The 55,503-nt window shown below is 38.7% G+C and carries 67 protein-coding genes and 3 tRNA genes (2 of these 70 only partly in view); 50 read left to right on the plus strand and 20 right to left on the minus strand.

The window, feature by feature from the left end; translation table 11 throughout:
- The 13 genes from TES1_RS03750 to TES1_RS10955 form a co-directional block, all read left to right on the plus strand.
- Nucleotides 1–191, plus strand: partial view of a hypothetical protein gene (locus TES1_RS03750; protein WP_042680352.1) — the 3' end only. It extends 277 nt beyond the left edge of the window; 191 of the gene's 468 nt are visible here — the last part of the coding sequence; its start codon lies beyond the left edge, outside the window; it ends in the stop codon at nt 189–191.
- Nucleotides 192–223: 32 nt separating this feature from the next.
- Entirely contained in the window at nt 224–346 is a 123-nt protein-coding gene (locus TES1_RS11165) for a hypothetical protein (RefSeq protein WP_265100806.1), read from the plus strand.
- The gene (locus TES1_RS03755; RefSeq protein WP_227738508.1) at nt 346–999 is read left to right on the plus strand and encodes a DUF4405 domain-containing protein; all 654 of its coding nucleotides are present in this window, start codon (nt 346–348) and stop codon (nt 997–999) included. Before TES1_RS11165 ends, TES1_RS03755 begins: the two co-directional genes overlap by 1 nt.
- Nucleotides 1,000–1,230: a hypothetical protein gene (locus TES1_RS03760; protein WP_042680357.1), complete on the plus strand. Its 231-nt coding sequence runs from the start codon at nt 1,000–1,002 to the stop codon at nt 1,228–1,230.
- A gap of 247 nt (nt 1,231–1,477) precedes the next feature.
- Nucleotides 1,478–2,650 (plus strand): cell wall-binding repeat-containing protein, encoded by a 1,173-nt coding sequence (locus TES1_RS03765; RefSeq protein ID WP_042680358.1) that lies wholly within the window; start codon nt 1,478–1,480, stop codon nt 2,648–2,650.
- Nucleotides 2,651–2,868: 218 nt separating this feature from the next.
- Nucleotides 2,869–3,642 carry a DUF2202 domain-containing protein gene (locus TES1_RS03770; RefSeq protein WP_394296078.1) on the plus strand — a complete coding sequence of 258 codons (774 nt, stop codon included), beginning with the start codon at nt 2,869–2,871 and terminating at the stop codon, nt 3,640–3,642.
- A 318-nt stretch (nt 3,643–3,960) separates the two neighbouring features.
- A complete protein-coding gene (locus TES1_RS03775) occupies nt 3,961–4,716 on the plus strand; it encodes a DUF2202 domain-containing protein (protein WP_227738509.1) in 756 nt (251 codons plus the stop codon).
- A gap of 56 nt (nt 4,717–4,772) precedes the next feature.
- Nucleotides 4,773–5,078, plus strand: coding sequence for a hypothetical protein (locus tag TES1_RS03780; RefSeq protein WP_042682693.1), 306 nt, complete (start codon nt 4,773–4,775; stop codon nt 5,076–5,078).
- Between the two features lie 4 nt (nt 5,079–5,082).
- Nucleotides 5,083–5,271: a hypothetical protein gene (locus TES1_RS03785; protein WP_227738510.1), complete on the plus strand. Its 189-nt coding sequence runs from the start codon at nt 5,083–5,085 to the stop codon at nt 5,269–5,271.
- 83 nt (nt 5,272–5,354) lie between these two features.
- Complete coding sequence (locus TES1_RS03790) at nt 5,355–5,651, plus strand: ArsR/SmtB family transcription factor (protein WP_042680364.1); 297 nt, start codon at nt 5,355–5,357, stop codon at nt 5,649–5,651.
- 3 nt (nt 5,652–5,654) lie between these two features.
- Nucleotides 5,655–5,855 carry a hypothetical protein gene (locus tag TES1_RS03795; protein WP_042680366.1) on the plus strand — a complete coding sequence of 67 codons (201 nt, stop codon included), beginning with the start codon at nt 5,655–5,657 and terminating at the stop codon, nt 5,853–5,855.
- 34 nt (nt 5,856–5,889) lie between these two features.
- Entirely contained in the window at nt 5,890–6,942 is a 1,053-nt protein-coding gene (locus TES1_RS03800) for a radical SAM protein (RefSeq protein WP_173391289.1), read from the plus strand.
- Nucleotides 6,943–6,961: 19 nt separating this feature from the next.
- Nucleotides 6,962–7,102 carry a hypothetical protein gene (locus tag TES1_RS10955; protein ID WP_158505951.1) on the plus strand — a complete coding sequence of 47 codons (141 nt, stop codon included), beginning with the start codon at nt 6,962–6,964 and terminating at the stop codon, nt 7,100–7,102.
- Here the strand turns inward: TES1_RS10955 and TES1_RS03805 are convergent.
- The 6 genes from TES1_RS03805 to TES1_RS03830 all read right to left on the minus strand — a co-directional run bounded on the left by TES1_RS03805 (nt 7,099) and on the right by TES1_RS03830 (nt 11,250).
- Complete coding sequence (locus tag TES1_RS03805) at nt 7,099–7,293, minus strand: TIGR04140 family protein (RefSeq protein WP_042680369.1); 195 nt, start codon at nt 7,291–7,293, stop codon at nt 7,099–7,101. The genes TES1_RS10955 and TES1_RS03805 overlap by 4 nt on opposite strands.
- A complete protein-coding gene (locus TES1_RS03810) occupies nt 7,290–7,733 on the minus strand; it encodes a peroxiredoxin (RefSeq protein WP_042680371.1) in 444 nt (147 codons plus the stop codon). The genes TES1_RS03805 and TES1_RS03810 overlap by 4 nt, the downstream gene beginning before the upstream one ends.
- A gap of 111 nt (nt 7,734–7,844) precedes the next feature.
- Entirely contained in the window at nt 7,845–8,561 is a 717-nt protein-coding gene (locus TES1_RS03815; protein WP_042680373.1) for a polysaccharide deacetylase family protein, read from the minus strand.
- Entirely contained in the window at nt 8,539–9,765 is a 1,227-nt protein-coding gene (locus TES1_RS03820; protein ID WP_042680375.1) for a glycosyltransferase family 4 protein, read from the minus strand. The genes TES1_RS03815 and TES1_RS03820 overlap by 23 nt, the downstream gene beginning before the upstream one ends.
- Nucleotides 9,741–10,619: a lysylphosphatidylglycerol synthase transmembrane domain-containing protein gene (locus tag TES1_RS03825; protein WP_227738511.1), complete on the minus strand. Its 879-nt coding sequence runs from the start codon at nt 10,617–10,619 to the stop codon at nt 9,741–9,743. Before TES1_RS03825 ends, TES1_RS03820 begins: the two co-directional genes overlap by 25 nt.
- Nucleotides 10,620–10,725: 106 nt before the next feature.
- Nucleotides 10,726–11,250, minus strand: a complete 525-nt coding sequence (locus tag TES1_RS03830; RefSeq protein WP_042680379.1) for a PepSY domain-containing protein — start codon at nt 11,248–11,250, stop codon at nt 10,726–10,728.
- 99 nt (nt 11,251–11,349) lie between these two features.
- On the opposite strand from TES1_RS03830, the gene TES1_RS03835 reads away from it, so the two are divergent.
- The 7 genes from TES1_RS03835 (at nt 11,350) to pyk (ending at nt 16,381) form a co-directional block, all read left to right on the plus strand.
- Entirely contained in the window at nt 11,350–11,985 is a 636-nt protein-coding gene (locus TES1_RS03835) for a winged helix-turn-helix transcriptional regulator (RefSeq protein WP_084340013.1), read from the plus strand.
- Nucleotides 11,986–11,990: 5 nt separating this feature from the next.
- Nucleotides 11,991–12,275: a hypothetical protein gene (locus TES1_RS03840; protein WP_042680380.1), complete on the plus strand. Its 285-nt coding sequence runs from the start codon at nt 11,991–11,993 to the stop codon at nt 12,273–12,275.
- Nucleotides 12,268–12,909, plus strand: coding sequence for a phosphatase PAP2 family protein (locus TES1_RS03845; RefSeq protein WP_042680382.1), 642 nt, complete (start codon nt 12,268–12,270; stop codon nt 12,907–12,909). The genes TES1_RS03840 and TES1_RS03845 overlap by 8 nt, the downstream gene beginning before the upstream one ends.
- On the plus strand, nt 12,902–13,369 hold the full coding sequence (locus TES1_RS03850; RefSeq protein ID WP_042680384.1) for a COG2426 family protein: 468 nt from the start codon (nt 12,902–12,904) through the stop codon (nt 13,367–13,369). The genes TES1_RS03845 and TES1_RS03850 overlap by 8 nt, the downstream gene beginning before the upstream one ends.
- 28 nt (nt 13,370–13,397) lie before the next feature.
- A complete protein-coding gene (locus tag TES1_RS03855; protein ID WP_227738512.1) occupies nt 13,398–13,997 on the plus strand; it encodes a DUF2250 domain-containing protein in 600 nt (199 codons plus the stop codon).
- Nucleotides 13,998–14,073: 76 nt separating this feature from the next.
- Nucleotides 14,074–14,844 carry a sulfite exporter TauE/SafE family protein gene (locus TES1_RS03860; RefSeq protein ID WP_042680387.1) on the plus strand — a complete coding sequence of 257 codons (771 nt, stop codon included), beginning with the start codon at nt 14,074–14,076 and terminating at the stop codon, nt 14,842–14,844.
- 109 nt (nt 14,845–14,953) lie between these two features.
- Entirely contained in the window at nt 14,954–16,381 is a 1,428-nt protein-coding gene (gene pyk, locus TES1_RS03865; RefSeq protein WP_042680389.1) for a pyruvate kinase, read from the plus strand.
- A 42-nt stretch (nt 16,382–16,423) separates the two neighbouring features.
- Here the strand turns inward: pyk and TES1_RS03870 are convergent, their stop codons facing one another.
- On the minus strand, nt 16,424–17,122 hold the full coding sequence (locus tag TES1_RS03870; RefSeq protein ID WP_042680391.1) for an acetate--CoA ligase family protein: 699 nt from the start codon (nt 17,120–17,122) through the stop codon (nt 16,424–16,426).
- Nucleotides 17,123–17,263: 141 nt separating this feature from the next.
- On the opposite strand from TES1_RS03870, the gene TES1_RS03875 reads away from it, so the two are divergent.
- Complete coding sequence (locus TES1_RS03875; RefSeq protein WP_042680393.1) at nt 17,264–18,571, plus strand: DUF4139 domain-containing protein; 1,308 nt, start codon at nt 17,264–17,266, stop codon at nt 18,569–18,571.
- Here the strand turns inward: TES1_RS03875 and TES1_RS03880 are convergent.
- Nucleotides 18,568–18,801 (minus strand): hypothetical protein, encoded by a 234-nt coding sequence (locus TES1_RS03880; RefSeq protein WP_042680395.1) that lies wholly within the window; start codon nt 18,799–18,801, stop codon nt 18,568–18,570. The two genes, TES1_RS03875 and TES1_RS03880, sit on opposite strands and share 4 nt — an antisense overlap.
- A 106-nt stretch (nt 18,802–18,907) precedes the next feature.
- Between TES1_RS03880 and TES1_RS03885 the strand changes: the two genes are divergently transcribed.
- Nucleotides 18,908–19,462 carry an SWIM zinc finger family protein gene (locus TES1_RS03885; protein WP_042680397.1) on the plus strand — a complete coding sequence of 185 codons (555 nt, stop codon included), beginning with the start codon at nt 18,908–18,910 and terminating at the stop codon, nt 19,460–19,462.
- Here TES1_RS03885 and TES1_RS03890 read toward each other — a convergent pair.
- Nucleotides 19,428–19,814 carry a hypothetical protein gene (locus tag TES1_RS03890; RefSeq protein ID WP_320406867.1) on the minus strand — a complete coding sequence of 129 codons (387 nt, stop codon included), beginning with the start codon at nt 19,812–19,814 and terminating at the stop codon, nt 19,428–19,430. The genes TES1_RS03885 and TES1_RS03890 overlap by 35 nt on opposite strands.
- 65 nt (nt 19,815–19,879) lie before the next feature.
- Here TES1_RS03890 and rgy point away from each other — a divergent pair, with 65 nt between their 5' ends.
- Both rgy and trmBL2 read left to right on the plus strand, forming a co-directional pair.
- A complete protein-coding gene (gene rgy / locus TES1_RS03895; protein WP_042680401.1) occupies nt 19,880–23,530 on the plus strand; it encodes a reverse gyrase in 3,651 nt (1,216 codons plus the stop codon).
- Nucleotides 23,531–23,797: 267 nt separating this feature from the next.
- A complete protein-coding gene (gene trmBL2, locus TES1_RS03900) occupies nt 23,798–24,592 on the plus strand; it encodes an HTH-type transcriptional regulator TrmBL2 (protein WP_042680403.1) in 795 nt (264 codons plus the stop codon).
- A gap of 12 nt (nt 24,593–24,604) precedes the next feature.
- Here the strand turns inward: trmBL2 and TES1_RS03905 are convergent, their stop codons facing one another.
- The 3 genes from TES1_RS03905 to TES1_RS03915 are packed head-to-tail and all read right to left on the minus strand — an operon-like array spanning nt 24,605 to nt 25,864.
- Entirely contained in the window at nt 24,605–24,817 is a 213-nt protein-coding gene (locus TES1_RS03905) for a winged helix-turn-helix domain-containing protein (RefSeq protein WP_042680405.1), read from the minus strand.
- Entirely contained in the window at nt 24,814–25,134 is a 321-nt protein-coding gene (locus tag TES1_RS03910; protein WP_042680407.1) for an Sjogren's syndrome/scleroderma autoantigen 1 family protein, read from the minus strand. The genes TES1_RS03905 and TES1_RS03910 overlap by 4 nt, the downstream gene beginning before the upstream one ends.
- Before the next feature lies 1 nt (nt 25,135).
- Nucleotides 25,136–25,864, minus strand: a complete 729-nt coding sequence (locus tag TES1_RS03915) for an arginase family protein (protein ID WP_042680409.1) — start codon at nt 25,862–25,864, stop codon at nt 25,136–25,138.
- A gap of 186 nt (nt 25,865–26,050) precedes the next feature.
- Here TES1_RS03915 and hxlAB point away from each other — a divergent pair, with 186 nt between their 5' ends.
- From hxlAB to TES1_RS03985, 14 genes are all read left to right on the plus strand, one after another.
- Complete coding sequence (hxlAB, locus tag TES1_RS03920; protein ID WP_042682697.1) at nt 26,051–27,271, plus strand: bifunctional 3-hexulose-6-phosphate synthase/6-phospho-3-hexuloisomerase; 1,221 nt, start codon at nt 26,051–26,053, stop codon at nt 27,269–27,271.
- Nucleotides 27,272–27,279: 8 nt separating this feature from the next.
- Nucleotides 27,280–28,062 (plus strand): hypothetical protein, encoded by a 783-nt coding sequence (locus TES1_RS03925; RefSeq protein ID WP_042680411.1) that lies wholly within the window; start codon nt 27,280–27,282, stop codon nt 28,060–28,062.
- The gene (locus TES1_RS03930) at nt 28,043–28,687 is read left to right on the plus strand and encodes a TIGR02253 family HAD-type hydrolase (protein ID WP_042680413.1); all 645 of its coding nucleotides are present in this window, start codon (nt 28,043–28,045) and stop codon (nt 28,685–28,687) included. The genes TES1_RS03925 and TES1_RS03930 overlap by 20 nt, the downstream gene beginning before the upstream one ends.
- The gene (locus TES1_RS03935; protein ID WP_042680415.1) at nt 28,684–28,863 is read left to right on the plus strand and encodes a hypothetical protein; all 180 of its coding nucleotides are present in this window, start codon (nt 28,684–28,686) and stop codon (nt 28,861–28,863) included. Before TES1_RS03930 ends, TES1_RS03935 begins: the two co-directional genes overlap by 4 nt.
- A gap of 2 nt (nt 28,864–28,865) precedes the next feature.
- Entirely contained in the window at nt 28,866–29,672 is an 807-nt protein-coding gene (locus tag TES1_RS03940) for a DUF4392 domain-containing protein (protein ID WP_042680417.1), read from the plus strand.
- A 21-nt stretch (nt 29,673–29,693) separates the two neighbouring features.
- Complete coding sequence (locus tag TES1_RS03945; protein ID WP_042680419.1) at nt 29,694–30,308, plus strand: HD domain-containing protein; 615 nt, start codon at nt 29,694–29,696, stop codon at nt 30,306–30,308.
- A gap of 139 nt (nt 30,309–30,447) precedes the next feature.
- Complete coding sequence (locus tag TES1_RS03950) at nt 30,448–30,960, plus strand: KH domain-containing protein (RefSeq protein WP_042680421.1); 513 nt, start codon at nt 30,448–30,450, stop codon at nt 30,958–30,960.
- Between the two features lie 26 nt (nt 30,961–30,986).
- Nucleotides 30,987–32,303 (plus strand): aspartate--tRNA(Asn) ligase, encoded by a 1,317-nt coding sequence (gene aspS, locus TES1_RS03955; RefSeq protein WP_042680423.1) that lies wholly within the window; start codon nt 30,987–30,989, stop codon nt 32,301–32,303.
- 61 nt (nt 32,304–32,364) lie between these two features.
- Nucleotides 32,365–34,410: a COG1361 family protein gene (locus tag TES1_RS03960; RefSeq protein ID WP_042680425.1), complete on the plus strand. Its 2,046-nt coding sequence runs from the start codon at nt 32,365–32,367 to the stop codon at nt 34,408–34,410.
- A gap of 53 nt (nt 34,411–34,463) precedes the next feature.
- Nucleotides 34,464–34,820: a peptidyl-tRNA hydrolase Pth2 gene (gene pth2, locus TES1_RS03965; protein ID WP_042680427.1), complete on the plus strand. Its 357-nt coding sequence runs from the start codon at nt 34,464–34,466 to the stop codon at nt 34,818–34,820.
- Between the two features lie 9 nt (nt 34,821–34,829).
- A complete protein-coding gene (gene truD / locus TES1_RS03970; protein ID WP_042680429.1) occupies nt 34,830–36,098 on the plus strand; it encodes a tRNA pseudouridine(13) synthase TruD in 1,269 nt (422 codons plus the stop codon).
- A 10-nt stretch (nt 36,099–36,108) separates the two neighbouring features.
- Nucleotides 36,109–36,810, plus strand: a complete 702-nt coding sequence (locus TES1_RS03975) for a phosphoglycolate phosphatase (protein WP_042680431.1) — start codon at nt 36,109–36,111, stop codon at nt 36,808–36,810.
- Between the two features lie 46 nt (nt 36,811–36,856).
- Nucleotides 36,857–36,934 (plus strand) — tRNA-Ala (locus TES1_RS03980).
- A 9-nt stretch (nt 36,935–36,943) separates the two neighbouring features.
- Nucleotides 36,944–37,021, plus strand: a tRNA-Val gene (locus TES1_RS03985).
- 162 nt (nt 37,022–37,183) lie between these two features.
- Here the strand turns inward: TES1_RS03985 and uppS are convergent.
- Both uppS and TES1_RS03995 read right to left on the minus strand, forming a co-directional pair.
- Complete coding sequence (gene uppS / locus TES1_RS03990) at nt 37,184–37,984, minus strand: polyprenyl diphosphate synthase (RefSeq protein ID WP_042680433.1); 801 nt, start codon at nt 37,982–37,984, stop codon at nt 37,184–37,186.
- A gap of 6 nt (nt 37,985–37,990) precedes the next feature.
- Entirely contained in the window at nt 37,991–38,515 is a 525-nt protein-coding gene (locus TES1_RS03995) for a gamma carbonic anhydrase family protein (RefSeq protein ID WP_042680435.1), read from the minus strand.
- Nucleotides 38,516–38,603: 88 nt separating this feature from the next.
- Between TES1_RS03995 and hjc the strand changes: the two genes are divergently transcribed.
- From hjc to cyaB, 7 genes are all read left to right on the plus strand, one after another.
- Complete coding sequence (gene hjc, locus TES1_RS04000; protein ID WP_042680437.1) at nt 38,604–39,008, plus strand: Holliday junction resolvase Hjc; 405 nt, start codon at nt 38,604–38,606, stop codon at nt 39,006–39,008.
- Complete coding sequence (locus TES1_RS04005) at nt 39,001–40,542, plus strand: CARDB domain-containing protein (protein ID WP_042680439.1); 1,542 nt, start codon at nt 39,001–39,003, stop codon at nt 40,540–40,542. Before hjc ends, TES1_RS04005 begins: the two co-directional genes overlap by 8 nt.
- 66 nt (nt 40,543–40,608) lie before the next feature.
- Nucleotides 40,609–42,036 carry a PEGA domain-containing protein gene (locus TES1_RS04010; RefSeq protein ID WP_042680441.1) on the plus strand — a complete coding sequence of 476 codons (1,428 nt, stop codon included), beginning with the start codon at nt 40,609–40,611 and terminating at the stop codon, nt 42,034–42,036.
- Nucleotides 42,037–42,092: 56 nt separating this feature from the next.
- Nucleotides 42,093–43,130, plus strand: a complete 1,038-nt coding sequence (locus tag TES1_RS04015; protein ID WP_042680443.1) for a lysyl aminopeptidase — start codon at nt 42,093–42,095, stop codon at nt 43,128–43,130.
- Nucleotides 43,131–43,191: 61 nt separating this feature from the next.
- The gene (gene hepT / locus TES1_RS04020; protein ID WP_042680445.1) at nt 43,192–43,611 is read left to right on the plus strand and encodes a type VII toxin-antitoxin system HepT family RNase toxin; all 420 of its coding nucleotides are present in this window, start codon (nt 43,192–43,194) and stop codon (nt 43,609–43,611) included.
- Nucleotides 43,608–44,165: an archaemetzincin family Zn-dependent metalloprotease gene (locus TES1_RS04025; RefSeq protein WP_042680447.1), complete on the plus strand. Its 558-nt coding sequence runs from the start codon at nt 43,608–43,610 to the stop codon at nt 44,163–44,165. The genes hepT and TES1_RS04025 overlap by 4 nt, the downstream gene beginning before the upstream one ends.
- Nucleotides 44,158–44,712 (plus strand): class IV adenylate cyclase, encoded by a 555-nt coding sequence (gene cyaB, locus TES1_RS04030; protein ID WP_042680449.1) that lies wholly within the window; start codon nt 44,158–44,160, stop codon nt 44,710–44,712. Before TES1_RS04025 ends, cyaB begins: the two co-directional genes overlap by 8 nt.
- A 69-nt stretch (nt 44,713–44,781) precedes the next feature.
- Here the strand turns inward: cyaB and TES1_RS04035 are convergent, their stop codons facing one another.
- Together TES1_RS04035 and TES1_RS04040 are read right to left on the minus strand one after the other, a co-directional pair.
- Nucleotides 44,782–45,624, minus strand: coding sequence for an ATP-binding cassette domain-containing protein (locus TES1_RS04035; protein ID WP_042680452.1), 843 nt, complete (start codon nt 45,622–45,624; stop codon nt 44,782–44,784).
- A 1-nt stretch (nt 45,625) separates the two neighbouring features.
- Nucleotides 45,626–47,110 (minus strand): TrkH family potassium uptake protein, encoded by a 1,485-nt coding sequence (locus TES1_RS04040; RefSeq protein WP_042680454.1) that lies wholly within the window; start codon nt 47,108–47,110, stop codon nt 45,626–45,628.
- A gap of 58 nt (nt 47,111–47,168) precedes the next feature.
- On the opposite strand from TES1_RS04040, the gene TES1_RS04045 reads away from it, so the two are divergent.
- Both TES1_RS04045 and map read left to right on the plus strand, forming a co-directional pair.
- Complete coding sequence (locus TES1_RS04045) at nt 47,169–48,452, plus strand: amidohydrolase (protein ID WP_042680456.1); 1,284 nt, start codon at nt 47,169–47,171, stop codon at nt 48,450–48,452.
- Complete coding sequence (gene map / locus TES1_RS04050; RefSeq protein ID WP_042680458.1) at nt 48,449–49,339, plus strand: type II methionyl aminopeptidase; 891 nt, start codon at nt 48,449–48,451, stop codon at nt 49,337–49,339. The genes TES1_RS04045 and map overlap by 4 nt, the downstream gene beginning before the upstream one ends.
- 67 nt (nt 49,340–49,406) lie before the next feature.
- On the opposite strand, the gene TES1_RS04055 is transcribed toward map, so the two are convergent.
- A tRNA-Ser gene (locus TES1_RS04055) sits at nt 49,407–49,493 on the minus strand.
- Between the two features lie 155 nt (nt 49,494–49,648).
- On the opposite strand from TES1_RS04055, the gene TES1_RS04060 reads away from it, so the two are divergent.
- Nucleotides 49,649–50,827: a CBS domain-containing protein gene (locus TES1_RS04060; RefSeq protein WP_042680460.1), complete on the plus strand. Its 1,179-nt coding sequence runs from the start codon at nt 49,649–49,651 to the stop codon at nt 50,825–50,827.
- A gap of 15 nt (nt 50,828–50,842) precedes the next feature.
- On the opposite strand, the gene TES1_RS04065 is transcribed toward TES1_RS04060, so the two are convergent.
- The 3 genes from TES1_RS04065 to TES1_RS04075 form a co-directional block, all read right to left on the minus strand.
- Complete coding sequence (locus TES1_RS04065) at nt 50,843–51,844, minus strand: DUF835 domain-containing protein (RefSeq protein ID WP_144080593.1); 1,002 nt, start codon at nt 51,842–51,844, stop codon at nt 50,843–50,845.
- A gap of 111 nt (nt 51,845–51,955) precedes the next feature.
- Nucleotides 51,956–53,209 carry a bifunctional sugar-1-phosphate nucleotidylyltransferase/acetyltransferase gene (gene glmU, locus TES1_RS04070; RefSeq protein ID WP_042680463.1) on the minus strand — a complete coding sequence of 418 codons (1,254 nt, stop codon included), beginning with the start codon at nt 53,207–53,209 and terminating at the stop codon, nt 51,956–51,958.
- A complete protein-coding gene (locus tag TES1_RS04075) occupies nt 53,206–54,018 on the minus strand; it encodes an undecaprenyl-diphosphate phosphatase (RefSeq protein ID WP_042680466.1) in 813 nt (270 codons plus the stop codon). Before TES1_RS04075 ends, glmU begins: the two co-directional genes overlap by 4 nt.
- Nucleotides 54,019–54,114: 96 nt before the next feature.
- Here TES1_RS04075 and TES1_RS04080 point away from each other — a divergent pair, with 96 nt between their 5' ends.
- Both TES1_RS04080 and TES1_RS04085 read left to right on the plus strand, forming a co-directional pair.
- On the plus strand, nt 54,115–54,936 hold the full coding sequence (locus TES1_RS04080) for an MBL fold metallo-hydrolase (protein ID WP_042680468.1): 822 nt from the start codon (nt 54,115–54,117) through the stop codon (nt 54,934–54,936).
- 46 nt (nt 54,937–54,982) lie between these two features.
- Nucleotides 54,983–55,503: the 5' portion of a DUF512 domain-containing protein gene (locus TES1_RS04085; RefSeq protein ID WP_042682699.1), read on the plus strand. 544 nt of this gene lie beyond the right edge of the window; only the first 521 of its 1,065 coding nucleotides appear in the window; it begins with the start codon at nt 54,983–54,985; the stop codon falls past the right edge of the window.

The raw sequence follows: 55,503 nt of genomic DNA on the forward strand, positions 1-55,503 counted from the left end.
TTGAGAAGTTTGTAACTCCAAGAGGAATCACAGTACAAAGGCTGGTGCTTGATGGAGAATACATCGGAAAGATAGTTGGCGACTACGACCTCAGCTCACTTGAAGTGTACAAAGCATACGAGACCCAGAATGGAATAAAAGTCTTCCTGAGCTATGATGGAAACATTGTAGGATTCTTCCTTATGAAGTGATTCTTTCCTTTTATTTTTTGGAGGTATGGAATATGAAAATGTTAGAAAAAGTTAAAACTTTGCTCTCACTACTGATTTTTGAGAAAAAAGATAGTGTTGTTCCTCTACCTGTAGGAGTTGAAAAAGAGGATTGTTCTAAAAGAGATTGTGGGTGATGAAGATGAAGGCGTCAGCTTGGTTAAGGGGAACAGTTGACTTAGTTTTGACAGTAGTGTTTATACTTGTGGCAATATCTGGAATAGCTCTTTATCAAGCACCACCTGGTAGGGTTGCAGATGCCATTGGCTGGACGTTCTTAGGAGCAACTAAGGATACTTGGGAAACAGTACATACATACTTAGGATTTGTCATGATTGGTTTAGTGGCAATTCACTTAGTAGTTGGGTTTAATAGCATGATTGTCATGCTTAGATCTGCATTTAAGAAAAGTAGAGTAAAAGTAGCTGGAAGCTTAGTACTAATTGGTCTAGTACTCGTTGGTGGATACTTTGCCTTTGCTGCACTAACTGCCGAGGAAGAAACTACATACGAGACTACTTCATCTGAGGGGACATCAGTAACAACAGTTGATAACACAACAATAGAGATAACAGGCTCTATGCTGAAGAGTCTGACGCTGGAACAACTTGCCAAGATGTATGATGTTGATCCTCAAAAACTCGTTGAAATCTTAAAAGCAGACTATAATATTGAGGCACAGCCCACCCAGCTACTTGAGACCATAGAAATTAATAATGAATTGGATAGGGAGCAATTTAAGGAAATTTTGGCTGAAGCTATAGCAAAAGCAAAACAGGAGGGAGGTTAAATGCCCGGTCCCTATTTTTCAAATTTTTATAGCTATGCTGAAGGAATAACTAAAACTGACTACTTTATAATCGGACTTTGGATAGTTCTGCTGGTGATAGTTGCATTTTCAATGTATTCCTTGAAAAAATCCATTAATGAGTTACTTGATGAAGTCAAAGACCTAAATGCAGTAGCACATCAACTGAAGGAACAGAACAAGAGCATTGATAAATTATTAGAGGAGATTTAAATAAGTAAGACTTCCCCAGTAATTTAAGATCAATAAGATCAAAAAGCTGTATCCTGTTATTTCCCAAAATATTTACTTCAAAGTAAGCTTAAACATAAATAAACGTTTACAAACGTTGTTTAACACTTGGGAGTATATTGAGCAATAATTGAGCTTAAAATTAAACAAACGAAAACGATATTTGACGATTTTGTGAAAAAAGCTTAAATATTCCATATTTACTAGAAAATAGTGGAGGTGATTGAGCATGATGTGGAAAAAGGCATTATCAATAATATTTGGTTTAATGATGTTAGCAATCCCAGTAACTCTCAAACCTGTTAGTGCTACAGATACTACAATAGTGATTCTAGTGAGCAACAACGAGGCAGACTGTGCATTAGCAAATTACATTGCAAACTTGACAGTTAACGTGGTAGTCGTTAAGACACCATGGGGAGTTTACGATCCAAATGTAACTGCAGAAATAATCAGCTATGCTCCTGATGAAGTCATTATCATTGGTGGTCCAGTGGCAGTTCCGGAGGAATACGTTGAAGACTTGCAGAACCTGGGCATCACAGTTGAGAGATGGTGGGGAGAAAATAGATATGAAACAGATTTGGCAGTAATTAAGAATGCTACGGTGAAGTTCCAGCTCCAGTTGCAAAACAGAGTTGTCCTTGTAGCAGGTACAGACCTAGCAGGAATTGAAAAAGCATTGCAGCTTGCAATCCAAGAAAGAGCAATGATAATTCTAGTTAACCAGACCACAAACATTACGAGAATAATGGAAAGGTTAAGGCTTAGAACAGGAAACTTCACAGTAGTGGGAACACCCGTTATGAACCAGACAATGCTTAGGATACAGGAGCAGCTTAGAGAGCAACTTAAAGAATGTAACTGTACAAAGGTTCAAGTCAACATGACCGCTGAGAGAGCTCTTGAGGCAATACAAATAGCTGAGGAAAAGATAAACACAGCAAAAGAACTAGCTGAAAACGCAACAAATCCGGCCATTGAGAACATCATTGCAATTGCAGAGAAGCAGCTTGAAGATGCAAAAGATGCATATAATACTGGAAAATACGGCTTGGCTTATGGCCTTGCAATAGCAGCAAAGTCAAAGGCTGAAATGGTCATTAAGCTTGCTGGAGAGGACATTAGGAAGATGATAATGAACAATACAAAGATGAGGCTGGAGAGAGAGCTTGTAAGGGTTGAGGCACAGATTAGGGTCATGGAGAGGTTAGGTGTTAATATAACAGTGGCACTACAGTTAATGGAGCAGATAAGGGCAGCAATAAGAAATGGTGATTATGACACTGCTCAGGAGCTCATGATTAAGTTAAGGGAAGAGATCAGGACATGCTATATAGGTGGTAAAGAAATAATCAAAGAGAAAGCCCGCATGCCTGTCGGAAATAGGGGAAGGCCCTGAACTTTCAATCTTTCCAGTTCTTCTTCTGATTTTATTTTGCTTGAATTTAATTCAACAGTAAATGACAGCACTTGGATAAGTGGCAATAAGACCAGTTGTAGCTTAAATTAGATTTTAATCATATTTTCTAAACATGCAATAAATTTATTTTTGGGTAAAGTTTATTAAGTAGTATTTACAGAGTTAATAACGAATAGAAAACATTTTTCTGACCAGTGATGGAAATGAAAAAAATAGGAATACTGGCGTTGATTGGTTTAATTTTGATAGGATTAGTAGCAGGCTGTGTCAGCAAAACACCCACGCAAACGGTTACTCAAACTCAAACAACTACTTCACCTGCAGCTCAAGGACAACACGGTCCCCCAGAAGGAAAAGGTTCAGATTTTATTAATGTAGGTGGTGAAGGCAATACCTCTATTGATACCCAAGCATTAAAACAGTACATCGACTCAATTCCAGCAGAACCTCTAACAGAAGAAGAAAAACAGGGACTACTTTGGATGAGAGAGGAGGAAAAACTGGCAAGGGATGTTTACTTAACACTCTACGAGAAATGGAAACTTCCAATATTCCAAAACATTGCAAGAAGCGAGCAGACTCACATGGATTCCGTAAAATTACTTCTAGAGAAATACAACCTCCCAGATCCTGTCGCGGATGAAGTTGTCGGAAAGTTTAGCAATCCAGAAATTCAAAAGCTTTACAATGAGCTTGTTGAAAAAGGAAGTAAATCACAGATAGATGCTCTCAAAGTAGGAGCAATGATTGAAGAGCTTGACATTGTTGACTTGCAAAAGTGGATAAGCAAAACGAATAAGCAGGACATAATAACAGTCTATGAAAACCTTATGAAAGGCTCAAGAAATCATTTGAGGGCATTTGTCAGCCAGCTTAAGAATTATGGAGTGACTTACGAACCTCAATACTTAAGCAAAGAGGAATATGAGCAGATAATAAACAGCCCCATGGAAACAGGTCCAAGTGGTTGATGTCTTTTTGTTCCTTATTCTATTCTTTAGGATTAGAATCTCTTTAATACTTTTGCATGTTCTGAACTCTTATAGATATATCTAATCATAAATGCTCATCTTTTTGGAATTCTGTCTGCAATGAATCTATTAGATTCAAAGAAGAATTCTAACAGTCGGAGGCATAGCAATGCTTCAAATTATAGCTGATTGTGTTGAGGAAGACTGCCATTCAACTCCTCATAACTAAACAAGTTTTAGATTGTTCTCACGTTATTCTAACCTCAAGATTCTTTCCCCCAACCGAAAACTTTATAAACTTAGACTACATATGTAATAATGAAGTTACATATGGAGGAGGTTGAGAACATGAGGAAGAAAATATTAAGTTTGGGGTTGTTGGGTTTTATGTTTGGTATTATATTTGGTAGTGTAGCAGCAATGCCATGGTGGGCAGATGCATGGGATAGAGAAAGTAGCATAACATGGGATAGGCCATATGTCGCAATCTATGGAAACGACACACTCACACAGGAAGAGATTGATGGACTGCTCTGGATGAGGGAAGAGGAAAAGCTTGCGAGGGATGTCTACTTAACACTCTATGAAACGTATGGTTTGCAGATATTCCAGAACATAGCAAACAGTGAGCAGATGCATATGGATGCAGTATTAAGCCTACTCAAGAAGTACGGGATTGAGGATCCAGCAGTTGATGAAGTTGGAGTATTCACAACCCCAGAGCTTCAGGCTTTATATGACCAGCTTATAGCAATGGGAAGCCAAAGCGTTGAAGATGGACTCAAAGTTGGGGCACTCATTGAGGAGACAGACATCAAGGATCTGGAGGAGTGGATTGCAAAAACTGACAATGCCGACATAATTCAAGTTTATGAGAGCCTAATAAATGGCTCAGAGAACCACTTGAGAGCTTTCACAAGAACCCTCAGTGTCTATGGAGTTACCTACGAGCCACAAGTCCTTGATGAGGATTACTACAATGAGATAATCTCGAGCCCTATGAACACTGGAATGGGTGGAGTTGGTGGATTCAGAGGTAGAGGTATGGGAGGATTTAGAGGAGGAAGATGGTGAAGTCTTTCTTTTTCCATATTTCCATTTTGTGGCTAAGCACTGTGGAGGATGAAAATATGGAAGCTGTTAAAATGTTTCACCTCGTTGAATATGGGGAATTTCCAATTGAAGAAATTCCCGTTGAAGAAGTTGAGGAAGATGCATTAAATGTCTTGAGAAGTACAAAGGTTGAGAAATTTCAGACATCAAGAGGTGTTATCCAAAAGCTCAGTGATAATTATGGCAATTATGTAGGAAAGATTGTCGGTGATTACTCAATTGAAGAGCTGAGCATTGGAAGCGCTTATCAAACGGCATTTGGAATCAAGGTAACACTTAATTATAACGAAAAGGTTGTTGGTTGGCTGTATTTACCAGAGTGAGGTGATGGGAATGCCTAGAGGATTTGGAGGACCTATGATAAGAGGTCCAATTTTTGGTAGAAGAAGATGGGGTTTTGGCTGGTGGTGGGGCTTTGGAATCTTTGGAATATTCCTTCTGCTATTTAGGTTAGCTTTCCTACTGCTACCATTTATACTAATTGGTGCACTGATCTATCTAATCACCAAGAAATGATTCGAAAACTTTTTATCTTTCCTTTTTGCACATAGTATGTAAGGAAATTTTAGCTTATGCAATAATTTAGATACGTGATGAAAATGGTTAGAAGCATACAAGAGCTGACAGTGATTGCAGAGGCTTTAAGCGTTCCGATAAGAGTTAAGATACTCAAAATGCTCTGTGAAAAGGAGTGGTACGTTTATGAATTAGCAAAGGAGCTCAACATTTCTCGTCAGCTTTTGTATCTCCATTTGAAAAAGCTTGAAAAAGCAAACCTCGTTGAGAGTGAACTCCGTCTTGAGCCTGGCGATCCAAGGGCCAAAAAATACTACAAGGCAAAACCTTTTAGGCTCGTAATCGATAATGACATTATAAAAAATCTGAGGGAGGATTGAAAGATGCCTCCATATGGTGGAACATCAAGTGGATGGATTTCAATAACTTTAGGCCTAATACTTATTGCCATTATCGTTTTTGCCTTTTATCAGATGAACAAAACACTAAACGAGCTCAAACTTGAGCTCAGTAATCTCAGAAATGCCCTAGAAGAAACAAAGAGGTACACTGAAGAAGTTAAGAAGAAGCTTGAAGAGGTTTGAAATAGTTTTAAGTATTTTTGATTATTTTTTAATGATGGTTATGTGGTTCCGCAGGGTTGATATAAGAGAAATTGAAAAAGCAAAGAGAGCAATGCCTCATTATTTTGAAATCCTTTCTGGGAGAGAAAAACCCAATTTTTTCTATGCAAAGCAAGTGAAGGTTAATTTTTCAAAAGATGACCCTCTTGAGGAACTTTGGAAGGCCCATGAAGAAGGTATGGAAAAATTGAAAGAGAACGATTTAAGCAAAAATTTAGAGAAAAGTCTTCTTGATCTGAAAGCTTTGATAGCAGACAGAATAATTGAAAAGTGTGAACTTTGTGAGATTAAATGCCGAGTAAACAGAAAGGAGAGCATTGGCTACTGTCGAGTTAAGGATAGCTTGATTGCAAGTGACTTTCTACACATTGGAGAAGAGCCCGAGCTAGTTCCATCATACACTATATTCTTCTCTGGGTGCAACTTTAGATGTGTGTTTTGTCAAAACTGGGACATAAGTCAGTACAGGGTTGGATTAAGATATTCACCAGAAGAAATGGCGACTAAAATCGCTGTTGCGTATGCTGAGGGTGCCAAAAATGTGAATTTTGTTGGAGGAGAGCCAACACCAAATTTACCTTTCATCCTTGAGACGCTCAGATACGTTAAAGTCCCGATTCCAGTAGTCTGGAATTCTAACATGTACATGAGCGAGATTACAATGAAGCTCCTGGATGGAATAGTTGATGTTTACCTGGCTGATTTTAAGTGGGGCAACAACGAAGATGCCCTTAAGTATTCAAAAGCTCCAAGTTATTGGGAAGTTGTAACAAGAAACTTCCTTCTAGCCAAAGGACACTATAAAGCAGAGTTTTTGATAAGGCATCTGGTAATGCCAAATCATCTGGAATGTTGCACTAAGCCAATTTTGAAGTGGATAGCGGAGAATATTGGAAAAGAAGTTAGAGTAAACGTGATGTTTCAGTACAGACCAGAATACAAAGCGGAGAAATATTCTGAAATTGCTAGAAGTTTAAACTATGATGAAATGAAGAGGGCAGTTGAACTTGTTGCAGAGGTTGGACTGAAGAATGCGATGGTTGGATAAGACAATATGAGGTGATATCGTGTATAATCCCATATCTGTTCCTAGAGGAATTTTCCTTGAAAAAGTTGCTCTCATTCTAGTAGTATTTTTGGTGCTGCTTGTGCTGAAAACTTTGTTAGAAAAATATCTTGAGAAAAGAAGCCTAGAAAAGGAAAGCTAACCACCAGCCCTTGCTAACCTTAGCTTTTCCATGAACTTCTCTATCTCCTTTTTATCTCCCTCAATAATTACCTCGTATCTGGGCATTCCATGGAAAGGTTCAGCTTCTCTAATCTCTAGCCTAACCGAAGCGTTTGACTTCTTTAAGATTATCTCAAGATCTTCTGGTGGAATTGAAGTTATTATCCTCATTTTTCCACCAGTTCCTTAACAACTTCAAGAACCTTAGCAGCGTGCCCCTTGGTTTTAACTCTTCTCTTTTCCCACACAATTTCTCCTTTGGGATTTATTATAAAGGTACTCCTCAATACGCCTTCTCCTCTCATCTTTTTGCCCCAGGCACCCAAAGTCTTTATCAGCTTAGCCTCTGGGTCACTGAGGAGTTTAACCTTGAGATTGTGCTTCTCTTTAAATCTCCGATGGGATTCAATGGAGTCTTTGCTGACTCCAACAACGAGGACTCCAAACTTCTCAAATTCAGGTAAAAGCTCTGTGAACTCCTTAGCCTCTGTGGTACAGCCTGGAGTATTATCCCGTGGATAGATGTAGAGGACAATCCATCTGCCAAGGAAATCCTTTAGCTTTACCTCTTTTCCATCTTCATCCAAAAGGGGAATCTCAAGATACTCCATACAACCACCTGATTAAAATTAGGAAGACCTAACTTTATTAACCTTTTCCATACAGAAAACTCTATTAGATAAGTTCGATTGAGAAAGATAGGCACTATTTTTGTTGCATTTTCATGTTTTCTTGTTATAAACATCTAGGTACTCTCTTATCATCACAAATTTAGCATTTTGATCCTTGTAATAATCAATTAACCTCTCTAAAAGTATTAAAGCATTGTCTCCTGTGTTAAACTTGCAGTCAAATCGTATTTTCTCTTTTTGCATTGGAACGAACTCCCAAGGATGAGCAAAATAAACTCTTGGTTCCCTTAGTCTCGCATGAATAAATTTCTGTACTGGCCAGGGAAGCCTTAATATGGAAGATGTTACCGAGACTGGAATCTCTAAAACACCATCAAGCACTTTAATTCCCCCTTTATACCCCTTGTATCTTGCCCTTGAGGAATCCACTAGTATTCCGTTTTTACTTAAAGCTGAAAAGAGATATCTGGGAAATTGAAGATTTGGGGCCCTAAAAGAGACAACATCTCCGAACTCTCTCAAAATGTCTAGTGACTTTTTAATAATGACCTCCGCCTTGTTTTTCTCAAGTTTATCAAACCGCTCATGATTAAAGCCATGACAGCCGAGTTCATGCCCTTCATCAACAATCCTTTTTGCAAGATTTGGGTATTTCTTTGCCATCTCAGCAGTGAAGAAGAATGTTGCTTTAACATTCTTTTCATTGAGAAGATCAAGAATCTTCGGTAATCCTTCTTCCATGCCTCTGGTAGTGTTTAAGTATGGTGGACAATCTTGCTCGACGTCAAAGGTTAAAGACACCAGCATTCGTTATTCCCCCTTTCAGCACCTGGTGGAGTGTGTATAGAATGAAGGGATCTCTTTCAAATGTTTCTATCGTCTTCTTGTATATCTCGACTATTTCTTTTGCTATCTTTTCCCATGTAAATTCCTCTTTTACAATCTTTCTTGCATTTTTGCCCATCTTTTCAATCAATTCCACGTTATTTAGCAGATATACAATGTTTTCCAGCAACTCTTTGTCGTCTTGGGACATTAATCCAGTGAGGCCATGCTTGACTATCTCGCTTATCCCTCCATGATTATTTGCTATCACAGGAACCCCACAAGAAAGGGCTTCAAGGGCGGCTATTCCAAACGCTTCATAAATCGTTGGGGATAAGTAAATATCGCTTGCCCAGAGGTATTCTCTAACTTTTTCTCTGGGTTGCTTTCCAACCATCAAAACCTTATCCTGAACATGGTATGATTTAATGAGTTCTTCTATTTTCCTTCTCTCTGGACCATCGCCTATTATTACGAATTTTATATTGGTCGTTCTATATTTTTCTGTGAGAGTTCTAGCTAATTTGGGTATTACATCTATTCTTTTTCTCTTTGTGAGTCTTGAAGTGGTTGTTATTACTATTCCATCTAGTCCAATGTTGCTTTTCCATTCTTTTTTATCTTCCACAGGCTTCCAGAAATTCGTATCTATACCATTTGGTACAACATGTATCGGTTTGTTCTTAAGTCTTGCACCAAGGATTTTCTCTAAGTCTTTCTGTACAGCATTGCTCACAGCAATAAAGCCGTTAACCTTCCTCAGAGAAGCTCGTAAAAGGAAGATATAGGTCGGGTTTAAGATAGATTTGCCCAAGAATGAATGGTTTGTTATAATGCTCGGAACACCTCTAATCCCACTGGAAAGATTTGAAACTCCTACGGCTATTGGAGAATAAATGCTGTGTCCGTGAGTGATATCAAAATGCTCCTTTTTGTAAAGCTCGTTCACGCTTTTGAGCAGATTCATTCCAATGCTTATGTGGAAGCTATCAACGGTAATCCTCCCTTTAAACCGGTGGACAGTATATGGGAGGGTTTTATCTGGAAAATCTCCAAATCTTGTTATAACATGAACATCATGCCCCATATCAACAAGATTTAAAGCTAAATCATGGATGTGATACTCTATTCCACCGATACTTGGAAAAAACCAATCCGAAGCTAATGCGATTTTAAGACTCTCCATATTTCGGTACCTCCTAATACTATTAATGTTATAAATCCGACTATTGAACTCAGCACATAAGAAATAAAGCGCTCAATTAGTGTTATTGATACGGCTAGGGTTGAAGGTATTCCAAAGTAGGTAAGTGTCCCTATTAGTCCGCCCTCTACTATACCAATCCCTCCGGGAGTAAATGCCATAAGCCCAAATATAAGATTTGCAAGTGAGACTATTGCTAAAAATCCAATACTTGGATTCCAGCCAAAAGCAAGTGCTATGAGTTTGAGCCTAAGCATATCCAAAAACCAAACCACTGAACTCAATCCAACCACGAGAATATTTAATGAGAATTTCCGTTTTAATGAAATTATATTCATGAGTTCTTCTGTTGTAAGCTCAACTTTAATTATTTTAACTGAAAGCTTTATGAATTCTTCCCAATTGAGCCAAATAAGCACCACAACAAAGATTGCGAGTGAAACAAAATAGATAATATGTCTAGCGAAATACGTTAGTCCCAAAAACAATAGGATTGTTACTGGAAAGGCTTCCATTATCCTTTCATAAAGTATGCTGACAGTCGATAAGCTCAATGGAATCTTATATTTTTTCGATATCCAAGTAACTCTTAGAATTTCTCCACCCCCACGGCTCATTGGAGTAACGTTATTAACAAAAATAGAGGAGAGAATCGCTTTTAAGAGATCAATCAAGGGTACATTTTTTCCCATGCTATCCAGTATAATTTTCCAGCGAAGGGCGTAGATTATAGTACTTAGGTAATATAAAGCCAGAGCAATTGTAATAAGCTCCAAACTGGTTTTATTTAATGATTTGAGGAGATTAGTGTATTCCCCTATAGTTATCATTTTCATCCCTACCGTCTTCTCTTGTACCATACTTAAAAGTTAAGTGGTTCATTTCTCAAAGTGTTATAAAAAGTAAAAATGCAGGTACCAAAAAATGAAAGTTAGAAAGATTTCAACCCTCCTCTTCTTGTTCTAGTTCTTCCTGAATATTGTCTGTATCATTGCTGTCATTTGAAAGCTTGTTTTTATTATTTTCCTCTAACTCTTTATCAGTTTCTTCTTCAATGCCGCTGTCAATATGGAGTATTTTTCCATTTCCTGCGTCGACTTTTACGTCTTTTATAGTACCATCGCCGGTTTTAACCTCAACTGAATAAACTAGATATCCATTTTCATTATCCAGTTCAACTTTGATGACGTTTCCATTGACCTCTGCTAGGGCCGCTTGCTTTGCTTGCTCCGGAGTTATCTTTGCTAAACTTTGAAGCAATTTTGCTTCTTGATCTTCACTGATACCATCTGCAGTTTTGGGAACAGTTATGCTTCCAACATAATTTGGCGAGTGAATGCCAGTTTGTGTTTCATTATCAGCTGTGTTTGATGCTGCTAGTGCAAAGGCTCCAATGCCAAGCCCCACTATTAGCGCTGCCAGCGCTGCTACAATTTTCTTTCCAATATTAAATTTCCAGATCTTCATGTTTTTCACCTCCATCCGGTTCTTCAATTTTGTATTAAACAGAGCCCATATAAAGTTCTTCTGGTTCAATACTGGAATTGTTAGTTCAATTTTCAAAATATGAGCAATTTCATTTTTGGACATAGAAAATACAGTGTAAATAACATTTCTAAAATTGAACCAAAAAAGTATTATCTATCCCAAATCAGTAAAATACCAAGGATAACAATGAGCGGGAAAGAGCTCAATGAGACAACAAAGCGAGTGTTTGAATTCATTAAAGAGAATCCTGGACTGAATTTCAATGAAATATCTCGAAGACTTGGGCTAGCTAAGGGAGACTTACAGTATCACATATACAAGCTTGAAAAGATGGGAGTGGTAAAGTCCAAAAGAAGCGGATTGAAGAGGCATTATTTTCCGGCAGGAATTTTTAGTGAAAAGGAGGAAGATGTTCTCAGTCTTATTTCAAGCGAAAACATGAGGGAAATAATAATGTATTTAATCACTAATCCAGGAATTACTCAAAAAGAACTGTGTGAGAAAATTGGTTTATCTCCTCCGACAATTAACTATTACATGAGCAAACTTGAAAAGTTGGGACTGGTTGAAGGAAGTAGGGAGGGAAAATTTGTAAGATATTACTTTGTGGGAGATAGAGAGTTGTTCATTAAGATGATCAGGAACTATCATCCGAGTTTGCTCGAAAGATGGGCTGATAGGATTGTGGACATATTCCTGGACTTTGGGGGGTGATTGAAATGCTTGATGCTGAACAGATTTTGAGCTTGGGAATAGTTATATTTTCCTTGCTACTTACAGGGGCTTCACTTATTGCATACAAAAAAACTAGGCTGAGAAAGTTTCTGATAGTTTCATTAGCGTTTTCTCTCTATGCGGCAAAGGAATTTGTAGAGCAGATTGACATAGTATTTCCCGAAATAGAGGGAGGGACTTTGGACTTACTCGTGAAGTTCATTGAGTTCATAATAATTGCACTGTTCTTTGTTGCAGTAGCCCTAAAGGAGAGGAGGAGAGTTGAATAGAGGATCATTTAGCGTATTGAGCATTACATTATTAACACTGCTAATATTGGAGAAGCTTGACATACTTACTGGAGTTAATATTGCAGTATACAACCACATCCCACCAACAACGTCCTTTCTAGTTAAGATGGTCACCAATTCAGCAAGTTTTGGAGTCTTTTTGATTTACATTGTACTTTTTATGTTCCTAGATTTTAAACGTGTTAGAAGGATTACTAAGCTAACTTTGGAGTTTATTCTTGCTCTCGCTGTAGGCATGGCTATTGTTGGTGTTTTAAAAGTCTCAACTGGGGTTCCAAGACCAAATGAAGTCGCGCTAAACCTGCCACTTTATCAGATGCTCTTAAATGTGGACTACTTTGCGTTTCCTTCTGGTCATACAACAAGAGCATCCATTTTTGCATATTTCTTAAGTAAACGCTTCCCTAATTATAAGCCTCTCTGGTGGAGTTATGCTTTTTTAGTTGCACTATCAAGACTATTACTACAAGTTCACTGGCTGAGTGATGTGTTATTTGCTCTGCTCCTTGGTGTATGGGTTTCGATGTTAGTAGAACTTACAGAAAACATCTGGTTGCCAATTTACAGTTCAGTTATGGAAAAATTAAAATTGGAGGTGTTCAAAATTGAATGAGTTCATATACATCTTCTTGCTTTCACTGGTTCCGACATTTGAAGGGAGATATGCCATTGTCTATGGGATTGGAAGAGGGTATCCACTATGGGGAACACTTTTAGCAGCTTTCCTAGGGGTTCTACTTCTTTCGCTTGTTCTACCGTTTGTGCTGCCTTTAATCGATGTTTTAATGCTTAAGCTTGAAGGGACTTTTTTGGGGAGATTTGCAGAGCTTTATCTGAGATATGTTGAAAGAGTCAGAAAGAAGGCTCATCCTTATATCGAAAAGTGGGGCTTTATAGGGTTAGTGATCTTCGTAGCGATTCCACTACCTGGAACTGGAGTTTGGACAGGAAGCTTAGCCGCTTACATATTTGGTATAGAGAAGAGAAAAACCATTCCAGCTTTGTTAATTGGCGGTTTGTTGAGTATTTTGATAACGCTAATACCCAGTTTGGGTATTGTAAAGTTGATGTAAATTTATTCCAGATTTGGGGGAAGAAGGGTTGGAGGATTACGACAAATTAATAGATATTCTTAACTTACTGACACCACTACAAGTATACATACTGGCACACTTACGTCAAGCAAACATAGATTATGCCAAATCAATAGCCAAGATGATAGAGATGCCAATAGAAAAAGTTGCAGAATCCTTGGAGGAGCTGGAAAAACTTGGAATAATAGAGCGCACTCATGGGGCCGCTATTAAGAGAACCGAGGCAAGATTCAAACTGAGTGCTGAGGTTCGGAAGCATCACACTTATTACAGACTAACTAAAGAGGGAAGGCATCTGTTACGAACTATTAAAACAAACAACTTGCTCGGTGAATACCTGAGCAACATCTCTGGATACAGAAATACTTTAGAACTCTTATTATTTTTGAAAAAAGCCAGATATGAACATGCCGCCACGATATCCCGAGTATTTTCAGTAAGTCTTGAGAATACTCGAAACATACTTAGAAATCTTGTGAAACTAAACCTCATAGTCGAATGTAAGCCGAAAGTATTGAAAAGAAAGCATAGAAAGGCCAAACCCAAGAAGGAAACACGAACCCAGCACAATACTACAAATTATCTAGACTTGGAGAACTTCTTCTAAGATACTATCTGTGAAATTTTTTACATCAAAAATCATTAAAACCATCCCATCTTACATATTACCTGGATGATTTAAAGTGGAAATCATAATAAGCTCAATTATTTCAGGCTTTATATCCGGTTTATCCTTGGGTCTTACCGGTAGTGGCGGATCTATTCTTGCAGTTCCTCTGCTGGTGTACCTTGTTGGTCTCGACCCCCATCTCGCAGTAGGAACTTCTCTGGTAGCTGTTGGAATAACTGCCATCATCGGACTTCTCCTACATTTGAGACAAGGTAACGTACTATTTAAAATCGGCTTTGTAATGGCAATCCCAAGTATTCTTGGCATTTACATTGGGAGCTACTTAAACAAGGCTGTAGAAGGTCCGATCCTTTTAGTACTTTTCGCTTTTTTGATGATTGTGATGGGTATTAAAATGATGAAAGAGAGTGAAAACAAAGTTATCTCTCCAGATACAGATAAAGAAAAGACTGATTTTGGCCGTATTTTGGTACTTGGATTTGTTGTGGGTATTGCATCGGGATTTTTTGGTGTTGGAGGTGGATTTTTAATAGTTCCTGCTCTAACCATCGGTGCTGGTCTCAAAATGCACAAAGCAGTTGGAACGTCTTTATTTGTAATTGTCCTCAACGGCTTTGCTGGACTGATTAGTTATGAACTCCAAGGAAGACCAGTAGACATCCCTATAACACTTCTTTTCGTTATTGGAGGATTTGTTGGGAATTTTATTGGAACACATGTCGCTAACTCTCTTTCATGCAAAGAGTTAAAACGAGTTTTTGCTCTAATTGTTGTAATTGTAGCGTTTTACCTAATAGCAATTAATCTACCGAAGGTAATCTGATTGTAATAATTGCCGTTTAAAATCTGAACGAATAAATATGATAAACTGATGAAAAATATTAAATGCTATACAGTAAAAGTTGCTTTCTAAGATTATGGGAGGGGTAAAAATGAGACTTCCATCACATAAGACAAAAATAATTGCAACAATAGGACCAGCTTCTAATTCGAAGAGGATGATTGAAAAGCTAATAAAAGCGGGAATGAATGTTGCGAGAATTAATTTTGCCCATGGAGGTTTCGAGCAGCATGCGAAGACAATTGAAATGATAAGGGAAGTATCCGAGAGACTAAATACTCGAGTTGCTATCCTTGGAGATTTACCTGGCTTAAAAATTAGAGTGGGCAAGCTCAAAAATGATGCCGTGATCCTACAGAGAGGACAAACTGTAGTGCTAACAACTAAAGAGATAGAGGGTGATGAGACAACAATTCCAGTAGAATGTGAAACGTTTCCAAAACTGGTCTCTAAAGGAGAAGTGATATACCTAAGCGATGGATACATTACTTTGAAAGTTGAAGATGTTCATGGAGATGAGGTAGTCTGTAGGGTAATTGTTGGAGGTACACTTTTCTCGAGGAAAGGTATCAATATCCCAAAGATCAATCTTCCACTTGAGGCGATCACTGAAAGGGATTTGGAAATTTTGGAATTTGCACTTGAGCATGATGTTGATGCAGTTGGAATTTCCTTTGTTGGCTCAGCTTATGATGTTATGAAAGTTAAAAGATTTGCCGAAAAGAGGGGGAAACAGATATTCACAATAGCAAAGATTGAGAGACCAGATGCTGTTAGAAACTTTGATGAGATACTGTATGCTGCAGATGGGATAATGATAGCACGTGGCGACTTAGGAGTTGAAATGCCAATAGAAAAGCTCCCAATAATCCAGAAGAAGCTTATAAACAAGGCAAATCTCATCGGAAAACCAGTTATAACTGCAACTCAAATGCTCGTGTCAATGACCACTGACAAAATTCCAACAAGGGCTGAAGTTACAGATGTTGCAAATGCCATTCTGGACGGAACTGATGCTGTCATGCTCTCTGAGGAGACGGCAATAGGTAAGTATCCTGTTGAAGCTGTAAGGATGATGGCAAGGATTGCGAAGACCACTGAAGCATACAGGGAATCTTTTGGACACACAAGAATGCTTGAATGGAAAGAGAAAATACCGAAGAAAGGTACAATAAAAGATGCCATAACGAGGAGTATAATTGAAGCACTTGGAGCTCTTGACATCAAATATATCTTAACTCCAACAAGAACTGGAGAGACTGCCAGACTAATCTCACGCTTTAAGCCAAAACAATGGATTTTAGCCTTTGCTGCTGACGAAAAAGTATGCAACAGTCTGATGTTTTCCTATGGAGTTTATCCATTCTGTGTTGAGGACACTACAAATGAAAAAGAGCTTATTCAGCTCATAAAAGACCTTGGAATTGTGAAGACTAACGACACTGTGCTTCTAACTTCAGGAAAGCCTATAGAAAAGACAGTGGGAACAAACACGATAAAGATTTTCACAATCGCTTAACTCTCATTTTATTTTTGAATCAAATGAAAGAAAAGAACAAAATTAAAGTAGCATTCTTGCGTCAACTGCGATTGCCTCATCTTCATAAGCAAAGATTGGGTTGATGTCAAGCTCTTTAACCTCTGGGAGCTCGAGAGCTAATTCACCAACTTTGACAATTATGTCTGCCAAAGCCTCAATGTTTACTGGTTTTTCTCCTCTTGCACCGGCAAGAATTGGATAAGCCTTGATTTCTTTAATCATTTCAAGAGCTTCTTCCTTTGTTATTGGAGCAACTCTAAAGCTAACATCTTTGAGAATCTCAACGAAGATACCACCGAGACCAAACATGACAGCTGGACCAAACTGTGGATCCCTAATCATACCAACGATAACTTCCTTTCCGAGTGGAAGCATCTTATAGATTATGACACCCCAAAGGTCTGCATCTGGCTTGTATCTCTTTGCATTTTCCATAATTGTTCTGAAGGCTTCTCTTGCTTCATCATCGTTTTTGATGTTGATCTTAACACCACCAGCGTCGCTCTTGTGTATAATCTGTGGTGAGACAATTTTCATGACGACTGGATATCCGATTTCCCTTGCAAACTTAACAGCTTCATCCTCATTTCTTGCAACCTTGAAATCTGGGGTTGGAATGCCGTAGAGCTTGAGAATCTCCTTAGCCTCTGGTTCTACAAGAGGTCTGCCCTCAGCTTTGGCTTTTTCGATAATTTCCCTTGCTTTTGCAACCCTATCCATCCTTACCACCTCTAATTATCATGACTGCAGTTTCAACTATGTTTACAATGTTAAAAGTCTTTCCATCATTTGCTTCAACTCAGCTTGAAGTTGTCGGTCTCTATAAATAGTATGAAAGCCAACTATTCATGGTGAAAAATAATGAAAAAGAAAATTTTAGGTGGAATTTTTGTGGCTTTTTTGCTCTTGGCAATGATAGTACTTCATCAAACAAGGGCTGCAGATGAAAGCGGAACTTTGGTTCTCTACGATTCTGCCCGCATTGGAGTTGTTGAGAAAACAATTACCTTAGACCTCAAAAAGGGATTCAACGAAGTTCCTCTCGAAGAGATTGAAGGTTTGAATATCGAAGAAATTACTTTAAAGTCTTTGGGCGATAAAGTTATGATCTTGGGAATTATTTCGCAAGCATACCCAACCAAAGGAGTGTTTGAAGCAAACATTGGAAAAACTGTCACAATAAAGCTGAAGAGTGGTGAAACAATAACGGGAAAGTTTTTAGGCTACAAAGACGGCAAGATAGCAGTTCAGGGAGATTCTTACTATCTGATTGAGCCCGAGGAAGTTGCATATATGAAGCTCACTGAATTGGGAAGCAAAGCCAAAGCCCAAACTTATGCCATTATACAAGCTGAGGAAGATGGAAAGTATAAGTTCAAGCTGATTTACAGAGTTCAGTCGATCGGCTGGAGCTCAAGGTATAAGCTTTACCTAACCAACGAAGCCTTGCTCTACGGATACATAGTAATTGACAATCCTACAAACAAGACATTTGAAGACTTTAAAGTCATGCTCGTTTCGGGAGAAGTGAACTTCTATGCTCCTCCACAAGTCGTTATGGAGAGGATTTATGCGATGGCAGAAAAAACAGCCGCTGGACTTCCAGAGCAACCTCAAAAAATTGAAGCATTCTACCTTTACAATCTTGGAATGCTCAGTGTAAATGCCTTTGAAAAGAAGATGATACCTTACATTACCCAAGAGACATCTTTTGAAAGGGAGTATCTATACGAGAGCTATCCCTACGGTGGAAGTAATGAAATTTACGAGATTATCTCATTTAAGACTGAGAAAGTGCTTCCAGCTGGCATTGTAGAGATTTACAAAGAAATGAACGATACAACAGTTTTAATTGGCGAGCAGAAAATTGATCACACCGCTAAAGGTGATATATTGAGGCTTAAACTTGGAAGGGATGTTGATCTAAAAGGCAAGACAGAAATCCTCGAGCAGAGAAGAGAAAGCGATTCAACGTACTACAAAGTGAGAATTACAATTGAGAATTTTGGAGACGAGACGAAAGAAGTTATTGTCAGGCATTACAAGTGGAGCGGCAAAATATTGAGCTCTACAGTAAAGCCAATAGATGAAACAGCACACTATGTGGAGTTTAAGATAACCGTAAAGCCAGGAGAAAAGAAGGAAATAGTGTTCGACTATAGAGTTTAAGCCTTTCTGAGAAGAATCTCGAAGGCTTTTTCTTCTTTTACCACTTCCAATACAAGGCTCTTATCGTAGTCAATAAAACGTGTGTTTTTGAGAGTGTAACCCTCGTCCTTTAAATGCTCATATATCTTGAGACCAAGCTCTCCAAAAATTTCCGCGGCCAAGGTTGCAAAGCTTGGCTCCTTTATTCCAATCTCTTGATGATACCTCCGCGCAAGCTCAAAAACGTCCATGCTACCACCCCGATATTAGTTCACCATTTGGATTTATATGCTTGATGGTGGTAATATACAACGAAATATTTAAAAGGCTCAATTGTTACTAACTTTAGTGGTTAATATGGACAATGCGAAAAAGAAGGGAGAGCAGTATTTCAAAAAGGGCAAGGTTCTGTGGGTGCTGAAGTATAAAGACAGGCTCTATGGAAAGGTTCTTGGAACTTATCCGTATTACGTTGAGGTTAGCATAAAAAGTGGAAAAAGCAGATGCACTTGTCCTATTGGGAGAGATTGCAAGCATGTATTTGCTGTGCTGGAGGCTTTTGAGAACGGAGAATATTTTAAGACATCAAGCCCTTTAGTAGAGCTTTCGTCGCAAGCTGTTGTGGATGAGATTATTTTTGAAAATCCTGATATTGGAAAGCCCATTATCTTAAAGGAGCTAATCTATTATGTGAATCACGACGAAAGCGGGAGTGAAGTCGCAAGGCTATTCAGGAAAGCTTTTGCTCTGCTAAAGATGGAGTTTTCAGAGGAATTTTATGAATCCTTGCTCATACAGTTTGGAGAATTTAAGAAAGTTTTTTATGATTATGAGCTCACCGAGGAGCTTGAGAGAGAGCTTGAAGAACTGAAAAAATTTACGTCAAATAATCTAGCAAGCTCTTCGCCTTAATCTTCCTCTTCAACGCGTCATAAACTTCTCTTCCATCAAAATCAGAGGAATACTCAACACCAAGCTCGTCAAGGAAGAATTTCATTATCTGAAATGCATATTTTGACTTGTTTCCCTCCATTTCCACAGCTATGAATGGCTTACCACGATTTCCAATTATTATATCAAAATTCAATCTTACACCCAAATCCACATCAATAAAGCTTATCTTTTCTTGTGTTTTGAATTTTTTCACAAGAGCATTTGGAAATCTTGATTTCAGCTTTTCTATAAGCTTTATTGCCCTCTCATACTGCTCTTCAGTGAGCTCAGCTTTGAGCCTAATACCTTCGACAATCATGCTCTCACCCACGAGAGAAATCTAAAAAACCCTTATAAACTTTGCATCACCTAAATAAAACATTAGAGGGTGAGAAAATGAAGGCGATTTATAGAGAAATGTGCCCAAACTGTGAGGATAGAATTAGTGATGAGCGCTTGTACAAGAAACATCCGTGTAATGTTTGTCTCGATGAGGAAATTCAAGCTGAGGTTTACTTTGATTTGATAACAGGCATTAGAGAAGCTCTTAAGCTGAAGGGAGCTTTAAAGCACTGGGAAGAGATTTACAAGCTTGAGAAGAAGCTGAGGGAAATTGAAGAGCTCTTTGAGAAAGCCACAGGTTTCAACTTCTGGAGCGCACAAAAAACTTGGGTAAAGAGACTAATTAAAAACAAGAGCTTTTCCATAATAGCCCCTACAGGTATGGGTAAGAGTGTTTTTGGCTCATTCATGGCATTGTATTATGCTAAAAAGAAAAAGAAGAGTTACATAGTCTTACCAACAACACCACTTGTAGTACAGACCATTAAGAGGGTAAAGACATTTGCAGAAAGAGCCGGCGTTGAAATCAATCTTGCTTATTACCACGGTGGCATGAAGAAGAAGGAAAAAGAGGAGATGACTGAAAAAATAATGAATGGAGATTTTGATATTCTCATAACTTCAGCTCAATGGCTTGCGAGGAATTTTGACGAGATGCTCAAGGATAAGAGATTTGACTTCATTTTTGTTGATGATGTTGACGCATTTTTGAAAGCCTCAAAGAACATTGATCGCTCCCTTATTCTGCTCGGCTTTACAGAAGAGATAATCCAGAAGGCTTGGGAAATTATAAGGCTGAAGAAGCAGATGGCAAAGTTCCTCAACGGCAACAGTCCAGACAAGCAAGAGCAGCTCAATGAACTCAACAAGCAGATTAACAAGCTTGAGAGAGAAATAAGAAAATTCAAGCGTGAGAATAAAATTGGAGTATTGATTGTGGCTTCAGCAACTGGAAGCGCAAGGGGAGATAGAATAAAGCTCTACCGTGAGCTTTTGGACTTCGAAGTGGGAAGCGGAAGGTCAGCGTTGAGAAACGTTGTTGACAGCTATCTCTTCCCAGAGAAGCCAATTGAGGAACATGTTGAAGAGCTTTTGGCAAAACTCGGTAAGGGAGGATTAATTTTTGTTCCAATTGATCAAGGAATCGGCTATGCTGAGAAGCTTACACAATACCTCCAAGAGAAAGGCTTCAAGGTTGAGCTTGTCTCTGCAAGGAATAAGAAAGGTTTAGAAAAGTTCGAAAACGGAGAAATTGACTATTTGGTTGGTGTTGCAACCTATTATGGAACCATAGTTAGAGGATTAGACTTGCCGCACTTAATTAGATACGCAATCTTTACAGGTGTGCCAAAATTTAGGTTTAGCCTTGATTTAGAGCAGCCCACAATTTACAGAGTTTTAGGATTGATGAGTGAAGTTATGGAGTTCCTCAATGAAGAAGATAGACGAGAAGGCGAGAGGCTTTATGCTCGCTTAAGACGTTTGATTAGAAACATTCCACAGTTTGAATTGATGAAAATTGAAGAGGCATTGGCTGAAGGTCTGCCGTTAGAAGGATTCCACAGCCATGTCCTTGAAGTGTTCAAACAGAGCGTTGAGTTCTTGAGGAGAGTTCTAAAGAAAGAAGAAGTGCTCAAACGTATAGAAGAAGACCCATTCGTCAGCCTCAAGGAAGAGGAAGGAAAATGGTACATTGAGATTCCAGATGTTAGGACTTACATCCAGGCTAGCGGAAGAACTTCACGTCTCTTCGCTGGTGGAATTACAAAGGGTCTGAGCATAATAATAGTTGATAACGAAAAGGTCTTCAACGGTTTGAAGAGACAGATGAGATGGCGCTTTGCAGAGTTCGAAATGAAGCCATTTGAGGAGCTTAACCTTGAGGAACTTTTGAGGGAGATCGACGCTGATAGAGAAAAAGTCAAGCTAATTCTTGCTGGAAAGATAAGTGAAAAAACCAGAGATTTGGTTAAGTCTGCCCTAATGATAGTTGAATCTCCAAACAAAGCTAGAACAATAGCCAGCTTCTTTGGACAGCCAAGCAAGAGAAGGATTGGCGACTTGGTGGCATATGAAATCAGCATAGGCGACAGGATGCTGACGATTCTGGCAAGCGGCGGGCATATGTTCGACCTCGTTACAACGGAAGGTTATCACGGCGTCCTCATAGAGGAAAGGAACGGAAAGCTCTACTTCATCCCAGTCTATGACACAATAAAACGCTGTAGAGACTGTGGTCATCAGTTCGTTGACTGGGAAGAGAAAGGAGTCTGCCCGAGATGCGGCTCAAGGAATGTTAGAGATGCTCTGGAGAATGTAATTGCAATGCGTGAGATAGCCCAGGAAGTTGATGAAATTCTCATAGGAACCGACCCAGATGTCGAGGGAGAAAAGATTGCATGGGACATTAGGAATGTCCTAAGTCCCTACACTCCAAACATCAAGCGCATTGAGTTCCACGAAGTTACAAGGCCAGCCATATTAAAAGCTCTGAATGAAGCAAGAGACGTTAATGAGTTCAGGGTCAATGCCCAACTAGTGAGGAGAATCGAGGACAGATGGATTGGATTCGAGCTCAGCCAAAAGCTGTGGGAGGTCTTTGAGAGCAGAAACTTATCAGCTGGTAGAGTTCAAACGCCAGTTCTTGGATGGGTAATACAGAGATACAAGGAATTCGTCGAGAGCGAGACGGATTTCATGGCATTGACTTTGGAGAACGGCTTAAGCGTAACCCTTGAAGGGGTCAAAGAGGAAGTTAACGAGGTAATCATTGAAGACGTTCAAATTGAGGAGAAGGAAATCAACCCGTTCCCACCGTATACCACAGATACAATGCTCCAAGATGCCTCAAGGTTTTTAGGATTCTCTGCTCCTCATACAATGCAGTTAGCACAGGATCTTTTCGAGCTCGGTCTTATCACTTATCACAGAACTGATTCAACTCACGTCAGCAATACGGGTATCGAAGTTGCGAAGGAATACATTAGCGAAGAAATTGGAGAGGAATACTTTGCTCCAAGAAAGTGGGGTGAAGAGGGAGCACACGAATGTATAAGACCCACAAGACCAATTGACACCGGAAGATTAATGCAACTGCTGAGAGATGGGATCATTACCCTTGCAAGGGGACTCACAAGAGATCACTTCAGGCTTTATGATATGATATTCAGACGCTTCATGGCATCGCAGATGAAAGCTGCAAAAGTTCTCTATGAAAAAGCGGTGATTGATGCAAAAGTTACTAAGACTGAGATTGAGGGATACATTGAAATAATCTTTGATGGCTGGACTAGGTTAAGGGCACCCCCATTAAGACAGTTGCCAAAGCTTGAGAAAGGACAGAAGCTCAAAGTCCTTGAGGTTAAGAAATGGAGAGCACCGAAAGTTTCCCTTTACACTCAGGGTGATTTGATTGCTCTTATGAAAGAGCGCAAGATTGGAAGACCATCCACATATGCAAAGATTGTTAAGACACTCTTAGACAGACACTATGTCATTGAGACAAAAGGAAGAAAGAAGCTAGTTCCAACAGAGCTTGGGACTAAAGTCTACCACTACCTTATAAGCAAATACAAAGAGCTTGTGAGTGAGGAAAGAACAAGGCAGCTTGAAGAGCTTATGGACTTGGTAGAGGAAAACAAAGCAGACTATCAAGAAGTGCTGAATAACATGTATACAGAGATTAAACAATATATTTTGAAGTGACTTTTCTTCTTTGTTATTTATTTGTCTATTTTACAACTATTACTATTAGTAATTCATTGTCCTTTTTAGTCAATATTGTTTCCTCAACCAAAAAATTTAAAATTAAGGTATAGTAAAAGCTTTGTATGTCGGTACAATATGGATAAAATCAAATGAAGTTATGTTTAAATCATGATGTTTAAATAAGATGTAAAACTAGCTGGTTGGAAAAAAGTTATATACTTTAAGCTCACATACCATTTTGACAGAAATATGACGGTGGTAAAAATGGCAAAAGATAGGATGGTAGAACTTTTACAAGAACATTTTGAATTGAACTTATATGAAGCAAGAGCATATGTTGCCTTAGTTGCGTTTGGCGTTCTTACTCCAGCAGAGTTGGCAAGCGTTTCTGAAGTCCCAGCGCCAAGAACTTACGATGTGTTGAGGAGCCTGGAGAAGAAAGGTTTTGCAATCAGCCAACCAGGCAAGGTCAACAAATACAGGCCAGTTCATCCAAAGAACATTCTCGAGAAGTTCATTGAGGAATGGCAGGAAAGAGTTAAAGAAGAACTTGAAGCAAAGAAGAAGGCAAAGGAAGAGTTGCTCGAACTTATGACACCATTGATAGAGACAGAGATTCCAAAGTATGGTGTTGAGAGAGTTTGGGTTGTCAGGGGAATCAGAAACTCAACTCTCAAGACAAAGGAAATGCTTGAAGGAGTTCAAAAGGAGATACTCCTTGCAGATGATGGTTATGTCGCAATAAACCTTGAAGATGACATCATTAAGGCCATTGAAAGGGGTATTACTGTCAAAATTGTTGTTACCAAGCAGATACTTCCAAGACTACAAGCATCAAAACTCATGGACTACTACAAGAACGGAAAGTTTGAGCTTAAGGTTATTGACAACCTTGAACTACCAATGCTAATCTGTGATGAGGAAGTGTTCTTTGCATTAGAGGACATGGCTGCTAGATACTTCAACTATGAGACCCAAGTCTGGATTAAGGACTTCAGAGTTGTCAGCCTCTTTAGAGGAAAGTTCAATGAATATTGGGAGAAGGCAACAAAAGTTTGACACCTCTTTTTTCTATACATATTTAAATTTCTCTTCTTCAGGAGTTTTTTGCTTGATTCTCCAAAGAATCTTGCCTTCTTTCTGAAGGCTCTCGACTTTTCCTTGCTCTACTAGTCTGAGTAATATCTTCCTGACCTCCGCAAGAGGCATCTTTGTTTCCTTTGATATTTCTGACGTTGTTAATTCCCTCTCTTTAAGGACATTTAAAATCTTTAAATGCTTCATTTCGTACCCTCCAGTTTTTTATATCTTTCTAAGATGTCAATTATCTTTTCCATAACTTTTAAGTGCTTTTCGAGTTCTTCGATATCATTGGGTAAATTGTTTGCTAATATCTTTAGCCTTTCCATTAATATTTGCTCAATTCCTTTCAACTCAGCTTTTCTTTGCTTTTCCCTATGCTCGCACACAGGGCAGAAAGCTCTTCCATTGAGCTCAAAAAGAGGGGAACCACATTTAGGACAGTGTTTATCAAGCATCTTTGCTCCAGAAAATAGTAGTGGGGTTATTATTTTTCTGATTTCCTCATCACTTAATGTCATTTCACTCACCACTCAGTAATTGAAACACATCAATTAGTGCTTTCTTCCCCAGACGTGAACGCTTTATCTTGTCTGAAATCTCCGCTATGTCAAATGCTATAATCTTAAAGTTCTTTTTAATTTCTTCGAGAATGTTAAGAAGTTCTTCTAATGTGAGTTCGCCATGCTGAAAGCTAGCAATTTTATATTCAGGCAACAAAACGTCTAAATCAACGGTGAGATAAATTTCCTCCCCAAGATATTTCTTTACATCTTTGATTATTTCCTCTATTGGATGGTTTTTCAGACTTTTATACGCTTTCCATTTGCCCCTTGTTTTTCTGCTTCTAGGTAAAGCAGGGAATATTTTAACTCTCCTCGTCCACAGCTCAGTTCCCTCTGTAGTGGGTATCATCAAAACAGGACCAACAACGGAGGCCTTTTCAATTACTCTTTTTTCGAGGGCATATGCAAGCCAAGAACCATGATCTAGATAATCATGCATTAAATCGGTATGGGCATCTATGCTTATAACTGCTCTCGGTTTGAGCTTTTGGACTATACCATAAGTCGCAAGGTGCTCCCCAATTATATATGCCTTATCTACGGGCAATCTTTCAGAAAGTAATTCAATGGTATTTGACTCAACAATCATGTATTCATCAATAAGTTTATTCTTTCGTAGAAGGTTGAGAACATACATGACACCCTCTCTATTTGGCCTTTCCCCAAATGGAATAAATGTAACCATTGCAACTCCCGAAATTTAATTCAGCGAACTATTTTTAAACTTAGTCCAGCACTGTTTAATGCGGCAATTAAGTAATTATGTAGTTATGTTTACAAATTTTTGTCAAAAATTTTGAGAGTTAAAGTTAAAAAGTGTGCAATTGATGTTAAGGTGAAAGCTTTAGAAGAATATTGGGAGGAGCTCAAGATGATTCTGCAAGTTGCCCTAGATTTAACTGATATTGAACAAGCTATTTCTATAGCAGAAAAAGCTGCTCGTGGTGGCGCTCACTGGCTTGAGGTTGGAACCCCCCTTATTAAAAAAGAAGGAATGCGAGCAGTTGAACTAATGAAGAGACGCTTTCCAGATAGGAAGATAGTCGCAGACCTAAAGACAATGGATACCGGAGCTTTAGAAGTTGAGATGGCTGCAAGACATGGGGCGGATGTTGTCTCTATTCTTGGCGTTGCTGATGACAAAACAATAAAAGATGCACTTGCAGTTGCAAGAAAATATGGAGTAAAAGTTATGGTAGACTTAATAGGCGTTAAGGACAAAGTTAAGAGAGCAAAAGAGCTTGAAAAAATGGGAGTTCATTATATCCTGGTTCACACAGGAATAGATGAGCAAGCCCAAGGAAAAAGTCCACTTGAAGACTTAGAAAAAGTCGTTAAAGCAGTTAAAATACCAGTTGCAGTTGCGGGAGGATTGAACTTAGAAACAATTCCCAAAGTTATTGAGTTAGGTGCAACTATAATCATCGTTGGAGGAGCAATTACTAAGGCGGGAGACCCCGAGGAGACAACAAGGAGAATAATTGACCTCTTCTGGGGTGAATACATGCAGACAATAAGAAAGGCAATGCATGATATAATCGAACATATTGATCACGTTGCCGATGCTCTCAGGCTTGAGGAAGTTAGAGGAATGGTTGATGCAATGATTGGAGCTAATAAGATTTTTATATATGGTGCTGGAAGGAGTGGATTAGTTGGCAAAGCATTCGCCATGAGACTGATGCACCTTGACTTTGATGTTTATGTTGTTGGTGAAACTATAACTCCAGCTTTTGAAGAGGGTGATTTGCTGATAGCGATAAGTGGAAGCGGTGAGACAAGGACTATAGTTGATGCGGCTGAGATTGCAAAAAGGCAGGGTGGAAAAGTTGTTGCAATAACTTCATATAAGAATTCGACACTCGGCAAGTTAGCTGATGTTGTAGTTGAGATTCCGGGAAGAGCTAAGACTGATGTTCCAACTGACTACATAGCCAGGCAGATGCTAACCCAGTACAAGTGGATAGCTCCAATGGGAACCTTATTTGAAGATTCAACAATGGTATTTTTGGATGGAATAATTGCACTTTTAATGGCAACATTCCAGAAAACCGAAAAGGATATGAAGAGAAAACATGCGACCTTAGAATAGGGGTCACCATGATTTACTTTAATCATATTTTTGTTGGGATTGGAAATGGTGGAATTAGGATTGTGAAAAACATTGACATTCCCAATGCCGTTAAAGTAACTCTTGATTCTTCTTATTATCTCTTTGATAAAAAGAGAAATTCCTTCGTAAAGCAAATTAAGAATTTTTTTGGTAACCTTAGTGATGATACAATAGTCTGGGTAATATTTGAGGACAAGCCGATTAATATTGAAATTGCAAACCTTATCAACAATACCCTACCAGACAAAGCAATTCGCTTAGCTTATGTACTATCTCCCTATAAGGAACTTGTCTATGAACAAAAACCCAAATGGGCCAATAATTTCGAAACTGTCTTTTACGATTCTCTTTCAGAGTTTTTAGATGCCTACACTTTAATACCTTTGGAGGATGCCTTTAACGCAGCAAGTAAGCAAATTGGCATCATGTTCTCAAAGCTTTACTATTATCTTGAGAACCAAATGCTTGTTAACATTGATTACGCTGACTTGTTCAATATGGTTAAGGGGGGTAACATTGGAATACTGCGCATTTTAAGAGAAGTTGACTTTGAATGGAATTGGGGGATATGGGATAGAGGATTGATCAGCATAATGGTGGGTAAAAAAGTTCCTCTAAAAAGTGCCCACGAGATTTTGGGAAAGTTTCAACATTTCCTCAGAGAAAAAGATATAATATGGGGAGTCAGAATGAATGAAGAACTTGAAAATGAGATTGAAATATTAGCACTTTTAATCAAGAGGTGGTCAAATGGAGGCAATTCTATTTGACATAGACGAGACACTCTTGACAGAAAGACCCTTGATGATGCTCTTCCTTCCTCAAGTCTATGAAGAGATTGCAAAAAAGCTTGGGATTAGAAAAGAAGATGCCAGGATTAGATTTCTCAAAGAGATAATGAGCCGAAAAGATACCTACGAATGGCATGATTGGAACTTTTTCTTCAGACTTTTTAACTTGAATTTAAGGTATGAAGAGCTTTTAACTGCTTACCCACATAAGATTCATGTATTCCAAGATGTGAAGCCAACTTTAGAATGGCTGAAGGAAAAGGGATACAAACTTGGGGTTATCACAAGCGGCCCTGAATATCAAAGGCTCAAGCTTAGGATAGCGAAGCTTGATAATTATTTTGATGCAATTGTTACAAGAGAAGACGTGAAAACAATAAAGCCCGATCCTAAGATATTCCTTTATGCTTTAGAAAAGCTTAAAGTTGAACCTAGTGAGGCAATAATGATTGGTGACAGCCTGCAACAAGATGTTTATGGCGCAAAGAATGTTGGAATGATTGCTGTCTGGATTAATAGGGGTAATGAGAAGGGATATAATTTTGCTGATTACGAAATTAGAACCCTTCATGAATTAAGAAAAATCCTGGGGGGTTTAGAATGAAAGAGATATTCAACAAAGAGGGAGTTTTTATTGAGTACAAAGAGAAGGTAGTCGAACTTGAGAACGGTGATAAGTTGGTTCATACACAGGAAAATCCAACAAAACTTTGGTGGGAGCTGAAAGAAGCGCTTAAGGGCAAGAGAGTCAGAGTTGTAGTATATGAAATCGAGGAATGAAAATGATAGCTCATATAATAAACACTGATATTTATGGCAGAGGAATTCTGAAAGTCTATTTGGAATATCGTCTTCAGAATTTTAATTTTTTAAAAAATGCTGCAAAACTACTTCTAGATAATTCAGAGAAAGTCCTAATTGTCTCGAGCTTTCCAATCCCCCCAATGAATATTTGTGAAACTGACGGACCTCTGGGAGCTTTGGCACTTTACAAAGCTGTTGAGAGAATTGGGGGCAAAGCCGAAATCTGGGCACATGAGCAAGTAAAGAAAGCTCTGAAGCCTTTTAAAGTGACATTGGTAGAGAACCCGGCAATTGAAGATTATTCTATTCTTGTAAGTGTAGAGACAGCCGGAAGAAGTAAAGACGGGGATTATTACTCAATGAGTGGGCTTAGGATGTTGACTCCTCCATTCGATGAACTCTTTCTGAAAGCAAAAAATATTGGTGTTCCTACCATCGGGATTGGAGATGGCGGCAACGAAATAGGTATGGGAAAGATTAGGCATCTCATTGAAAAACACATTCCTCTTGGAGAAAAGATTGCAACCATAGTTGAGACCGATGAGCTCATAGTTTCTGCAGTCTCTAATTGGGGAGCTTACGGATTGGTTGCTCAGGTTTCACTTGAAATTGGAGAGAATCTTCTTAAGGATTGGGATGAACGAAAGAACTTGGAAGTCATAGTTTCTGCTGGATTAATTGATGGCATAGTTAAGAAACCTGTTATGAGTGTTGATGGATTAAGTGTCGAAATTCATGAAAAAATCGTTGAGCTTTTAAAGGAAACGGTGAATTATCAGCTTTAGCCAAAACGTCGGGTGATCAAGATGAAAATCGAAGAATTCATAAAAGATGAAAAGAGTTTAGCTATAATCAAAAAGACTGAAGAATTTGCCAGAAACTTTTTTGAAAGGGAAGGCACACATGGATTTTCACACACTGAAAGAGTTCTTGCACTCTGCATGCATATTGGAGAGAAAGAAGATGCAGATTTGGAAGTTTTGGCCTTAGCTGCCCTCTTGCATGATATAGCAAGACCACTTGAAAGCAAAGGGAAAATTGACGATCATGCCAAAGAAGGAGCAAAAATCGCTAAACGCTTCCTTGAAGGATTGGGATATGAAAAAGCTGACCAAGTTGCCCATGCAATTGAAGCTCATCGCTTTTCAAGACCGCCAGAACCACAGACACTGGAAGCAAAAATCCTCAGCGATGCAGACAAGCTTGACGCAATAGGAGCAATAGGAATTGCGAGGGTCTTCATGTATTCCGGTGAACATGGAAGGAGCATAGAGTATTCCCTTAAGCACTTTGAGGAGAAAATTCTGAAGCTTAAAGATTTGATGTATACAAAAACTGCTAAAGAAATAGCACTTGAAAGACACAAATATGTCGAGGAGTTTATAGAAAGAATTAGGAAGGAAATCGAGGGGGAACTTTAATTACTCCCTTGATGTTCTTTTCTACCTTCCATCTTTCTTGCTTGGGCAAAGTTTAGTCATGATAAGGTTTTTAAATAACTCTCACAAAAAAGTGTTAGCTTGTTATGTTCATTTTTCAATATAAATAGGAGGTGAGCAAATGAAAGCACCAATCTGTGAGGTTTGTTTGAAAACTGACGACATTCTATGTCCGGCAGATGAAAAAAAGCTGCAGGAGGGGGTTATTTCTGAGCTTGACGTTAAAATTGCAAGATTGCTCTACAAGCTCTTGGGGGATGCGGACATAGAGTTCAAGAGAGCTGTTGAAGCTGGTGACTTAATCGTAATCATGGTTGGCGAGGGAGATGTTCCGCTTACAATTGGCAAGGGTGGAAAGAACATCAAGCTTCTCATGAGGGAACTAGGGAAAAGGATTAGGGTAATAGAAGGTAGGGAAATTAAAGGAACAGACGACGTTAAAAAACTTGCAACCGACCTCTTTTATCCAGCAAGCATATTTGGGGTTAACGTAGTCTACAAGCCAAACGGTGGACAGTACTACAAGGTCTTAGTTCTCCAGAGAGATAAGAACAAGCTTCCAGAGAAACCTGAGGTTTTGGAGAACATCTTGACCCAAATCACAGGGAAAGATGCCAAAATTACTTTCATTTGAATTTTATTCTTTTTGGAGGTTTGAAAATGTATAGAACCCACTATTCAAGTCAAATAACTGAGGAACTTAACGGACAAAAAGTTAAAGTTGCGGGTTGGGTTTACGAAGTCAAAGACCTTGGAGGAATTAAGTTCCTCTGGATTAGGGACAGGGAAGGGATTGTTCAGGTAACAGCTCCTAAAAAGAAAGTTGGTGAAGAGATTTTCAAATTAATTCCAAAGCTAAATAGCGAAGATGTTGTTGCTGTTGAGGGGATAGTGAACTTTACACCCAAAGCTAAATTAGGATTTGAGATAATACCCGAAAAGCTTGAAGTTCTCTCAAAGGCTGAAACACCTCTCCCACTTGATCCAACAGGAAAAGTTAAAGCAGAGCTAGACACAAGATTAGACAACCGCTTTATTGACTTAAGAAAGCCGGAAGTCATGGCAATTTTCAAAATCCGTTCAAATGTCTTTAAAGCCGTGAGAGAGTTCTTTTATAACGAGGGCTTCATAGAGATACACACTCCAAAAATTATAGCTACCGCCACAGAAGGTGGAACAGAGCTGTTCCCTATGAAATATTTTGAAAAAGATGCGTTCTTAGCTCAGTCTCCACAACTTTACAAGCAGATAATGATGGCCTCTGGTTTGGACAAAGTTTTTGAAATTGCTCCGATATTTAGAGCGGAGGAGCACAACACTACAAGACATTTAAATGAAGCATGGAGCATTGATGCGGAGATTGCCTTTATAGAGAATGAGAATGAAGTTATGCAAGTACTAGAACGCTTAGTAGCATATGCAATCAACTATGTAAGGGAACACAATGAGAAAGAACTTAAGATCCTCAACTTTGAACTCGAAGAGCCAAAGCTTCCATTTAGAAGGATAACATATACGGAGGCACTTGAAATTCTCAAAGATTTAGGCAAAGAAATCCCTTGGGGAGAGGATATAGATACTGAGGGAGAGAAGCTCCTCGGCAGATACGTTAAGGAGAACTATGATGAAGATCTGTATTTCATCTATCAATATCCAAGTGAGGCCAAACCATTTTACATTATGAAATATGACGACAATCCAAAGATTTCAAGAGCATTTGATTTAGAATACAGAGGTGTCGAAATAACCTCTGGTGGTCAGAGAGAACACCGCTATGAAGTTCTTAAGCAGCAGATAGCGGAGAAAGGATTAAACGTTGAGAGCTTTGAGTTCTATTTAAAGGCCTTTAGATATGGAATGCCACCACATGGAGGTTTCGGCCTAGGTGCTGAAAGACTAATTAAGCAGATGCTAAACTTGAGTAATATCAGAGAGGTTATATTATTCCCAAGAGATAGAAAAAGATTGACACCATAACAGCTTTATACTCCTTTGCCCTTTTTCAATTTAGGTTAATAAGTCCTTGGAGGAGAAGAATATGAGAAGGATGGCTTTAATGTTGATCGGATTGTTGCTTTTATCAACAGCTCCAGCTGTAAAATCCGTATCTGTTCCAGAATACGCAGGATTAAGTCTAATTGAGCTTGGTTTAAAGGATTCTGTTGTTTTTGGAGCATATGAAATCAAGTTCACTGACGTTGACCCATACTGGACGAAGGCAGCTTTGGACATTTACGAGAATGGTGTCAAAAAGGGAACAGCCGTTCTAGGATTGGGGGATAGTTATTACTATCCGAGCTCTACAAATCCTCTCTTAAGGATTACATTAAAGTGGACTCAAGTAGATAAGAAAACAATCCTAATTGCAATTGATTCTCCCCTAATTAAAATTGCTTCAGGCAAAAAACTCAATGAAGGTGAATCATATACTCTTCCAACAGGATTTCCTAGTATAAAGATAAAGCTTGTTGATGCATATAGTTCAAGTGCAAAATTCACTATTTACTTGCCCTACACAACAATAACTAAAACAGTTAATGAAAACGACGGGTTTGGAATTGCTTATAAGCTAACTGATGGGGTATCATACTATCCATATGTTTTCGTTTTCTTGAAGGATTCAGTGGATAACAATTATGTCACAGTTGATATCTACGTTCCAAAATATGCTGCGACAAAGTTAGAAATAAAGAAGGCAACAGCAGAAGAAACTCCTACAGAAACTGTAGTTGAGCCAACAGAACTGGTATACAATGACATCTTGTATGTTGGAGAAATACTCACAATAAATTACAATTCAACAACCTACAAGCTCAGGCTTAATTCTATAGGATATTACTCAAGTTTGAGCCTCTTCGATAAGAACAACAAGCCGTTAGAGACCTTTACAGTGAGATCCGGAAGCAGTTATACAAGTAAAAAAGCACCAATTAGAGTTGAGATACCTCCGGATGGATTTGAGCTATATAACAGAACTCACATTAAAATTTATGCCCCAAGCGGTGCAGAGGTCCCGCCGATAATTAGAGAGGCCAAAATCAAAGTGGATTTAAGCACAAACGTTAAAGAAATGCTTCTCAACGGTGAAGAGCTAATAGTATTTGTGAATGTTGAAAACCAGGGGAGAGGTAAAGCCTTTGACGTAAAAGTAATTGCGCCCCTACCAAACAACTTTGAACTGAAAAGCGGAATTGGAACATGGTCGCTGAAAACTCTCGATTCATTTACAAAGATGCCTATCTTGGTGTATACCTTAAAGCCAACCCAAGTTGGTAAGTATGACCTTGGAAAGGTGAAAGTGGAGTACTACAATGAAGCTGGACAGAAGAAGATTGTAACTTCAAACGAGGTCAAGGGAATTGTGGTGTACTCAATTCCTGAGATTTCACTTTCAGCAGAAGCTTTCAACGGAACTTGGAGCAATTACATTACAACAGAAGAAAAGAGCATAAAGCTTAGATTCAAGATATCTGCCGCAAAAGGAAATCCTGAATTTGAATTTATAAAGAACGCAACTCTTCAAGTTATCTTACCAGACAGCATTGATGGAGAGACTACAATTAAAATTGGAGATATAAAAGCTGGAGAGGAGAAAATAGTTGAAGGACAATACATTATTCTCAAGCAAGCAGTTTCAATCATAGGGGCAAAGCTCAAATATCAAGACCCACTTGGCAATTGGCACGAGAAGTACTTTGGCAACTTAGTGATTGTTAATTCAATCCCACCAAAGGTTATTGTTAAAGAAAACATTGTTAAAGTGTATCCAAAACCAGAAGAACTTCCTGGTTATATAAAGAAGACTTTAAGTACCTTAAAAGACCCAATGCCGCTTGCACAGGCTATTGAGAATGTTACGGTAAACTATCTTCCAAAGAAACCCGATTACAGAACACCTCTAATAGTGACTCTGCTGATATTAGTTGTTGTTCTTGGAGCCATGACAGTAAACTACAAGAACAAGTATGAAATTGTTAAGGATAAGCTAGAGAGAAGAAAGAAGAGACCTGGAGGGCTTCCAAAAAAAGAGGAGGAAGAACAAGAAGTTAAGACTTCAGAAGTTGAAAAAGAGGAAGTTCTCTGAACTTTTCTTAACCTTTATATACTCTTTTTCTCCCCCTATTTTAGGGATGAAACATGTTCAAGTACAAGCAAGTTATGATCATTAGGCAAGATTTAAAGCTCAGCAAGGGAAAATTGGCAGTTCAAGTTGCCCATGGTGCAGTTACAGCAGCGTTTAAGGCATATAAGGAGAAACCAGAATGGTTCAAAGCATGGTTTCATGAAGGACAGAAAAAAGTAGTTGTAAAAGCTCAGAATGAAAAGGAGCTCTTTGAGTTAAAAGCGGAGGCAGAGAAGCTTGGAATACCAACTGCCCTTATCAGAGATGCCGGATTAACTGAAATTCCCCCTGGGACTATAACTTGCCTAGCAATTGGGCCTGCACCTGAAGAGCTTGTCGATAAAGTTACGGGACATTTAAAGCTGTTGTGAGTGGTATAAATGGACTACCGAGAGTTTTTCAGACAATTTAAGCATTTGAGTGAAACTCCAGGCATTGGAGGAAAAATTAAACAGAAACCTGAGGATTTTGTAGTAGTTGAGGTAGTTCCAAAAAGGTTGATCAGTAGGGGACCTTGCTTAATCTACAAACTCAAGAAGAAGAATTGGGAAACAATGGCAGCTATAAAAGAAATCGCAAAAAGAATTGGAATTCATTATAAGGATATTGGATTTGCCGGAACAAAAGACAGACATGCATTTACAGTCCAATATATCAGCATTTGTGATACCACACTAAAAGAAAAGCTCGACTCTTTGAAAATTCAAGACATAAAACTCGAGTTTGTTGGTTATGGCAAACCATTAAAGCTTGGCATGTTGGTTGGGAATAAGTTTAAAATCATAATTAGGGAGCCAGATTTACCAATTGAAAAAGCCTTTGAAAGAACAAAGGAAATAGTATCTGAACTTAAATCCAAAGGTGGATTTCCAAATTATTTTGGATATCAGCGCTTTGGGGAGAAAAGGGTTGTAAACCATGAAATCGGGAAGCTTCTGTTGAAAGGTCAGTTCGAAGAAGCTGCAATTAAATTTTTAGGCGAATATACTGGAGAGATGGAAGGAGATGAGGCAAGGAAAAATTTCTTAGAAACTAGGGATATTGAGAGAGCATTAGAGGAATTTCCAAAATTCTTGAGATACGAGAGAGCAATGCTCTATCGTTATAAAGAGACCGGAAGCTGGAAAAAGGCGTTTGCAGTCCTGCCGAGACCGATTCTCAGAATTTTCATACATTCGTATCAGTCATACCTATTTAATAAGGCGCTCTCTAGGAGAATTGAGGAAGGTTTACCTCTCAATGAGGCTTTAATAGGCGATATTGTCTGTCAAGTTAAGCACGGGATTCCTTTGAGGAGCAAAACCTTCAAGGTCACAAAAGGAACACTAAGACTGGTAAATGAAAAAATTAAAAAAAGAGAGGCAATGGTTACAGGCCCAATATTTGGTTTTGCTTCCCGTTTAGCAGACGGAGAAATAGGGAAAATAGAGAGGGAGATACTTGAAGAGGAAGAAATAAGCCTAGAAGAATTCAAAATGAAAAGCCTAAAAATCTTGGCTGAGCCTGGTGGAAGAAGAGAGCTTTTAATAAAGCCTTTGGGATTTAAATATAAAACCCTTCCTGAAGAGGATGCTATAATTTTTAAGTTCTTCCTTCCTAAAGGGGTTTATGCTACAAGCGTTTTGAGAGAGATAATGAAGGACTATTGAGGTGATTTGAATGATTAAAGTTATTTCGGTGGATATTGATGGAACAATAACCTATAAAGATAGAAGACTCCATGAAGAGGCTCTTAAGGCTATTAGATTAGCTGAAAGCTTAGGAGTCAAAGTTATGCTTGTAACAGGAAATACTGCAGGCTTTGCAATGGGCGCTAGCATTTTAATTGGAACAACAGGGCCAATAATAGCTGAAGATGGTGGAGTAGTTGCAGATCATAGGGGAAATAATCGCATTTATCTTGGGGACATGGGAGAGTGCATGATACTCTGGAGCGAGCTTAAGAAACGCTACCCTGAGGCAGAAATGACTCACACGATGAAATATGGTGAAAGGCGAGCGGGACTTGTTCTAAGGAGGACGGTTTCTGTTGAAGTTGTTAGAGAGCTCATAAGGAAGCTTGGATTGAATTTAGTTGCTGTTGATTCTGGATATGCAATCCACGTGAAGCAACCCTGGGTCAATAAAGGCAATGGGATAAAGAAAGCCTGTGAAATCTTGGGTATTAAGCCAAGTGAAGTTGCTCATATCGGAGATGGCGAGAACGATTTGGATGCTTTTGAGGTTGTTGGATATAGAGTGGCTGTCGCTCAGGCTCCAGAAAGTCTGAAGAAAAAGGCAGATTACGTAACCAAGAAACCCTACGGAGAAGGAGGAGCTGAAGGAATACTGCATGTTTTAAAAAGGTTCGGCTATATCTAAGGCGAAAACTTTATAAACTCACTTTAACGTCTATAATTTGGCGGGTGGGCCGGTAGCTCAGCCTGGGATGAGCGCCGCCTTGGCAAGGCGGAGGCCCCGGGTTCAAATCCCGGCCGGTCCACCAGACTTGGGCGGGCCCGTGGTCTAGACTGGTTATGACGCCACCCTGACAAGGTGGAGGTCCGGGGTTCGAATCCCCGCGGGCCCACCAAAGTTTTTCTAACGAAAAGGTCAATAGTTTGGTTTCCCTCTAAAGCTCGCTTCCCATATGATTTAGACCCAAAAATTATGGTGTGGTAGTTTTTATTTAGCTACTCAAGTTGCGAGAATTCAAGAATACAAAATAACTAAACAAATGTCCAAATTTTCTGCTTTACTTTCCAAATCTTCGCTCCCTTTTTTGATATTCGCGGATTATCCTCAGAAAGTCTATCTTTCTGAACTCCGGGAAGTACACATCAACGAAGAAGAGCTCGCTGTAGGCAATTTGATAAAGCAAAAAGTTGCTTATCCTGATCTCACCGCCCGTTCTTATTACTATATCAGGGTCGGGCATATTTGGAATGTAAAGATACTTCTTCAAAAGCTCTTCATCAATGTCTCTTTTGGTTATTTTCCCATCTTCTATGTCATCAACAATCCTCTTTATTGCATCCACTATTTCACTCCTTCCTCCATATGCAAGAGCCACATTAAGGGTATAATTATTATACTTTCTTGTAGCTCTCTCTGCTTCTTCAGCAGCCTTTCTAACATTTCTTGGCAAAAGTTCCTTTCTCCCGATAACATTGACTCTTATGCCATACTTGTGAACTCTCTCATCGTGCACTAACTCCTTAAATTTCTGCTCGAAAAGATTCATCAAGGCATTGACTTCCTCTGGACTTCTCTTAAAGTTCTCAGTAGAGAATGCATAGACTGTTAGTGTCTTAATACCAAGTTCTCTACACCACTCTAGAATCTCCTCAAGCTTCTTGGAGCCAAAGAGATGCCCATACCAAGGAGGCTTCTCGAGCTTTCTTGCCCATCTCCTGTTACCATCCATAATAATAGCCACATGCTTGGGAATCCTACCACTTGATTTGACTTTTTCCAGAAGATAGCGCTCATACAAATCATAAGCGGGCTTGAATAAAATATGAGGAACGTGGGAAATAACCCTGTAAATTAGCATTTAGCATCACTCTATTTTCTTTCTGCTTTTAAGATGCTTTTCAGCGAGCTCTATATAAATTTCGGCATTTTTCTTAGTCATTTCTATTTCTTCTTCGCTAAGTTGCCTGACTACTTTTCCTGGAACTCCAATAACCAAGCTGTAGTCTGGAATTTCTTTTCCTGGTGGAATTAGTGCTCCAGCTCCAATGATAACATGGTTCCCTATTTTTGCCCCATCGAGAACAATAGCTCCCATTCCTATGATGACATAGTTTCCAATCTTTGCTCCGTGAACAACTGCATTATGTCCAATAGTCACATACTCGCCAATTATTGTCGGCTGCCTATGTGATGTGTGTATGCTGACGTTGTCTTGGATGTTTGAGCCTTTTCCAATATAAATTTGCTCAATATCTCCTCTGAGAACAGCTGATGGCCAAACACTAGTTTTCTCCTCAAGAACAACATCTCCGATTATGACAGCATTTTCATCAACAAAAGCGCTCTCATGGATTTTAGGTTTCTTTCCTTCAAACTCATAAATCGCCATCTTTACCACCAAACTGAACTTTTCAACATAGCTTATAAATCTTCACCAACATATTTAACTAATAATTGCGGAAAATTGAGGGAGTGGTATGAGGTACAGAAAAGGTGCAAGTGCTGAAAGGGAACTCATTAAGATGCTCGAAAAAGAAGGATTTGCCGTTATCCGCTCTGCTGGAAGCAAAAAAGTGGATATAGTTGCTGGAAATGGGAAGATTTATCTCTGTATCGAGGTTAAAAGTACTAAAGGAGAAAAACTCTACATTAATGAAGAAGACATAGATAAGCTAGTTAACTTTGCGGAGAAATTTGGAGGTAAAGCTGTCATTGCCGTGAAGTTCATAAAAAACGGATGGTATTTTATTTATCCAAATCAGCTAGTAAAAAACGGCAAAAATTATAAGATAAGCTTGAGAGATGCAAAATATAAAGGATCAACGTTTGATGAAATGATTGAAAAACAACGGTCCTTGGATAAGGTGATCAGGTGTGAATAGATGGGTCGCTATTGTCCTCATTTTTATATTGGCTTTTCCTGTCATTCCATTGGTAAAAGCTCAACCTATCATTGTGATAAGTGTTCCTCAAGAATATTTTGAAGGTAAGCCTGGAGATACCATAAAAATACCTGTTACAGTTAGGAATGCTGGAAATGAGACTGCCTATAACATAACAATCTATATATCAGGGCTTGTTAAAGGGCTCCAGTACACTATGGCTGCAATATCTAAACTCGATCCAAATCAGAACGCCACCGTTGAGCTAACAATTTATATCAAGGATGCAAAATCTGGAACATATGATTTGAAGATAGTTGGTCGTGTTGGTTCTTTGCTCTTTGAAAAACCAATAAAGGTTAGGGTTCTTACAGTCATTGATTATAAGCTTGACATTCAAGTTGAGGACAAATATCTCTATGGCAATGACATTGAGGCAACTCTTGTAGTTAGATCCCTCTCAAATGTAGTCATAGTTGGAACGATAAGCTATGAACTGTATTCTGAAGAAGGCTTGCTGAAGAAAAATTCTTGGGTAACCTACATAAATCCTCAAGAGAAATGGGGATACACAGTCTTTTTACCAAAGCCAAAAGTTGGGAAATATACAATTATATTGAGAGCAGAGTTCGGTGGGATCACAAAGACGCTCACAAGGAGTTTCCTTGTATATAGGAGAAACCTCACCTACGAGGCATACTTTAAGAATGGGATAATTTATGTGCGAGTTGTAGATAAAGAGGATAATGGAGTTAAGGATATCTCAGTCGAAATTAAGGGAATGCTTTTCAAAACGGATTCATATGGATTTGTTAAATATGAAATCAAAGAGCCGGGGGTTTATAAGATAAAACTCAATCTCGATGGCAAGATTGTTGAGACCTTTGTTGAAGTGAAGAAAATTTTCATCGATCTGGAGCAGAAAAATGAGACACTAATTGTTCATGTGAAAGATGATACTGGAAAAGAAATTTCTAATGTCGGTATTGAGGCAATAGGACCCAGTGGCAAAGCTTATGCAGTAACAGATGAAAATGGACAGGCAAAAATAAGCTTAAATGAAATTGGTTATGGATTGATTACAATAAAAGCTGAGAGCTCAAAATACATTGGGTCTGAAGTAAGCATAAACATTGAGAAGCCTAAATATGAGAAAAAATCAACTACAACAATAATCATAACAACTCCAACTCCTGTTCAAATTAATGAAACCTCTACTCAAGTTGAACAACCGAAAAAAGATTATGATTACTTGCTCATAATTCTCCTGCTATCTGCAGTGCTTTTCGGAATTACCTCATACGCTGCATTTTTCATGCCAATAAAACTTGAAGAGCAGCTTGACAAGTACTATTTTGTTAAAGTTAAAGCTCCAAAGTTAAGAGGCATTAAGAACTTCAAATATGAAAGGGTGATAAATGCTGTGGATGCAAGAGCAACAAAAGGCAAAGTTAGCATTGACGGGAACAAAGTTGTGTGGGAGATTGAGGAACTTGAGCCTGAAGAAGAGGCCTTTTTGCAGGTTCTGCTTTGATTTTACCTTTTATGCTGCCATAAGAGTTTTAAGGGGACATTCTTAAAATATATTTGGTGCAACCATGTGAGAAAGATAGCACTATTTGTTTTAGTTTCTCTGCTCCTTTTATCCAACATGGTAAATGGAGTTTATCTCCAAGTTGAGCACTATGATCTTCATGGTGATATATGTAGCATAGCAATTTTTGGGAACTACTTTATCCCAGTTGGATGTATTGAAGGAAGATGGGATGAATTTAGGGTTTTATACATTTTTAATGGAAGCGGGGTCGTGAAGAAGATTCCAGTGAAAGATTGCCAAGGTGAGTGCGACCTTTTTACCATTGATATTGTAAACAACAGCTTAGTGATTTTTTACTTAACTAAACCGTGCTTTTCAGAGCCTCTTTTAAAAATTGGGGTAAATCTAACAAAGAATTACACTCTGCCTGAGGATATCAGAGTAAGCTACTGGGGGAGCTCAAGGATAATAACAAAGCCGAGAGAGGAAGCTTATGGTGTTGTAGAGGTAGTCAGGCAGAATGGAATAGTTGAAACTTTAAGATTTGAACAGCCTGTTGGAGCAGCAGTAATTTTATCAGATGGCACTTTAGTTGTTGGAACCAAAGGATACACTTACTTTGCAAATGATCAGCCGATGGATAATGCTGGACCTTTTGATGTAGTAGGTGGACATCTTTACATCTACAAAGATTTTCCTGGTGGATACTTGAATGTTAGCTCAAACATCGGAGCAGATATTATTGTTGATGGGGTTAATAAAGGAATTACGCCTGCGTTTATCTCAGTTCCTTTAGGAAAGCATAGAGTTGTTGTTAGAGCTTTCAACCAGCAACAAGAGTTCATCATTTTTGTTAAAGAGAATCAAACACACACAATTGAGGCAATTTTCAAGACTGGTTATCTCAGAGTTGCAGAAACAATTTCATGGTCTTCAGTTAAGATAGATGGCGTTAAGATTGGTAGAGCTCCAATTGAGGTTGAATTGCCTGTTGGAAACCACAGTGTAACTGTAGGCTTTGGGAGTTGGAGTGAAGATTGGAAATTCCTGGTTTATCATGTTGCTGTGTATGAAAACAAAACCTCTGTCATAACTCCACATCATTGGCTAAGAAATTCCACCTACGGTTACATTGAGGTTGACTCTCCAAAAGGAGCAATAGTTTTAGTTGATAACTATATTTACTCATATACACCACTAAAGATTCCTGTCCCAACAGGCAACCACACAGTTTTGATTAGCTTTGGTAATAACACAAAAGAGTATAAAGTTACAGTTGAGCGCTTTAAAACAGCAAAAATTCCGAAAAGCAGAGATAGTGGGGTTTCCATAACTTCTTCAGTGACAAGTTCCAAACCTTCCACTATCCATAGAACTTCCTCACATATACAAACCAATGAACAAATGAACACATTACATTACCTGCGGATTCTGTTCCTCATAGCCATTTTGTATCTCTTCACACTCTTAATACGAAGAAAACAAAGCTAAAACCTTTTAAGTAAAATTAATCACATTAAGATAAGAATTTAAACGAGGTGTTGAGAATGGTAGACTTTGAGCTTTTGAGAAAAATTGTTGAAGCTCCAGGTGTAAGTGGCTACGAGTTTTTGGGAATTAGAGATGTAGTTATTGAGGCTTTGAAAGATTACGTTGATGAAATCAAAATTGACAAACTTGGTAACGTAATCGCTCACAAAAAGGGAAGCGGACCAAAAATAATGATTGCAGCACATATGGATAAGATAGGTCTGATGGTTAACCACATTGACAAGGATGGCTATCTTCATGTAGTCCCAATTGGTGGAGTTGATCCAAGGACTTTAGTCGCTCAAAGAGTTAGAATATTCACAGAGAACGGAGAACTTTATGGAGTCGTTGGTCATATCCCACCGCACTTAACAAAACCTGAAGAGAGAAAGAAAGCTGCAGAGTGGGACACAATTGTGGTTGATGTTGGTGCAGATTCAAAAGAAGAAGCTGAGAAGATGGGGATTAAAGTTGGAACAGTTATGGAATTTGCCCCGGCATTTACAAAGCTCACAGAGAACAGATTTGCCTCCCCATACCTTGACGATAGGATTTGCCTTTATGCAATGATAGAAGCCGCAAAGGCTGTTGAAAATCACGAAGCGGACATATACTTTGTTGCCAGTGTTCAAGAAGAGGTTGGATTGAGAGGTGCAAGGGTTGCGAGCTATGCAATTGACCCCGAGATTGGAATTGCTATGGATGTAACTTTTGCCAAACAGCCTGGAGATAAGGGCAAAATTGTTGTTGAACTCGGCAAAGGCCCTGTCATGGACGTTGGTCCAAACATAAATCCAAAAGTTAGGGCATTCGCTGAAGAGGTCGCTAAGAGATATGACATTCCTCTCCAAGTTGAGCCAAGCCCAAGGCCAACAGGAACAGATGCAAACATTATGCAGATTAACAGAGAAGGCGTTGCAACTGCTGTCTTGAGCATTCCAATAAAATACATGCACTCACAAGTTGAATTGGCTGATGCGAGAGATGTTGATAACGCAATCAAGCTGGCTAAGCACTTCCTCGAGGAGCTCAGACCCATGGATTTGATACCTTGATTTTTTCTTTTCTCCAAAAGCCTTATCTTTTCTCAGTACAGAATTACTATCGGTGCTTAATTTGGACGGCAGGATTCAACATAAAAAGGAACTAATTGATAGGAGCTTGAAAATTATTCGGGAAAATCTCCCAGGCTCTTTAGAGAAGTTTTTGCAGATGGGGCTTGAGAAAGATGGAATATACAAGCAGCTTGAGTTTGCAATCCAAAATGTTCTGGATATATGTAACGAAATAAATTTCAGTCTTGAGCTCGGCATAGTGGTCGGATACGATGATATTGTTGGAAATCTTCACAAGGCAAAAATAATAGATGATAGCCTTAAGGAAAAACTGAAGTTTTTGATACAGCTTAGAGAAGTTCTGATTTACAACTATGACCTTATACAAGATGAGATAGCCTTTAAAAACATGCCTGAGTATTTAGCTATAATTGAAGACTTTTTAGCATTCATCCAAAGATTTCTTGAGGGACAAAAATGACGGGAATCTTACTGATTCCCATAGTTGCAAGGGAAGTAGAAAAGGAAGTGATTACAGCTGTTGCTAATTATGTTAGGCAATTTTATTCAAAATTCGGATTAGGGGTCACCTCTTTGCCAAAAATCAGCATAAATAGGTTTTCTACAGGATACAATGAAATTAGGGGCCAGTTTTTAGGAAGAGTTTTTCTTCCTGTTTTAGGAATAATCCGTAATGAGCTTGGAGCCAAAGCTATCGTGGGAATAACAGATGTTGATTTATATGAGGAGGGCTTAAACTTCATATTTGGGCTTGCAAGTCCATATTCAAAAGCAGCGATAGTATCTCTTTACAGACTTAAACCTGAGTTTTATGGGGAAAGAAAGGGGAAGCTATTGATGGATAGGGCAATAAAGGAGGTTATGCATGAGTTGGGTCATGTGTTTGGTCTTGAGCACTGTCCAAATCCTAAATGTGTCATGCATTTTTCCAATTCAATCCTTGATACGGATTTTAAAGGTAGAGACTATTGTGATAATTGCATAAAAAAGCTTAGGGGGTATTTAGATGATTGAAGTTGAACTCAAAGGATATGCCAATGACAAAATCTTTGAAAAAGTTAGAGAAAGATTTAAATTCATGAGAAAAGAAACGCATGAGGACATTTACTACCAGCATCCATGCAGAGATTTTTCCAAAACCGATGAAGCTCTACGAATCAGGATAAAACGTTTTAACGGACATTTTGAGGCATTTCTGACGTATAAGGGGCCTAAGCTAGACAACATGTCAAAAACTCGGAAAGAAATAGAAGTCCCAATAAGCGATGTAGACGCATATTCCGATTTACTTACGTCCCTCGGATTTAAAGAGGTCTTGACTATTGTGAAAGTCAGAGAAAAGTACTATGTTGAGAAAGGCGTGACAATTACGCTCGATGAAGTTGAGGGTCTGGGAAAATTCATTGAAATAGAAAAGCTCATTAAAGATAATGAGAACATTGAAGAGGAAGTTAAGAAGCTCCGCAAAATTCTAGAAGTACTTGGTGTCAAAAAATTTGAGAGAAAATCGTATTTAGAACTTCTACTTGAAAAGTTAAAGAAAAATGGTTCTGAAATCTGATAAAAACATTTGGTATGCTCATACAAAGGATATGGCCATATCAGGATTAATAGAAAGCTTCAGAGAAGTTTAGATTTTTGTAAGTATTTTTAGTTTATTTACAAGCTCTTTCTCATCAAGAGCAACCTCTTTCAGAATCCCCCTATTTTTCAATTCATGGGCAATTTTAACACTCGCTGGTATTTTAATTCCAAGTCTCCTAAGAACATCAACCTCTTCAAATACTTGTTTTGGTTTTCCTTCCAAGATTATTTCTCCCTTATCAAGAACTATAATTCTATCAGCAAAGCTTAGAAGGTACTCAGTATTGTGTTCAACCAAAATTATAGTGATCCCCTGTTCTTTGTTCAGCAGTGTTATCAAGCTTAAAACTTGTTCCTTGCCAAGCGGGTCAAGTTGAGAGGTTGGCTCATCTAAAACGAGAACTTCAGGCCTCATTGCTAAGACACTTGCAATGGCCAATCTCTGTTTTTGACCCCCGCTTAGATTAGGGGGAAATTCATTCTCAAGACCTTCAAGACCCGTTATTCTTAATGCCCATCGGATTCTTCTCTTTATTTCTTCAGTGTCCAAACCAAGATTTTCAAGACCAAAAGCGATTTCTTCTTCAACTGTCATATTAAAAAGCTGGGAATCTGGATTCTGGAGAACAAGACCGACAATTGTAGAAAGCTTTGCAACACTCGTCTCTTTTGTATTATAGCCTTTTACATAGACATTCCCTTTGAATTCACCTTTTATTGAATGGGGAATAATCCCATTAAAGGTCAAACAAAGGGTCGATTTTCCACTCCCACTAGCTCCTAAAATTCCCAAAAACTCCCCTCTCCTAACCTTAAGATTTATGTTTTTTAGGGAGTACCCCTTACCCCTTGAATATCGAAAGCTTACATCTTCAACCCTTATCAGCATTTCACCCTCTCTCCACGAGTCTTGGAATAAGCATCAAAGCACTTACTATAAAGACCAATGTTGAGAATATTTCTAGTCTCCCAATCCACATGTGAAGAATTAGCAGTATCTTCACGTCCACTGGGAGGCCCGGTGAAGTTATGCCAACACTTAAACCAACATTACCTTGGGCTGAGGCAACTTCAAAAAAGGCATTGGCAACAGAAACTCCAAGTCTCGCCATAATCCATACAGTGCCTATCAAAAGGAATGCAAAGTATGTCATCGTAAAGCTAAACACCTCTTGAAGTTCCTCCTCAGAGAATACGTAGTTTCCAACTTTCCTTTTAATAACAGCTCCCTTTGGGAGGATTGCCTGTTGGATTGTCCATTTTAAGCTCTCATATGTTAACGTGATTCTAATTAATTTTATACCACCTGCTGTACTTCCTGCACCACCCCCAACGACCATTAAAAATCCAATTAAAAGCTTGGCAAGCTCTGGATACTTTGAGAGATCATCAATTGAAAATCCAGTACAAGTTATAGCAGAGACAGCATGAAAAATACTTTCTCTAAATGCTTTAGCAATTTGCATGTGGTTCCAAGTTATCAGAGAATAGCCTATCAGAATTATTGTTGGAATTAGAAATACGAACATGTATCTTACCTGAATATCCTCAAAAAAGTGTCTTATATTACGGTTCTTAAACATCTTGTAATGCACTGTAAAGTTTACAGCACCCATAATCATAAGGAAGATAGTTACAGCTTCTATACTTAAGCTGTTGAAATACCCTATACTTAAGTCATGAGAACTCATACCACCAGTTCCTAAACCAGTCATTGCATGAATAGCTGCATCAAAAAGAGGCATTCCATTGATGTAGTAGAGGTAAATTCCAAGAAGTGTCAGAACAGCATATATTTGGAAGATTATCTTGGAAGTGTTAGCTAAATTGGGCAAAATTCTCTCGCTCCTTGCTTCCGCCTTATACAGACGAGCAGCTGCTACTCCTGGGCGGATTAAAATTGTAAGAGCAACTAAGACGATACCAATTCCACCCAACCACTGCATCCATGCTCTCCAAAAGAGGAGTATGTGAGGATAATTTTCAAGATTGCTCATCATAGTGAGCCCAGTTCCAGTCCAAGCAGACATACTTTCAAAATATGAATCAACAAAACTCATATGGGCAATTTTCATAAATGGAACAACACTAATAAAAGATGCAAAAAGCCAGACAAATGCAGCAGAGATCATAGCTTGCCTTAAATTTACATCTTCAATCGTCTTAACATGTCTTCCCAACCATGCACCAAGAAGAATGCTTATTATACCAGGAATAACGAAGTAATAGATATACATAATCTCATCAGGATAAAACCACGCTATAAGAGGAGGAATCAAATATGCAAGTCCAATGCCCTGAAGAAGTGCACCTATCAAATTTTTGACAACAAAGAGGTCTTCAGTTAAATTTATGTACTTTCTGACTTCTAGCATTTGCTCACCACAAAACTAAAAATCACAATCAAATAAAAGATTTTCGTGAGGGGAGACCATGGGAATTCTGATAAAGGGTGTATTTACACCAGACAGGAAAAAAGCCACAATATATATTGAGGAAAACATTATTCAAAGTATAAATGACGAAATGTACAAGGATGATTTTGTAATAGATGGAAATAGAAAGCTCATACTTCCAGCGTTTTATAACACCCACACCCACCTTTCAATGAGTCTTTTTAGAGGAATTGTAGAAGATATGTGGCTTAAAGATTGGCTTGAAAAAGTTGTGTGGCCAATGGAAAAGCACATCAATGAAGAATATGTCTATTGGGGAGCCATGCTCGGGGGACTTGAGCTGATACGCTCTGGAATTGCTGCGATTGCAGACATGTACTTCTTTATGGATAAAGTCTCTGAAGCCCTAGAACTTTTGGGGTTGAGGGGAGTTCTAGGCACCACTATTTTTGAATTTCCCTCTCCCGAGGCCGAAACTCCCGAGGATGCTTTTAAAATCGTTGAAAATTTTGCAAAGAAATATAAAAATCGTGAATTAATAAAACCAAGCATTGCCCCTCACTCGATTTATTCCTGCAACATTGAAATACTTCAGCAGGCAAAAGAAATTGCAGATAGATATGGGCTTTTAGTCCAAATTCACTTATCAGAAACGAAATGGGAAGTTTATGAAGTTCAAAAACGCTATGGAAAGAGACCTGTTGAGCTTTTGGAAAGCATTGGATTTCTAGACAAAAATGTCTTAGCTGCTCATGCAGTTTGGCTTACTAAGGCTGAGATAAGAACGCTTGCAAAATATGATGTTAAAGTATCTCACAATCCCGTCTCCAATTTAAAGCTTGCTTCTGGAGGTGTTATGCCTTATCCAGAAATGAAAGAGTACGGTGTTCTTGTAACATTGGGGACAGATGGTGTTGCAAGCAACAACAACTTTGACATGTTTGAAGAGATGAAAGTTTTCGCTATATCTCAGAAAAATCACCGCTGGGATCCAACGATAGCAAAAGCCAAAGAAGTCTTCAAGGTTGCAACTGAAAATGGTGCTAAAGCTCTTGGATTTAAAGCTGGGAGAGTTGAAGAAGGTTATTTGGCAGATTTGGTGCTCATTGATCTTAATAGTCCACATCTTAAGCCGTTTTATGACCCAATTACACTTGCCGTCTATTCTATGAGGGCTGGAGATGTTGATGGACTCATTGTAAATGGAAAGCCTTTAATGCTAAATAGAGAAATTCTTGTCGTAAATGAGGATAAACTCATGGAGAAAGCAGAGAGAAAAGCGTTTGAGCTTTATGAGAAGGTTATGGGGGTAGTCAAATGAATGAAGAAAGGGAAAAGCTTATCAAAGCCGGTGAAATTGCGAAACAAGTTAAAGAGGAAGTTATAAAGCTAATAAAACCTGGCACTTCACTATATGAAATAGCAGAGTTTGTTGAAAAGCGAATTGTAGAGCTCGGAGGAAAGCCTGCCTTTCCGTGCAATTTATCACTAAATGAGCTTGCTGCTCATTACACTCCATACAAGGGAGATAAGACTGTTCTTAAAGAAGGGGACTATTTGAAAGTTGACTTGGGGGTCCACATTGATGGCTATATAGCAGATACTGCAATTACAGTTAGAGTTGGGATGGAAGAGGATGATTTAATGAGAGCCGCAAGAGAGGCACTTGAAAATGCAATAAGCGTCGTGAGAGCAGGAGTTAAAATAAATGAGATTGGAAAGGTAATTGAGGAAACAATCAGAAGTTATGGATTTAATCCAATAGTGAACCTCAGTGGGCATATAATCCAGAGGTACAAGCTTCATTCAGGAATTTCAATTCCCAACATATATAGACCTCATGATACATACACATTAAAAGAAGGAGAAGTACTGGCAATAGAGCCTTTCGCAACCACAGGTGCTGGACAGGTTATTGAAGTTCCTCCAGCGTTGATATTCATGTTTATAAGGAACAGACCTGTAAGGATGCCTCAGGCAAGGAACTTGTTAAACTACATACGAAAGAACTTCTCTACATTGCCTTTCGCGTATAGATGGATTCAGGACTTAATGCCCGAGCCACAACTGAGACTAGCATTAATGCAACTCGAAAAAGCTGGGGCTATTTACAGCTATCCAATATTGAAGGAAATTCGGGGAGGATTGGTGTCTCAGTTTGAGCACACAGTGATTGTTGAAAAAGATGGAGCTACAATAATTACATAACTGTTTAATTATTTTATTGTGTTTTTCTCCAATTCTTGCCATTAAACTCTATAAAAAAGCTCGGCGTTGGCGCCGGGGCGGGGATTTGAACCCCGGCGGGCGAACGCCCAGTGGATCTCGAGTCCACCGCCTTCCCTGGCTAGGCTACCCCGGCTCCATGAGAGTGTTATGCTGGGCTTTTATAAACCTTATTGGCAAAAACTTTATTAACCTTTTATTACTAAAATATTTTCGGGCTCTGATTAAATTTAGAAGACAAGGTTTAAATGGAATGAGAGACATAGATAAAATTGAAAGGAGGTGACAGGAATGGTCGGAATTCTCGTACAAGAAGTTATGACCGACAAGTTTGCAAAGATCGACATAAACGCCCCGCTTTCTGAAGCAATTGGAATTTTTGAGACAGAAAATCCAGATTTAATTCTTGTATTTGACGGAAAGACTTACAAAGGTGTTGTTACTCAAGATTTGCTAATTAGATCCCACTTAAAATGGGATCCAACTAAAGCTAAAGTTAGGGATGTTTACAAGCCTGCCCCTGTTGTAAAGCCCACAGATGATTTAAGCTTAGCTGCAAAGCTGATGTTGGAGACTGACTTAAAATCACTGCCTGTTGGAGAGGATAAGTCCAACATTTATGGTATAATAAGCGATATCTCACTTTTGGATAGAGTTGCTAAGGAAGAATTTGGTAAAAAACAGGTAAAAGAGTTCATGACAACAGATGTAATAACCCTAAAGCCGGATGATACTGTTGCAAAGGCTTTAGCAACGATGAGAGACCATAGTATCTCAAGAATTCCAATTGTAAATGAAGAAGGAAAGCTTGAAGGATTAGTAACACTCCACGACTTAATAATCCGCTTCATAAAGCCAAGATTCAAAGCCCAATATGGAGAACTTGCAGGAGAGAAGATACCACCATTCTCAACCCAGCTAAGGGAGGTCATGATGAGGGGTGTTATCACAATACTTCCAGATGCAACTATAAGAGAAGCAGTTGCCACAATGATAGACAACCACATTGATGGTCTACTGGTTGTTAATGAAGAAAACAAGATTGTTGGCGTCCTAACAGTTAAGGATTTGCTGCTTCCAATTTCAAGAATGGTCGAAAAAGAAGCTAAGTTTTACCTCCAGCTCGGAGGAGATGCTCATTTATTGAGTGATTTCACAAGAGAGAGGATTATCAAAGACATCAAAAAGTTCGTTGACGGTTATGCAGATATCCTGGGCGATGAAGGAATAATTTACCTACACATAAGAAGGTTCAATGAGAAGTTCAGAGGAGTTCATCTATACCAAGCAAGAATGAGAGTTGTAACGGATAAAGGCGTTTTCGTAGCAACAGGCGAGACATGGGGAGCAATTCAGGCAGTTCACGATGCATTGAGAGCTATTGAAAGACAATTACTCCAAAAAGTAGAGTTGCAAAGAGATTTAAGGTATACCAAGAGATTCCTCGACAAGCTTGAACTCTGGCGCTAAATTTTCCTAAGTTCTTTACTCATATTTAGTGAACTCCCTCTCTATCAATTTTCTCTGTTTCTCGCTCAATGCATCTAGGCTTACAACAAAAATCAAGGTTCCGTTCTCCCCTATGACCCTATCTTTAAGACTTAATAGGAATTTAAACGCAGATTCAAATCCATTCTCCAGCATTAAGTATTCAAACGCATCAATATATACCACATTATACCCTTGCTTTAATCCTTTTGTAACAAGATCTATTAGGATGTCTATTTTTGTTGGAGACATGGCAAAAATCCTGGGATTATCATCAATGATACCCTCTTTGATTTTTGTTATCCAGTAAATGAGCATGTCATTTTCCATAGAAAACATGCGTGGGTCTTTTCTAGTGATCATAATAACATTGTTCTCCGAAAATAGATTAGGAAACATTTGTCTAACCTCATCGGGATTTGTAAATAGATAAAAGTTTCTTGAAGCTATTGTTCTTTTCTCCCTTCTGGGAGGGGTTATAGGATAAAATACGAATTTAACTGCTCCAATTGCCATTATCACTCTAAAGATTGCTCCCATGAGAAATCCATATGGAGCAAACCACTCTATATTTCGGGTGAATGGATATGTAAGGTTTAAAGCTCCAAGAAGAAACATCCCCACTGGGAAAAGCATTGCTACATAATCTCTTTTCGGAACATGAGCATAAAGAACCTTTGCTGCATACATGTTTGCAAAACCATATACTGCCAGAGGGAACAGCATCTTTAATGTGAAGCTATAGGATAGATTGGAAAGCTCACTGGTGGACATTATAAAAACCCAGATATAAGCAGCTGAAGAAAAGATAGCAAAGTACATTACATCATTTACGTCTGAAGTTGGCTTTTTAATGTGAATAGCACCCCACAGAAGAATGAATCCAATTAGGAAGGCATTTACCATTATTAAAACTTCTTCTACTGCAGGGTTTATCTGAAGCCCCAGAGGCTTAATGACATAATTCTCGGGTTCTATAGCATTTAAAAAGAAAGCCAAAGACAGCAAAAGCCACCCTTTTTCTTTGGTTTTAGTGAACTTGTAGGCTACTACAACAAATATAACCCATCTGGATATGAAATTTAAAATAGGAATGACATCCAACCTTTCTCACCTTTCAATTATTTCTTTCTGTTGTTTAACAATAACCAAACTATTTGACGGGACATTTTTATCAACTATCACTCCAGGTCCAACAAATGAGTTGCTTCCTATCTTTCTACCGGGATATATGGTGACATTTATTCCGACTTTGACATTGTGTCCAATAATTGCCCCCAATTTTCTCCTCCCACTGTCTTCAAGTTTGCCTTTTACTTCGACCTTTATCGTCCTATTATCGTGCCTCAGATTTGCTGTTATGGTCCCAGCTCCTAAGTTTGTGTGCTCTCCAATAATCGAGTCTCCAACGTAGTTCAAATGTGGGGCATTGCTGTGATCCATTATTATTGAGTTTTTGATCTCAACTGCATTTCCGATGTGACAGTGGTTGCCGATGCTAGTATAGGGCCTTATGAAGCAGTTGGGACCAATTTTACAGTTCTTTCCAATTTTCACTGGACCAACGATATATGCGCCGCTTTTAACAACTGTGCCCTCTCCAATCTCAACTGGAGGTATTATTGTTGCTCCTTCCTCTACAACTCCTCTAATCTCATGCTTCAAATGATTCTTGAGGATATACTCGTTCAAATTGAGCAAATCCCAAGGCCTCCCAATGTCGTTCCAATAGCCATCATAAACTGCATAGGTAACTCTTCTGCCTGTTTTTATCATGAGATTAATCGTGTCTGTTATTTCATACTCACCGCGCTTACTCAGTGGGGTTTTTTCAATGAATTCAAAGACATCTGGCTTGAATAAATAGATTCCGAGATTTGCATAGCCTCTGATGTTTCCCGGCTTTTCTTTGATTTCTTTGACATACTTCCCTTCGACTTCAATTTTTCCAAAATGGCTTAAGTCTTCAAACTCCTTAACTAAAAGAGCAACATCTGCTTTCCTAAATGCGTGAAGAAGAGCTTTCACAGCATCTCTCTCAAAATAAATATCCCCATTAACTGCCAAAAAAGATTCTCCTTCAATGAACTCTTTTGCAGAATATATTGCCCTCGCAGTGCCTTCTCCTTCAACTTGCTCTACGTAAGTGATTGGTTTGCCGTTGTATTCATCACCCAAAAACTCAATCAGCTTCTCTTTCTGATATCTGACGACGATTATGAATTCATCAACAAATGGATACAGATTATCGAGAACGTACTCTATAATTGCCCTATTTGCAACTTTCAACAGAACTTTCGGTCTGTCATCAGTTAAAGGTCTTAATCTTTCACCTTTCCCAGCTGCAAGTATCACACCTTTCAAATTAACACCCCCATTAACGAAGCAATCACAGCTATGCTACCAAATAATATACAAAACTTAGAAAAATTTAACTTTTCTGCTAATTTAAGCATTCCCTCAAGTGTCAGTAAGCTCACGATGAATGCGCTCAGTACAGCTGCTAAAGATACTGTGATAGGTTCATTTACAGCTCGAAGTTCCAGAAAGAGAGCACCAAAAATCGCTGGAACTGCCATTAAGAAACTGAGCTTCACAGCTTTTTTCTGTTCGACTCCAAGCAAAAGTAAGGCCCCGATAGTCATTCCTGAACGCGAAATTCCTGGTAAAATAGCTACACCTTGGGCAATACCTGCAATTATTGCTTCTACAATCGTAACTTCCCCTTTTCTCTTCTTTGTAACAATTTGCTCAAATTCATCTTTGGGATTTTCTCTGCTCCTAGCTAGGACTATTCCAGTTAATATCAAAGCAAAGCCTACTATTCCATTCACAGACTCAACATTTAGTGATGCAACAGCTGTCTTGAATGCTTTGTAAAGTGGAAACCCAACCACTGCAGTAAAGAGCGTTGAGTAAAAGAGAAATGTCTCCTCTTCACCCCATCTGAGTGTTATGAGGTTCATTAAAATCTTTCCTAACTCATATCTAAATTTAAATAGCACTGCAAAGAGAGTTCCAAAATGGAGAAGTAAAGCATAGGAATGAGCTTTTTCTGGGGAAATTCCAAAAAAGTTTATCAGTGCTAACATTACCTGACCAGAACTGCTTATCGGTAGCCATTCAGTAAATCCCTGCAATATGCCCATTATAATTGCTTCGGTATAATTCATAACAAATCACTGATAAAGTATTAAAGTGCCTGGAAAAATAAACTTTTCGAGAAAAAGCTTTATGCTGTTCGGCTAATCTAATTTTGGTGATGAAAAATGAAGATTACAATACTTTTTGAAAATCACAGTGGATTTAAGAAAGGTTTATGGGGTGGGCATGGATTCTCAGCTTTAGTGGAGCACAAAGGATACAAAATATTAGTTGATACTGGAGTTGATGGCGAAATTTTGTTGAAAAACATGAACGCGCTAGAAATTAAGCCTGCAGATGTTGATTATCTCTTCTTAACTCATGGGCATTATGACCACACAGAGGGCTTAAAAGCTCTTCTTGAAGCGAGAGGAGGAAAGAAGCTGACAATCATTGCTCACCCAGAAATATTTGTCAAGAGAGTTGCATTAAAGCCGCATTTGAAAGATATAAGTTTGCCGTTTAAGAGAGAGGAGCTTGAAGAATTAGGAGCAGAGTTCATATTAACCAGAGATCCCATCCAAATTGTTGAAGGCATTTATTCAAGCGGAGAAATTGAGAGAGTTACATGGGACAGAGCCGTTGGGTACAAGATCGAGAATGAAAAGCTCGTGAGAGATGAAGTGAAAGATGATATGGCTCTAATTCTTGACTTAGGTGATAGCATAGCAGTAATAACCGGCTGTGGACATAGCGGAGTAATTAACATAGCCATGCATGCTCAAAAGCTCATGAACAAACAAATCAAAGCTCTCATCGGTGGATTTCACTTAATCGGTGCAAAGCCTGAGCTCTTAAAAGAGACTGTTGAGAAATTAAAGGAGCTAAAAGTTGAAAAGCTTTATGCTGGTCACTGCACTGGATTTGAAGCAATGGGATTTTTCATGACTGAATTTGGAAAAGCCTTTGAGCCACTTTACGTAGGCAAAGTTATTGAACTGGGATAAATTATCCATAAAATCCTTTTTAAGGCAACTTTTTCTCCTTTTAACCATGTATGAACTGACAGAAGACTACAAACTTAGAAAAATTACAAAATTTGAGCTGGATATGGTTGATGAGCGAGATGATCTGCTGATTATTCCTCCCTCATCTAAAGCTGGCCCCTGTGGAAACGACTGTGTATTCTGCTATCTCACTCAAAATCCTCTCCAGATGATCTATCGGGTTGCCAAGCATGACACTCTAAATGACCACCAGCTGGAAAAGAGGATTGCCTACGCAAGAGAGCATTACGATTTGTGGATTCGCGTTACTGACACTTCCGCAAATGTTCGGTTTGATGAAAAGCGTATAGAATCGCTCTACAAGGCTGGCTTAGACGAAATCCAGATTTCTCTTCACACTACCAAAAAAGAGGTTAGGATAAAGCTCATGCATAACAGAAATGCTGGAAAAGTCATTGATTTAATACCAAAAATTGTGGAGCACTTTAGAATGATTGCCGACATAATTCTCACTCCTGGATATAACGTCAATGATATTGGGGAAATTTTAGATGATTTGGACAGTTT

The organism is Thermococcus paralvinellae, from assembly GCF_000517445.1.
Lineage (GTDB): Archaea > Methanobacteriota_B > Thermococci > Thermococcales > Thermococcaceae > Thermococcus_B > Thermococcus_B paralvinellae.

Bases quoted from the DNA above. Each gene is read 5' to 3' on its own strand.
- TES1_RS11165 (WP_265100806.1), top strand. From the start codon at position 224: ATGAAAATGTTAGAAAAAGTTAAAACTTTGCTCTCACTACTGATTTTT.
- TES1_RS03755 (WP_227738508.1), top strand. From the start codon at position 346: ATGAAGATGAAGGCGTCAGCTTGGTTAAGGGGAACAGTTGACTTAGTT.
- TES1_RS03760 (WP_042680357.1), top strand. From the start codon at position 1,000: ATGCCCGGTCCCTATTTTTCAAATTTTTATAGCTATGCTGAAGGAATA.
- TES1_RS03765 (WP_042680358.1), top strand. From the start codon at position 1,478: ATGATGTGGAAAAAGGCATTATCAATAATATTTGGTTTAATGATGTTA.
- TES1_RS03770 (WP_394296078.1), top strand. From the start codon at position 2,869: ATGGAAATGAAAAAAATAGGAATACTGGCGTTGATTGGTTTAATTTTG.
- TES1_RS03775 (WP_227738509.1), top strand. From the start codon at position 3,961: ATGAAGTTACATATGGAGGAGGTTGAGAACATGAGGAAGAAAATATTA.
- TES1_RS03780 (WP_042682693.1), top strand. From the start codon at position 4,773: ATGGAAGCTGTTAAAATGTTTCACCTCGTTGAATATGGGGAATTTCCA.
- TES1_RS03785 (WP_227738510.1), top strand. From the start codon at position 5,083: ATGGGAATGCCTAGAGGATTTGGAGGACCTATGATAAGAGGTCCAATT.
- TES1_RS03790 (WP_042680364.1), top strand. From the start codon at position 5,355: ATGGTTAGAAGCATACAAGAGCTGACAGTGATTGCAGAGGCTTTAAGC.
- TES1_RS03795 (WP_042680366.1), top strand. From the start codon at position 5,655: ATGCCTCCATATGGTGGAACATCAAGTGGATGGATTTCAATAACTTTA.
- TES1_RS03800 (WP_173391289.1), top strand. From the start codon at position 5,890: ATGGTTATGTGGTTCCGCAGGGTTGATATAAGAGAAATTGAAAAAGCA.
- TES1_RS03805 (WP_042680369.1), bottom strand. From the start codon at position 7,293: ATGAGGATAATAACTTCAATTCCACCAGAAGATCTTGAGATAATCTTA.
- TES1_RS03810 (WP_042680371.1), bottom strand. From the start codon at position 7,733: ATGGAGTATCTTGAGATTCCCCTTTTGGATGAAGATGGAAAAGAGGTA.
- TES1_RS03815 (WP_042680373.1), bottom strand. From the start codon at position 8,561: ATGCTGGTGTCTTTAACCTTTGACGTCGAGCAAGATTGTCCACCATAC.
- TES1_RS03820 (WP_042680375.1), bottom strand. From the start codon at position 9,765: ATGGAGAGTCTTAAAATCGCATTAGCTTCGGATTGGTTTTTTCCAAGT.
- TES1_RS03825 (WP_227738511.1), bottom strand. From the start codon at position 10,619: ATGAAAATGATAACTATAGGGGAATACACTAATCTCCTCAAATCATTA.
- TES1_RS03830 (WP_042680379.1), bottom strand. From the start codon at position 11,250: ATGAAGATCTGGAAATTTAATATTGGAAAGAAAATTGTAGCAGCGCTG.
- TES1_RS03835 (WP_084340013.1), top strand. From the start codon at position 11,350: ATGAGCAATTTCATTTTTGGACATAGAAAATACAGTGTAAATAACATT.
- TES1_RS03840 (WP_042680380.1), top strand. From the start codon at position 11,991: ATGCTTGATGCTGAACAGATTTTGAGCTTGGGAATAGTTATATTTTCC.
- pyk (WP_042680389.1), top strand. From the start codon at position 14,954: ATGAGACTTCCATCACATAAGACAAAAATAATTGCAACAATAGGACCA.
- TES1_RS03870 (WP_042680391.1), bottom strand. From the start codon at position 17,122: ATGGATAGGGTTGCAAAAGCAAGGGAAATTATCGAAAAAGCCAAAGCT.
- TES1_RS03875 (WP_042680393.1), top strand. From the start codon at position 17,264: ATGAAAAAGAAAATTTTAGGTGGAATTTTTGTGGCTTTTTTGCTCTTG.
- TES1_RS03880 (WP_042680395.1), bottom strand. From the start codon at position 18,801: ATGGACGTTTTTGAGCTTGCGCGGAGGTATCATCAAGAGATTGGAATA.
- TES1_RS03885 (WP_042680397.1), top strand. From the start codon at position 18,908: ATGGACAATGCGAAAAAGAAGGGAGAGCAGTATTTCAAAAAGGGCAAG.
- rgy (WP_042680401.1), top strand. From the start codon at position 19,880: ATGAAGGCGATTTATAGAGAAATGTGCCCAAACTGTGAGGATAGAATT.
- trmBL2 (WP_042680403.1), top strand. From the start codon at position 23,798: ATGGCAAAAGATAGGATGGTAGAACTTTTACAAGAACATTTTGAATTG.
- TES1_RS03905 (WP_042680405.1), bottom strand. From the start codon at position 24,817: ATGAAGCATTTAAAGATTTTAAATGTCCTTAAAGAGAGGGAATTAACA.
- TES1_RS03910 (WP_042680407.1), bottom strand. From the start codon at position 25,134: ATGACATTAAGTGATGAGGAAATCAGAAAAATAATAACCCCACTACTA.
- TES1_RS03915 (WP_042680409.1), bottom strand. From the start codon at position 25,864: ATGGTTACATTTATTCCATTTGGGGAAAGGCCAAATAGAGAGGGTGTC.
- hxlAB (WP_042682697.1), top strand. From the start codon at position 26,051: ATGATTCTGCAAGTTGCCCTAGATTTAACTGATATTGAACAAGCTATT.
- TES1_RS03925 (WP_042680411.1), top strand. From the start codon at position 27,280: ATGATTTACTTTAATCATATTTTTGTTGGGATTGGAAATGGTGGAATT.
- TES1_RS03930 (WP_042680413.1), top strand. From the start codon at position 28,043: ATGGAGGCAATTCTATTTGACATAGACGAGACACTCTTGACAGAAAGA.
- TES1_RS03935 (WP_042680415.1), top strand. From the start codon at position 28,684: ATGAAAGAGATATTCAACAAAGAGGGAGTTTTTATTGAGTACAAAGAG.
- TES1_RS03940 (WP_042680417.1), top strand. From the start codon at position 28,866: ATGATAGCTCATATAATAAACACTGATATTTATGGCAGAGGAATTCTG.
- TES1_RS03945 (WP_042680419.1), top strand. From the start codon at position 29,694: ATGAAAATCGAAGAATTCATAAAAGATGAAAAGAGTTTAGCTATAATC.
- TES1_RS03950 (WP_042680421.1), top strand. From the start codon at position 30,448: ATGAAAGCACCAATCTGTGAGGTTTGTTTGAAAACTGACGACATTCTA.
- aspS (WP_042680423.1), top strand. From the start codon at position 30,987: ATGTATAGAACCCACTATTCAAGTCAAATAACTGAGGAACTTAACGGA.
- TES1_RS03960 (WP_042680425.1), top strand. From the start codon at position 32,365: ATGAGAAGGATGGCTTTAATGTTGATCGGATTGTTGCTTTTATCAACA.
- pth2 (WP_042680427.1), top strand. From the start codon at position 34,464: ATGTTCAAGTACAAGCAAGTTATGATCATTAGGCAAGATTTAAAGCTC.
- truD (WP_042680429.1), top strand. From the start codon at position 34,830: ATGGACTACCGAGAGTTTTTCAGACAATTTAAGCATTTGAGTGAAACT.
- TES1_RS03975 (WP_042680431.1), top strand. From the start codon at position 36,109: ATGATTAAAGTTATTTCGGTGGATATTGATGGAACAATAACCTATAAA.
- uppS (WP_042680433.1), bottom strand. From the start codon at position 37,984: ATGCTAATTTACAGGGTTATTTCCCACGTTCCTCATATTTTATTCAAG.
- TES1_RS03995 (WP_042680435.1), bottom strand. From the start codon at position 38,515: ATGGCGATTTATGAGTTTGAAGGAAAGAAACCTAAAATCCATGAGAGC.
- hjc (WP_042680437.1), top strand. From the start codon at position 38,604: ATGAGGTACAGAAAAGGTGCAAGTGCTGAAAGGGAACTCATTAAGATG.
- TES1_RS04015 (WP_042680443.1), top strand. From the start codon at position 42,093: ATGGTAGACTTTGAGCTTTTGAGAAAAATTGTTGAAGCTCCAGGTGTA.
- TES1_RS04025 (WP_042680447.1), top strand. From the start codon at position 43,608: ATGACGGGAATCTTACTGATTCCCATAGTTGCAAGGGAAGTAGAAAAG.
- cyaB (WP_042680449.1), top strand. From the start codon at position 44,158: ATGATTGAAGTTGAACTCAAAGGATATGCCAATGACAAAATCTTTGAA.
- TES1_RS04035 (WP_042680452.1), bottom strand. From the start codon at position 45,624: ATGCTGATAAGGGTTGAAGATGTAAGCTTTCGATATTCAAGGGGTAAG.
- TES1_RS04040 (WP_042680454.1), bottom strand. From the start codon at position 47,110: ATGCTAGAAGTCAGAAAGTACATAAATTTAACTGAAGACCTCTTTGTT.
- TES1_RS04045 (WP_042680456.1), top strand. From the start codon at position 47,169: ATGGGAATTCTGATAAAGGGTGTATTTACACCAGACAGGAAAAAAGCC.
- map (WP_042680458.1), top strand. From the start codon at position 48,449: ATGAATGAAGAAAGGGAAAAGCTTATCAAAGCCGGTGAAATTGCGAAA.
- TES1_RS04060 (WP_042680460.1), top strand. From the start codon at position 49,649: ATGGTCGGAATTCTCGTACAAGAAGTTATGACCGACAAGTTTGCAAAG.
- TES1_RS04075 (WP_042680466.1), bottom strand. From the start codon at position 54,018: ATGAATTATACCGAAGCAATTATAATGGGCATATTGCAGGGATTTACT.
- TES1_RS04080 (WP_042680468.1), top strand. From the start codon at position 54,115: ATGAAGATTACAATACTTTTTGAAAATCACAGTGGATTTAAGAAAGGT.